The organism is Streptomyces sp. NPDC020731 (genome assembly GCF_044334705.1).
In the GTDB taxonomy this organism is placed as follows: domain Bacteria; phylum Actinomycetota; class Actinomycetes; order Streptomycetales; family Streptomycetaceae; genus Streptomyces.
This window is the reverse complement of the sequence record NZ_JBIRTN010000023.1, coordinates 114,336-156,029: the sequence shown is the minus strand read 5'-3', so window position 1 is coordinate 156,029 and position 41,694 is coordinate 114,336. Positions and strand designations below refer to the sequence as shown.

Below are 41,694 nucleotides of genomic sequence, written 5' to 3'. Positions count from 1 at the left end.
CAGCGGCAGCGGATCACTGCTGGTCACCAGCTCCCGCAGCGGATGCCGGGCCAGCACCGCCTCCACCTCCGGCGTCAACGCCGCCGCCAACCGGGTGGCGCAGGGCAGGGAGTCGTCCCGCAGGGTCTCGGCCGCGGCGAGGACCACGGCCTGTCCGTCCTCCCGCGGAACCCCGGAGGCCGCGCGCTCGTGAAGGTCGGCGCCCTCCTCCAGCACCAGTCCGGTGTCGATGCCCGCCGGGACCTTGATGCCGGCGGTCCTGCGCCAGGTGGCCACGGGATCGCCCCAGGCCTCGACGTGGTAGGTCCACCGGCCCGGGCTGTTCGCGACGACCTCCGCGCCCCACCGGTCGCTGCCCGGCGCCAGCTCCCGCATCGGGGTGAACGGCCCCGGACGTCCCCCGGGGTCCCTCAGCACCACGTCGGCGGCGACCGCGTCGTGACCTTCCCGGAAGAGCGTGGCCGTGACCTCGAACGTCTCGCCCACGACGGCCTTGGCCGGCCGCCTGCCGCAGTCGACGGACGGCCGGACGTCCCGTACCGGGACACGGCCGATGGTCCGGGTCGTCTTCATGGGTCTGTGCACCTCCGCCGTGCTCGACGCCCGGGCGGGCGCCCGGGCGTGGGACCAAACAGCGGCGGGAAGGTCACTGCCTTCCCGCCGGAGAGCGCCGCTCGATGACCGGGGGACCCCGTCGGACGGCGGTCGCCGGACGGGGCGTGTCGTTCTGTTCCTGCAGATAGGTGACGGGGGTGGTGCGCAGATACCGTTCGGCGGCGTTCGCCGCCTCCCGCGCACAGCGCTTGCCCATCAGCACACAGAGGGTGTAGCCGGCGTCCTCGAAGGTGGCCCGTACCGTGTGATCGGTCGGAGCCGCCAGCATCACGCGTTCCCAGGCCCGGTAGCGACGCAATTGCCGGGCAACTTCGGCTTTGGCGGGTAGCAGCATGGCGCCGTGCACCTTTCCGGGGCTCGATTCGAGGCGCGTTGTCCCGGCGGTCGGGGCGGCAGCCGTGCGCACAGACGCACGGACCCGTAACGGCGATCGAGGTCTTCACACATGGTGCACGGGTGATGACGCAACGTCTTGTTGGCTTTTCAATGACTCGAGACGGCCCGCCGCGGCCCTCTTCCGTCCGCATGCCGCCCCACGCGTCACGGTCGTGCGCTCGTGTTGCACGAACGGCCCAACCCCCTCACGCTGAAGGTGACTCAGAAGCGACACCCGCTCACGTTCCGTGTCCGGGGGCTCGCCCCGCGGGGGCGAGGAGGGACGAGAGCTTCGCGTGAGGAGCCAACGACCATGAAGACCGCAGTGCCCTGCTACTACCACCTCGACGTGGAAGTCAGCCCCGAGAGGGTGGGACAGGTCAGTCGCATACTGGCCGCTCACCTCCGGTTCTGGGACCTGGAGAACCTGATGGAGCCCGTCTGCGGCGGCGCCGAGATGCTGCTGCGGGCCATCGACGAGCACGCCACCGACAAGAACACGTCGATCGAGATGTGGTGGAACGGCCAGCACCTCATCACCGCCATCGGGGACAACAACCGCGCCCTGCGCCCCGACCAGGAGCTGCGCGGCTGTCTCGAGCACATCGCGGCGAGCAGCGACGGCTGGGGCTGCTGCGCCACCGAGAACGGCAGCAAGGTCATCTGGTTCTCACAGCGCGCCCGCGCCGGCGAACGCGTCCCGCTGGTGCCGACCGCGCCCGACCCGCGCGAGAGCGAGGGCCTGGACCTGCCCCGCGAGGTGAGCGTCGCCCTGCTCACCGGCCGGGTGCGAACGCCGGGCGGCCTCCTGGAGGAGGTCCGGTGACCCGGCGACAGAACCGGAAAGGGGCGCCCGCCTGGAGCGGGCGCCCCTACCCGCTGGGTGCGGTCCACGACGGCGAGGGCACCAACTTCGCGCTCTTCAGCGAGGTCGCCGAACGCGTCGAACTGGTCCTGGTCGACGACGACGGCCGGCACAGCACCGTACGGCTCACCGAGGTCGACGGCTTCGTCTGGCACGGCTACCTCCCCGGCGTCGGCCCCGGACAGCGCTACGGCTACCGGGTGCACGGCCCCTGGGCCCCGGCGGCCGGCGACCGCTGCAACCCGGCGAAACTGCTCCTCGACCCCTATGCCACCGCGGTGGACGGCCAGATCGACAACCACCCCTCGCTGTACGAGCGCGACCCGCACGGCCCCGACCCCGCCGACAGCGCCGGACACACCATGCTCGGCGTGGTGACCGACCCGGCATTCGACTGGGGCGACGACACCCGGCCCTGCCGCCCCTACTCCGACACCGTGATCTACGAGGCCCACGTCAAGGGCCTCACCCGTACCCACCCCGACGTCCCCGCGGAACTCCGGGGTACCTACGCGGGACTGGCGCACCCCGCGGTGGTCGGGCACCTCACCTCGCTGGGCGTCACCGCCGTGGAACTGATGCCGGTCCACCAGTTCGTCCAGGACGGTGTGCTGCAGGGCCGCGGCCTGGCCAACTACTGGGGCTACAACACCATCGGATTCTTCGCCCCGCACAACGCCTACGCCGCCCACGGCACCCGCGGGCAACAGGTCACCGAGTTCAAGGAGATGGTGAGGACCCTGCACGCGGCCGGGCTCGAGGTGATCCTGGACGTCGTCTACAACCACACCGCCGAGGGCAACGAGAAGGGCCCCACGCTCTCCTTCCGGGGCATCGACAACTCCTCGTACTACCGCCTGGTGGACGGCGACTGGCGCCACTACTACGACACCACCGGCACCGGCAACAGTCTGCTGATGCGCCACCCCTACGTCCTCCAGCTGATCATGGACTCGCTGCGGTACTGGGTCACCGAGATGCGTGTCGACGGCTTCCGCTTCGACCTCGCGGCCACGCTCGCCCGGCAGTTCCACGAGGTCGACCGGCTGTCGGCGTTCTTCGACCTCATCCAGCAGGACCCCGTGATCAGCCGCGTCAAACTGATCGCCGAGCCCTGGGACGTGGGCGAGGGCGGCTACCAGGTGGGCAACTTCCCGCCGCTGTGGTCGGAGTGGAACGGCCTGTACCGGGACGCCGTACGGGACTTCTGGCGCGGCGAGGAGCACACCCTCGGCGAGTTCGCCTCCCGGCTGACCGGCTCCTCCGACCTGTACGCGCACCACAGGCGCCGCCCCCGCGCCAGCGTCAACTTCGTCACCGCGCACGACGGCTTCACCCTGCGCGACCTCGTCTCGTACAACGACAAGCACAACGAGGCCAACGGCGAGGGCAACCGGGACGGCGAGAGCACCAACCGGTCCTGGAACTGCGGCGCGGAGGGCGCCACCCGCGACCCGGCCGTGCTCGAACTGCGCGCCCGCCAACAGCGCAACTTCCTCGCCACCCTGCTGCTCTCCCAGGGCATCCCGATGCTCTCCCACGGCGACGAACTGGGCCGCACCCAGCGCGGCAACAACAACGCCTACTGCCAGGACAACGAGATCGGCTGGATCGACTGGCGGCTCACCGGTGAACAGCGCGACCTGCTGGACTTCACCCGGACGCTCATCTCGCTGCGCCTCGCCCACCCCGTGCTGCGCCGCCGCCGCTTCTTCCGCGGCGAGACCGTGCGCCACGCCGGCCAGCCGCTGCCCGACCTGGTGTGGCTGCTGCCCGACGCGCGGGAGATGACCGACGACGACTGGCAGCGCTCCGACGCCCACTCGGTCGGGGTGTTCCTCAACGGCGACGCCATCGCCGAACCCGGCCCGCGCGGCCGGCGCCTGGTCGACGACTCCTTCCTGCTGCTGCTCAACAGCCACTGGGAGCCCGTCGGCTTCCGTCTGCCGGGCGCCTCCTACGGTGAGCGCTGGACGGCCCTGATCGACACCGCCGACCCCGAGAGCACCCCCGACGAGGCGGAGCACAAGGCGGCCACCACCCTCACCGTGGGCTCCCGGAGCCTGGTCCTGCTGTCCCGCCCGTCCTGTACGGCGCCCTGACCGGCGGGACGCATCCGGCGGTGTCAGCGCCCGCGGCGTGACGTCACCGTGAACTGGGCGCCCTCGTTGTCGCGGAGCACGGCCTCGTCGACGCCCAGGGACAGGACGCTGCCGCCGTGCCGCTCGGCGGCGCGGGCGCAGGCGGCCACGTCCTTCACGGCGAAGTGGACCTGCCAGTGCGGCCGGATCGCCGGGTCGGGAGCCGACTCCGCCGCCCCCGACTCGATCCGCGCCACCACGTCCCCCTCGCTGCGCAACACCACTTCCTCGCCCTCGTACCGCACCTCGACGCAGCCCGGTTTGTCGGACGCCCAGTCGAAGACCCCGCCGTAGAAGATCGCGGCGTCGAAGGCGTCACGGGTGTGCAGCCGGACGAACGCGAGCTGTGCGCGGCGCCAGGTGGGCCAGTCGGTGAACAGCTCGCCCTCCCAGACCCCGAACGTCGCCCCGTCCCGGTCGGCCAGCAACGCCGCGCGCCCGGGCGGCAGGGAGATCGGGCCGACCGCCAAGGTGCCGCCGCGCTCCTGCACCCGCGCCGCGGCCTCGTCGGCGCTGCGCACCGCGAAGTACGGCGTCCACGCCACCGCCATCTGCCACATGCCGGCGACATCGGCGATCCCGGCCACCGGCAGGCCCTCGGACAGGGCGATACGGAACCGGTCGCCGAGGCGCACCGGACGCCACTCCCAGCCCAGCACGGCTCCGTAGAACTCCTCGGTCGTCCTCATGTCGCGGCTGGTCAGACTCACCCAGCAGGGTGCCCCGAACACGGAGTGCGTCGAGAAGACGTCCGTCGCGCCGGCGGGGGAGGGCATGTCGTGGTTCATGGCAGTCGCGTCCTGATCTCGTCGGCCTGGCAGCCACCCGGATGGCACCAGTGTCCGCCGGGTACCCTTCCGGGCGCCTGCCGAGTACCCCGGCGGCGGCACCGAAACGGTGACCCCTCCGCCCCGGGCCACCCCGGTGGCGCAGGGCGGCCGCAGTGGCGACGATGGAGGGGTCGGACACTGGGTGAAGGCACTCAAGCACTGTGCGAAGGCGCCACGAGAGCGGCACACCGGACCCGGAGGTGACCATGCCCACGGACGGGGGCGCGGACCGCATCCTCCAGTTGGAGGAAGAGGTACAGCAGCTGAAGGACGCGGTCGTCTCGCACGCGGTGGTGGACCAGGCGATCGGCATGGTCGTGGCGCTCGGGCGGGTCTCGCCCGACCAGGGCTGGACCGTGCTGAGGGAGGTCTCCCAGCGCACGAACATCAAGCTCCGCAACGTGGCCGACCTGATCCTCGTCTGGGGACGCACCGGGCTTCTGCCGACGGAGGTGCGGTCGGTGCTGGAGGAGGTCCTGGACCGGCTCGGTCCCACCCGGATCCCGGGCGCGCCGCCGGAGGACTGACGCGCCCCGCGGAGCCCGTCCCGCTCAGCCGGCCTCGGCGAGCAGTTCCTCGCGCAGATGGGCGAAACAGCTGCTGAGCAGCCGGGAGACGTGCATCTGCGAGATGCCGAGCTGCTCGGCGATGCCGCTCTGCGTCATCCCCCGGAAGAACCTCAGATAGAGGATGAGCCGCTCGCGTTCCGGCAGGGCCTCCAGACAGGGTCGTACCGCCACCCGGTCGACGACGGTGTCGTAGGCCGGGTCCGGGCTGCCGATCGCGTCGCCCAGGGCGTAACCGTCGGTGCCCGGCATCTCCGCCTCCAGCGACAGCGCGGAGAAGCACTCCAGGGCCTCCATCCCGGTGCGCACCTCGCTCTCGGTCAGCCGGGTGTACGCGGCGATCTCGGCGATCGTGGGCGCCCGGCCCGGAGTGGTCTGCGCCAGCTCCTTCGCCGCGTGCCGCACACGGTTGCGCAGGTCCTGGACCCGTCGCGGTACGTGCAGCGTCCACATGTGGTCGCGGAAGTGGCGCTTGATCTCGCCGGTGACGGTCGGCACGGCGTACGCCTCGAAGGCGGTGCCGCGCGCCGGGTCGTAGTGGTCCACGGCCTTGACCAGACCGAGGGCCGCCACCTGGTACAGATCCTCCAGGGCCTCACCGCGGCCCCGGAACCGGACGGCGATGCGCTCGGCCATCGGCAGCCAGGCCGTGACCAGTGCGTCGCGCAGCATCCTGCGTTCGGGCCCTTCGGGCAGCCGGACCAGGCGTGCGAAGTCCCCCGCCGTGTCGGGGGCGTCGTCGTGGGAGTGCTGCTTCCTGGGACTGACGGTACGCATCACGCGCACCTCCCTGAGCGGGGTGCCGGATGGACAGAACCCGTGGGGAGCGGCGGCTCGGACCACGGCAGGCCCGCGGCCGGCGGAGCGGTTCCCACGGACGTGCCTCCTGTCCGAAGCACTGAGAATCCCCTTCCCCGTGGTCCGCCGTTCCAAAACGTTTCCCGGAATTCGGCGGGGAAATCACCGGAGAGCGCACGGTGTGGAATCAAGTGAATTCATGACGTGAAATTCCCGCGACGGAGCGGGCGGCTCCGGGCCGGCCCGCCCCGCCCTCGTGGACCGCCCGGACGGCGCGCCGGTGATCACGGCACCGGACGTGATGTGCGGCACGCCCTCACCGGCCGTCGGCCGACCGGCCGGGGGATTCCTCCAGCGCAGCGCTTGATCACCGATCAGATCGGGCGAACCGCCTGACCAGAGCGCATTCTGCTCATTTGACAGTGCGCCGAGGCCACAGATAGGAAGCAGCGGACAGAAGTCGAGAGGTGCACTGTGTACGAGCCGAACGTGGTCGGGGACTGGCAGGAGTACGACGAGCATGCCGGTCTGCGGGTCCGCGTCCACCGTCTGGAATCCGGCGAACCGCCGCGGGGACGGGACGACGCCGCCGAGGGGCTGACGTACTTCAGTGTCCGCGTGACCGTCGAGAATCGCGGAGACCGGCCTTTCTGCATTCACGTCGAGGACGGCCAGATCGACGTACGGACCGGACCGGACGGTGAGAGCGCGTTCATCGACTGGCGCAACTCGCAGTTCGTCGAGGGCTTCGACGTCCACCCGCTGCGCCGCGCCACCGCCGTCCTCTACGCGGCCGGTCCCGAGGCGGCCCTGAGCCAGGTCGACGTCCAGGTCCAGTTGCGCGTCGACGAGGAGTGGGCCGGGCGCCGGCTGTGGGCGGGCGGCATCGGCGTGCACGAGGGGTCCGCGGGGGCGCCCGCGGGCGCGTGCCGGGACAGTCTCGCCCAGCAGGTGAGCGTCTTCCTGCGGGAACAGGCGGAGGAAGGCACCGCCTGAGCGTCGCGTCAGTGCGGGATGCCGTCGATGATCTCGCGGGCGCCCTGACGCAGCAGGGCCACGGCGACCGAGGTGCCGAGCGTGGCCGGGTCGAGCCGCCCCGCCCACTCGTGCGCGTTCAGCCGGGTCTTGCCGTCCGGGGTGAAGACACACGCCCGCAGGGACAGTTCGCCGCCGCGGTCCACCCGGGCGTAGCCGGCGATCGGGCTGTTGCAGTGCCCCTGCAGCACATGCAGGAACATGCGTTCGGCGGTGGCCTCGCGATGGGTGTCCGGGTGGCCGAGGGCGCCGACCGCGTCGATCAGGCCGGCGTCGCCCTCACGGCACTGCAGCGCGAGGACGCCCGCGCCGATGGGCGGCATCATGGCCTCGGGGGAGAGCACCTCGCTGATCACGTCGGCGCGGCCGATCCGCTCCAGGCCGGAGACCGCCAGCAGCAGGGCGTCCGCCTCCCCGGCGGCGAGCTTCGCCAGCCGCCGGTTGGCGTTGCCGCGGAACGGCACGCACGTCAGATGCGGGTGGGTGGCCGCCAGTTGGGCGACCCGGCGCACCGAGGAGGTGCCGATCCGGGTGCCGGGCGCGAGTTCGTCCAGGGTGAGGCCGTCCGGGTGCACGAGGGCGTCGCGGACGTCGTCCCGCTTCAGGAACGCGGCGAACACCGTGCCCGCCGGGAGCGGCCGGTCGGCGGGCACGTCCTTGACGCAGTGCACGGCGACGTCCGCCTCACCGGCGAGCAGCGCGGCGTCCACCTCCTTGGTGAACGCGCCCTTGCCCTCCACCTTCGACAGATCGCCGAGCCACTTGTCCCCGGTCGTCCTCACCGGTACGACCTCGGTGCGCACACCGGGACGGGCGGCGGCCAACTCGGCCCGGACGCGCTCCACCTGGGCGAGCGCCATGGGCGAGTCGCGGGAGACGATGCGGATCAGTTCGGGGACGGACATGCCGCCACGATAGACCCTCGGGGGGTCCCGCCCGTGCCGGGACGCCGAACGGCGCCCCGGCGTCAACGAGCCGTGTACGGTCAGGCGTTCGGGTCGAACGGGATGCCGGAGGGCTTGGCCGCGGCGAGGTGGGAGGCGAAGCTGCCGTCCTTCAGCCCGAAGTGCGCGCTGCCGAAGTCGTACGCGCTGAGCTTGTCGCGCAGTCCCGCCGGGTAGCCGTTCCAGCCGACCAGTGCCGGGTACTGCCAGCTGCCCCTGTGGTTCTCCGGCGGCTCGTCGCCCGAGCTCGCCGGGCGGAAGCAGTGGGTGCCGATGCCGTCCTTGTGGTACACGACCTTGGGATGGGTGCCGTCGAAGCGGACCGCCGGGCGCGCGTGGATCGTGAAGGACCCGTGGTTGGACGTCGAGACGTACTGCACGGTGTCGTTCTGCACCCAGACCACGACGTGTTCCCAGTCGTGGCGGTGCCCCCCGAGGCTGGTGCCCGGCAGGGCCTGGTCCTTCTCGAAGTACAGGCCGTAGACGACGGCGCACCAGCCGTTGTTGCACGTGGAGCGGGAGTAGCCGTTGGTGTTGCCCAGGTCCGAGGCGTCGCGGCAGTTGCCGTTGAGGGCGCCGGTCGGGTTGAGGCCGGTGTTGACGGAGCCGTCCGGGCCGATCGCCGCTGTCGGGTAGCAGCCGTCGGTGTCGTAGTCGTAGGCGGGCTGGAACGTCCGCTCCAGGGCGTCCGCGCCGGCCGGCAGGGCGGGAGGGGGTGCGGCGAAGGCGGTGGCGGGAAAGGCGATGACGAGCGCGGCCGCGCCGGCCAGGCCGGTCAGCCATCTCCTGCGGTGCGTTCGGAACGTGCTCGACGGCACAGCGTGCTCCTCGTGGTCCGGGCGCAGCCAACGGCTGTGGGGGGATGGGGAGTTCAGCATCCCGGCTGGACGTATACATGCCAAGAGGGTGCAGGTGTACCGCTGGTGAAGGACGGTCGACACTCGCGGTGCCGGGCTCCGGATCGCACCGCGTCGTCCGGAATGTCGGCCGCCGCCTCCTCGGGCGCGAGGTCCGGCCCGGACGCGGCGCCCTCCCGGGTGCGACGGCGGGCCTCGCCGGCCGGTCGGCGCCGGGCCGGAGGGGCACGCCGGTGACCGCGGCCCGCGGGCGGGCCCGGCAGGCTCCGCGCGTGCGGTCCCGCCCCGGGCGGTTGATTGAGTTACGCAATGAGATGGTAAAGTGCGGTGCATGTCCACACCCGACGTCCCCGCCCCTCCGGAAGTGGCCGAGATCGAGCGCGCGCTCCACCGCCTCACCTACCTGAGCACGCGCGCACGTCAGCACGAGCGGCTGATGGCCCTGGCGGGTGTGCCGCTGGACCGGGCCGCCGTCGCGCTGCTGCGGCAGATGGCGGACACCGAGCCGATGCGGCCGGGGGAGCTGGCCGCCCGGCTGGGCGTGGAGGCCTCGCACGTCACCCGCACGGTGCAGCAGCTGCGGAGGTCCGGCCATGTCACCCGGGTCCCGGACCCCGACGACCGCCGCGCCCAGCGCATCGAGCTCACCGACAGCGGCCGGGAGGCCATCGCCCGGATCCGGGAGACCGGGGCCCGCGGCATGCGGGCGGCCCTGGCCCACTGGTCGCCCGACGACCTGCGGCAGCTCGCCACCCTCTTCCACCGCATGGTCGACGACTTCCTCGCCTATGCCGCCGAGGAGCCGGAACCGGCCCGCAGCGCCTGACGGCGGCGCCGGGGCGGCGGGCTCCGGGGCCGGTGCCCCACCGTACTTACCGTCGGGTAATATCGCGCGGCAGGTCATCAGAGGAGGAACCGTGTCCCGGTCCGAACGCTCGCCCCTGCTGCTCGCCGGCCTGCTGGCCGCCGCGGGCACCGCCCTCCCCCATAGCCTTAAAGGCATGGGCGGCGCCCCCATCGCCGTCCCCCGCCAGTTCGACCACACCGTGCCGCGCTCCCTGCCCGGCTCGCCCCGGACCTGGACCTATGCCAGCGGCGCCGTCGAACTCGCGCCGGCCGCCGGTCTGGCGTCGCCCCGCACCCGCAGGACCGCCGCACTGGCCGCGGCGGCCTTCTTCGCCGGCGTGTTCCCCGCCAACGTGAAGACGGCCGTCGACTGGCGGCACCGCCCCGCCCCGCAGAAGGCCGCGGCCCTCGGCCGGCTGCCCCTGCAGGTGCCGCTGGTGCTGTGGGCGCGCGGCGTCGCCAAGGGCGCGGAGGGCCGGTCGTGAGCGGGCGGGTGGAGAAGGGCGACACGGCCCCGGACTTCGCGCTCCCGGACGAGACCGGCACCGTCCGCCGGCTCTCGGAGCTGCTCACCGAGGGGCCGGTGGTGCTGTTCTTCTACCCGGCCGCGCTGAGCCCCGGCTGCACCGCGCAGGCCTGCCACTTCCGTGACCTCGCCGCCGAGTTCGCCGCGGTGGGCGCGCGGCCGGTGGGCATCAGCTCGGACGCCGTCGAACGGCAGGCGGAGTTCGCCGGACGGCACTCCCTCGGCATGCCCCTGCTGTCCGACGCCGACGGCACGGTCCGTGAGCGGTTCGGTGTGAAGCGGGGGATCGCCCTGGCGCCGACGAAACGGGCCACCTTCGTCATAGGCCAGGACCGCACCGTCCTGGAGGTCGTGCGCAGCGAACTGCGGATGAACACCCACGCGGACCGGGCACTCGCCGCGCTCCGCGCGTAGGACGCCCCGAGCGGACCGTCGCGGTGGGTGCGGGCCCGTGACGGGCTGGTCCTGGACGAATGGATGACGCCTCCGCCGCGATGGCCGTCGATGCCCGCGGCATCGTGACGGGGTGGAGCGAGGGCGCCCGGCGGCTGACCGGACACCCGGCCGAGGAGGCCGTGGGACGGGCCGTACGGGCGCTGCTCGCCGAGGACGCGCCGTCCGGCACCGTGCCCCTTCCCCCGGGTCCGGTCATGCCACGTCACCGCGACGGCTGCCCCGTACCGGCCCCGGCACCCGGTCAGAACTCCTCGTGCACCTCCGGATCCCCGCCGATCCGCCGGTGGGCGCGGTCGGCGATCGTCCGCATCTGGGCGGCGTCCAGTTCGAAGCCGAAGACGTCCAGGTCGGCGCGCTGCCGCCCCGGATCGGACGACTTGGGGACGGGGAGCGCCCCCAGCTGGACGTGCCAGCGCAGCACCGCCTGGGCCGGGGTGACCCCGTGCGCCTCGGCGACGGCGCCCACGGCCAGGTCGTCCAGGAGCGTCGAGCCACGGCCCAGCGGACTCCAGCTCTCGGTCAGCACGCCCTTGTCGGCGTGGTACGCGCGCAGTTCCTCCTGCGGGAAGAACGGGTGCAGCTCGACCTGGTTGACCGAGGGCAGCACCCCGGTCTCCTTCTCCAGCCGCTCGATGTGGGCGGGCGTGAAGTTGGAGACGCCGATCGACCGGACCAGCCCGTCCTCCCGCAGCTTGACCATGGCCTTCCAGGAGTCGACGTACCTGTCGACGCGGGGGAGCGGCCAGTGGATCAGGTAGAGGTCGACGTACTCCAGGCCGAGCCGGGCGCGGGACTCCTCGAAGGAGGCGAGGGTCTCCTCGTAGCCGTGGTGCCGGCCCGGGAGCTTCGTCGTCACGACGACCTCCTCGCGCGGGACGCCGGCCCGGGCCACGGCGCGGCCGACACCGGTCTCGTTGCGGTAGTTGGCCGCCGTGTCGACGAGGCGGTAGCCCGTCCGAAGGGCCTCGGCCACCGCCCGCTCCGCCTCGCCGTCGTCCATCGGCCAGGTGCCCAGGCCCAGGGCGGGGATCGTGGTGCCGTCGTTGAGGGTGTGGCTCGGGATGCTGCTCACCAGGGTGCCTTCCCGTTGACAGTGTCGTACTCCCAGCGTCGGGGACGAGGGGGTCGGTGATCAACCGGACGGGTAGGGAGACCGGTGGGGACGACCGACGGAGAGGGGAACACATGACGACGCACACGGACGGCACGGGGGAGGACACGGCGGTGGAGGTGCGTCCGGCCGCCGGGCACATCGGGGCCGAGATCACCGGAGTCGACCTCGCCGGTGACCTCGACGACGCCGTGATCGCGGGCATCTGGGCGGCGGTGCTCCGCTGGAAGGTGGTGTTCTTCCGCGGCCAGCGCCTCGACCACGCCGGACATGTGGCGCTGGCCCGCCGGTTCGGCGAACCGGTCGTGCTGCCCCGGCGCGGGAAGGCCTCCCCGCCGGACTTCCCCGAGATCGAGACCACCGCCGACCGGCTGGAGCTCGGCGGACGCTTCGGCATGGAGCACGACGAGTGGCTGCGGCGCCGCCGCCACACCCTGCTGCGCGGCTGGCACTGCGACCACGGCGCCCGCGTCGACCCGCCGGCCGCGACGATCCTGCGCGCCGAGACCGTCCCGCCCTACGGCGGCGACACCACCTGGTCGAACCTGGCCGCGGCGTACGCCGGACTGTCCGCCCCGGTGCGGGAGTTCGCCGACCGGCTGCGCGCCGAGCACCGGCTGGGGGTCGGCTACCAGCCCCGGCCCGGTGACGACGCCTACCTGCGCCGTCTGCTGGACCACCAGACCGCCTCGGAACACCCCTTGGTGCGCGTCCACCCGGAGACCGGGGAGCGGGTGCTGTTCGTCAACGGCTACTACGTCGAGCAGATCACCGGCCTGTCCCGCCCCGAGAGCGCGGCCGTCCTGGAGATGCTCCTCGAGCAGGCCACCCGGCCCGAGTACACCGTGCGGTTCCGCTGGGAGCCGGGCAGCGTGGCGTTCTGGGACAACCGGGCCACCATCCACCTGGCCCCGGGCGACACGGCCCACCTCGACCATCCGCGGATCATGCACCGGGTGATGCTCGCCGGTGACGTCCCGGTCGGCGTGGACGGCCGGCCCTCGCGGCCGGTCACCGGTACCGCGCCCGGCCGCTGGTAGCTCACTCGAGCGGGATGGTCACCTCGTCCTCGACCGGCGGGGCGACCTCCTGCGCACGGTGGCCGGTGGCCGCGTGACAGCGCAGCCGGATCGCCTCCGGGCTCACGTCCAGCCGCAGGAAGCACTTGAAGAACGGCGGACTGTAGGTGGCCGAACCCGGTGAGAACAGCGACGTGTAGGCCTTGCGCACGGGCAGCCGCAGCCGCCTGCCCCGGTCGGGCCGGCGGCCGGTGCCGAGCAGCCCGGCGACCAGCCGCATCCGGCGGGTGACCCGCGGCGGCGCGCCCGGGGCCCGGGTGGGCCCGATGCCGAGGCGTTCGGCGATCACGGCCATCGCCTCGGCGTCGGTGAGGGTGAAGAAGCGGCGCAGCCGCAGCCGGCGCCCGTAGAGCGCGCTGTAGAAGGCGAGGGAGTCGCCACGCAGCGGATAGCAGCGGAAGTCCCGCTCGGTGACACCGGCGACGTCCACCCGGGGGATGGTGTGGGTGGCGTGCGTGAAGGCACCGCCGCCGCCCGCCACCACGTACTGCAGGGTGCGCCCGTCGTCCAGCCGTACCGGGTAGCGCTGGTAGTTGTGGATGTCGCCGCCTATCGCGGCCACGTAGTGGTGACCGGGGTCGCGGACGATGTCGTCGACGGTGCCGCCGCCCTCGATCGGGCACGGGTGGTGCTTGCCGTCCACGTACAGGGGCGAGCCCGTGACGAGGATCTTCGGGCGCGGGCCGCGGGAGACCTCGCGCAGCCACGCGCCCTGTTCGGCGTCGACGGTGCCCAGCAGTCCCGTGTCGATGCCGACGATCCGCACCGGTCCGGCGTCGATCGCCCAGTACGGCCCCGGCTGCACCGCCTGCTGGGCGGGCGCGGACCGCAGCTCCCGTGCCTCGTCCAGGCGCCCGCCGTCCCCGGCACGCGGCCGGTGCCACAGCAGGGAACGCAGCCGGGCCCGGCTGAGCGGGCGCGGCGCGGGCCCCGGAGGCAGCGGCGGGGCGTCGTCGCAGAAGACGCGCATGAAGCCGCCCAGGTCCTCGTACCAGTCGTGGTTGCCCGGTATCGCGTAGATCGGCGCCCGGTAGTCCCGGTACGGGCGGAAGAACTTGGTGCCGTAGTCGTCGGCGCTGCCCACCGGGTAGATCACATCACTGGCGAGCACGGCGAACGAGGTGTCCTGCCCCTCCTTCAGCAGCCCGGGCACCACCGCGTACTGGGGCTCGTCGCCCTCTCCGGTGTCGCCGATCACCAGGAACGAGAACCGGTCCGGATCGTCGCGCCGGATCACCTTGTCGGCGGGCGCGCCGGCCGCCTCCCGCTGGGCCACCCAGCGGGCGCGGGTGTCTCCCGTGGGATCACCGAACCAGGAGGCCAGCACCCCGTTGCGGGCGGCCCACAGCATTCTCGGATCGAGCCAGGAGATCTTCTCGACCTTGTGCGGCATCAGCCGCCGGTACGCACCGCGTTCGGCGCTGCCCCAGCCGGCGCCTTCGGCGGTATCACGTGAGGATTCGGACACCGGTGCACCGTAACAACGGTGCGGCGGACGGCCGGAGAGCGGGGTGCCGGTGAATCCCCTTCGTACGGAACCGAGTTGGCAACAGCGGTCAGAAGGTACGCGCCAACAGGTCGAGCAGCGCCGCCCAGTGACGTTCGTCCGCCTCCTTGTCGTACGCGGCCGTGTCGGACTGGGTGTAGCCGTGCGGGGCCCCGGTGTACACCTCGCAGCGGTGCCGGACACCGGCCCGCGTCAGCGCCCGCTCCAGCCGCTCGATCTGCTCCTCGGGCAGCGAGTGGTCCTGGTCGGCGTGGCCGAAGTACACCTCGGCGGTGATCCGGCCGGCCATCAGGTGCGGACTGTCCGGCGCGTCCGTCGCCAGCCGGCCGCCGTGGAACCCGGCCGCGGCGGCCACCCGGTCCGGGTAGGTGCCGGCGGTGCGCAGGGACAGGGCTGCGCCCATGCAGTAGCCGGTCACCGCGACCGGGCCGTCGGCCGCCGCCGGGCACTCGGCGAGCCACCGCAGATACGCTCCCGCGTCACACGCCGCCCGCTCGGGCGTGAGCTGCCGCACCACCGGCATGAGGCGCCGCAGCAGCCGGCCCCGCGACGCGTCGTCGATGAACTCGGGCAGCTCGGCCACCGGCGCGGGCCCGCTCCGGTAGAGCACATTGGGCACCAGGACGGTGTAGCCGGCCTCCGCCAGCCGGTCGGCCATGGTCCGCAGCCGCGGACGCACACCGAAGGCGTCCATGTAGAGCAGCACCCCGGGGCGGGGTCCCCCGTCGACGGGATGCGTCAGATACGCGTCCGCGGTGCCGTCCCCGGTGGGGATGCCGACGGTCGTTCCCTGTACGGCGGTCATGGCTGTGCTGCCTCTCGAAGGGTGGGGTCACGCCCATCGTGACACGCCGGCCGCGTGGTGGACGGCGCGGCGCCCTCACTCGAACCGGGTGACGTCGCCGGCGCCCCGGCGCACGATCTCCGCCTCGCCGCCCGAGAAGTCGATCACCGTGGTCGGCTCGGTGCCGCAGTCGCCGGAGTCGAGCACCGCGTCCACCTGGTGATCGAGCAGGTCCTTGATCTCCCAGCCCTGGGTCATCGGCTCGTCCTCGCCGGGCAGCAGCAGGGTGCTGGACAGCAGGGGCTCACCGAGTTCCGCCAGCAGGGCCTGGGTGACGACATGGTCCGGGATGCGTACGCCGACCGTCTTCTTCTTGGGGTGCAGCAGCATCCGCGGCACCTCCTTCGTCGCGGGCAGGATGAACGTGTAGCTGCCCGGAGTCGACGCCTTCACCGCGCGGAACACGTCGTTGTCGATCCGTACGAACTGGCCGAGCTGCGCGAAGTCCCGGCACATCAGGGTGAAGTGGTGCCGGTCGTCCAGCTTGCGGATCGTGCGGATCCGGTCGATGCCGGCACGGCTGCCCAGACGGCAGCCGAGTGCGTAGCAGGAGTCCGTGGGGTACGCGAGAAGGGCGTCGGAGCGGATGCTGTCGGCGACCTGCGCAATGGTGCGCGGCTGGGGGTTGTCGGGGTGCACGTCAAAGTACTTCGCCATTCACCGAGCTTATGCCGCCCGCACGCGAGGACCGCACACGCCGTCCCGGGGGCGGGGTGCGCCGATGCGCCGGGACGAGCCGCGCGCACGGGTGGGGTAACGTCCCCGGCCTGGGCCGGGGACGACGAGCGGACGAGGGGAAGGCCGAGGTGACAGGCCGTGGGAACGGAATCCGGCGGACGCCGGCGACGGCCGGGGAGCATCCGGCGTGGGCGCGGGAACTGCTCGAACATCTGCGTCCGGCCGGGCGGGACGTCCGCCGGGTCGTCGACTGGCTGGCCGCCACCGCGCACGCGGAGGTGTCCCTCCAGGACGCCGCCGGCACGCTGCTCGCCGGGACCCGGCTGCCGCTGGACGAGTCCCTCGTCGCCGACCTCGGCTCCGGCCGGATCGCCTCCGCCGCCTGGGAGGGGGAGGGGCGCCAGGTACGCCTGGTGAGGATCGGGCATCCCTCGGGGACCTGTGTGCTGGCCGTCTCCCGCGAGGCCCCCTTCGACCGGCACACCTCCGACGTCGTCACGCACACCGCCCAGGTGGTCGAACTCCTGCTGACCGCACACGAGACCGCCGTCGCCGGACACCGGCTGCGGCGGGCCACCGCCGATCTGCGCCTCGCGATCCTGCAGCTGCTGATGGTCGAGGACACCGTCGCCGCCCGCCGGGTCGCCGCCGGGTTCTGGCCCGGCCTGCTCGACGCCGACACGGCCTGCGTCTACGTCGTGGAGTCCGATCCCGCCCTGCGCGACCGGCTCGCCGCGGAGTGCCTGGACACCACGAGGGAGGAGGCGCTGGTCGTGCGCTGCCCGGCGATGGACGGGCACGTGATCGTCGTCAGTCCCCGCGAGGCCACCGCCGGCGAGCTGCGGTCGCTGGTCGAACGGCACCCGGACACCTTCCTCGGCGGCAGTGTGTGGCAGAGCCTCGCCCGTACCGCCACCGCGTACGGGCAGGCCGTCAGCGCCCTGGCGGTGGCGCGCTTCCGCGCCGACAAGACGGCCGTGTACGCCGAACGCACCCACCCGGAGCGGCTGATGGACCCCGCCGCGCTGCGCGGCTGGGCGGCCGGGGTGCTGCGTCCGCTCGACGCGCTGCCGCACCACACCCGCGCCGAACTCCTCGCCACCACCCGCCTCGGCCTGGAGTTCACCGCCGTCAACAGCGCCAAGATCCTCGGCGTCAGCCGCAACACCGTACGGGCCCGCATGGAACGCGTCGAGACCATGCTCGGCGTGGACTTCGACGACGTCACCGCCCGCGCCGTGGTCCACCTGGCACTCCACACCCAGATCAACCTCCTGGACGGACAGGCGGGCAGCGGCCCCGCGGCGCACTCCCCGGGCCTCGCCGACCTGCTGGCCGGCCCCGCCGTCGGCGGCTGGGCACGGGAGCTGCTGGGGCGGCTGGACCGGGACACCCGGAACGTGCGCCGCACCCTGTGCACCTGGATCGCCGCCGGGGGCAACGCCGAGCGGACCGCGCAGAGCCTGGGCGTGCACGCCCAGACCGTGCGCGAGCACGTGCGCAGCGCCGAACCGGTTCTGGAACGCCAGTTGCTGGCCACCGGGGCCGACCTGTACGAGGTCGTGCTGGCCCATCTGGCGGCGGGTGACCTGGAACAGCCGGTGCTCGCGGGTGGATGAACCAGGCTTTTCGGACTCGACTGTGCACGGATGAGCCCTCCGGCGGCCGCAGCGGGCATCGGTGCGGTACACAGGCCCGCCCCGCTGCGCATAGTTTCGGCACACGGCGGGGGCACGACCGGAACGGGGGACCGGTCGCGCCCCCGCCCCTTCGTCGTTGTGTGTCTTCGGCGGGGACGGGTACCCGACCGCCGCTGTGGAGGCCCGCGCCCCGGCGCTGTCGACCGGGGCGGGCGGGCCCGTAACGAGCACCGCGACGAGGAGGCCCGGATGACCAGCGAGACGGAGACCGGCGGCGTCACCGGCACGCAGGACAAGGACTACAACCTGATCTGGTACGTCGAGGCGTGCCTGAGCAACGCACTGCGCCTGGAGAGCTACGTCCAGGACGCCGAACGCGCCAAGGACACCGAGGTCGCCGACCTGTTCCGCAAGGCCCAGGCGGACAGCCGCAAGGGCGCGGAACTCGGCAAGGGGCTGCTGCGCGCACGCCTGAACGGCGGCTGAACGCGCCGCTTCGCGAGACCCGGCCACCGCGCGGACCACGGCGGCCGGGCCCGTGCCGTCCAGGGTCACCGCCTCCTCACCCGGCCTGGCGTAACCGACCGCTCCCCGAGTCGCCGACCGTGGTGATGCGCGGCAGCATGGCCCTCGTACGGACGCCATCGGCGGGACGTCGAGCAGCACAAGGAGCCCACGATCATGACGGACGTTTCGAGCCGGGGCCCCGCTCCGGGCGACGACCGCAAGGTACTCACCAACCGGCAGGGCCATCCGGTCCACGACAACCAGAACCAGCGCACCGTCGGCTCCCGCGGCCCGGCCACGCTGGAGAACTACCAGTTCCTGGAGAAGATCAGCCACTTCGACCGGGAACGCATCCCCGAGCGCGTGGTGCACGCCCGCGGCGTCACCGCCTACGGCTACTTCGAGGCGTACGGGAAGTGGGGCGACGAGCCGGTCTCCCGCTATACCCGCGCCAAGCTCTTCCAGGAGCAGGGCAAGCGCACCGACCTGGCCGTCCGTTTCTCCACCGTGATCGGCGGCCGGGACTCCGCCGAGACCGCCCGCGACCCCCGCGGCTTCGCGGTGAAGTTCTACACCGAGGACGGCAACTGGGACCTCGTCGGCAACAACCTGGGCGTCTTCTTCATCCGGGACGCCATCAAGTTCCCCGACGTCATCCACGCCCTCAAGCCCGACCCGGTCACCTTCGAGCAGCAGCCGCGCCGCATCTTCGACTTCATGTCGCAGACGCCGGAGTGCATGCACATGCTGGTCAACCTGTTCAGCCCGCGCGGCATCCCGGCGGACTACCGCCACATGCAGGGCTTCGGCGTGAACACCTACAAGTGGGTCGACGCCGAGGGCGGGACCAAGCTGGTCAAGTACCACTGGATGCCCAAGCAGGGCGTGCGCAGCATGACCGCCGAGGACGCGGCGAACGTCCAGGCCGACGGCCTCGGCCACGCCACCAAGGACCTGTACGAGGCGGTGGAGCGCGGCGAGTACCCCGAGTGGGAACTGCTGGTCCAGATGATGGACGACCACGACCACCCGGAGCTGGACTTCGACCCGCTGGACGACACCAAGGTCTGGCCCGAGCAGGACTTCCCGCCCAAGCCGGTGGGCCGCATGGTGCTCGACCGGATGCCGGAGAACTTCTTCGCCGAGAACGAGCAGATCTCCTTCGGCACCGGCGTCCTCGTCGACGGCCTGGACTTCTCCGACGACAAGATGCTCGTCGGCCGGACCTTCTCCTACAGCGACACCCAGCGTCACCGGGTCGGCCCGAACTACCTCCAGCTGCCGGTCAACCGGGCCAAGCACGCGGACGTGCGCACCAACCAGCGCGACGGGCAGATGACGTACCACCAGGACGGCGCCGGTGAGAACCCGAGCGTGAACTACGAGCCGTCGATCACCGGCGGTCTGCGCGAGGGCCAGTACCCGACGCACGACGAGCAGGGCCCGGAGGTCCGCGGCCGGCTCACCCGCGCGCGCATCGAGCGCACCAACGACTACCTGCAGGCGGGCCAGCGCTATCTGCTCATGGAGGAGTGGGAGCGCGACGACCTGGTGAAGAACTTCACCGACCTGATCTCCCAGTGCGACCGGCCGGTCCAGGAGCGCATGGTGTGGCACTTCCTGCTGGTCGAGACCGACCTCGGCCGCAGGGTCGGCGAGGGCCTCGGCATCATGCCGGAGGACGTCGCCCACCTGGAGCCCCTGGCGAGCCAGGACCTCACCGACGAGGACCGCAAGCGGCTGGCGAGCCTCGGCGACAACCCACCGCGTGACGTGGAGGGACTCACCATGACCCACTGCGTCCCCGACGAACGGCACGTGGTGACCCGCTAGGAGCGGTCCGCGGACCGCGCCACCGCGAGCGCCTGCCCGGCGTAACCGCGTCCGAACAGCACGGCGTGCACCAGCAGCGGAAACAGCTGGTGCACGCCGACGCGCGTCCGCCACCCGGTGGCGAGCGGCGCCACCTCCTGGTAGCCGTCCAGCACCGCGTCCAGCCGGGGACAGCCGAACAGGGCGAGCATCGCGAGGTCGGTCTCCCGGTGCCCGCCGTGGGCGGCCGGGTCGATCAGCCGGACGTGTCCGTCGGCGCCCCAGAGCACATTGCCGTTCCACAGGTCGCCGTGCAGCCGCGCGGGCGGCTCGGCGGGCCCGGTGAGCTCCGGCAGCCGTTCACAGACCCGCTCGACGACGCCCGCCTCACCGGCGGTGACGATGCCGTCGTCGACCGCCCGGCGCAGATACGGCAGGACCCGGTGCTCGGCGTACCAGCCGGGCCAGTCGTCGCCGGTGATGTTGCGCATCGGGGCGAGCCCGATGAACGCCTCCACCGGGCCGCCGGGCGGCGGCGCCCCGAAGGCCGGCGCGCCGGCGGCGTGCAGCGCGGCCAGCTCCCGGCCGAAGCGCAGCGCCGCCCCCCGCCCGGGTGGGCCCTGCACCACCCGGTCGACGACCAGCCGGTGCGCGTCGTGACCGTGCACCACCGGTATCCGCACCGTCCCGGTCCCGGCCAGCCAGCGCAGCCCCGCCGCCTCGGCGCGCGCGGCCTCCGCTCCGTCGGCGCTCTTGACGACCACCACCCGGCCGTCGTCGAGGACGACCTCGGCGAGTGAGCCGGACAGCGCACGCACACCGGTCACCGACCGCCCGGTGAACCGGGCCGCCACGGCTTCCGGTCCGTCACCGTTCCGGGCGGTCGAACCGGGAGGGAAGCTCATGGGCGGACTCCTCACGTACAGGTGCGCGGGCGGGCGGTCGTGCCCAGGGTATGAGTTCCCCGCACGCCCGCGTTCGCCGTCGGCCGGTCACGCGGGACGGTGAAATCCCGGACGCCGCCGATCGAAGGGAACCGCGCCGGGGGAGCACTCGGAGCATGACGAGTTCATCGTTCCAGCGCACCCTCACCCTGCCCGCCACACTGTGCGAGCAGGCCGCACAGCATCTGGAGCAGGCCGCCCGGCGGACCGTCGACGGCGCCGGAATCCCGCTGAAGGCGTTCCGCGCGGCCGCCGACAGCGACTACACCCTCCCGGTGTCCGTGGTGGAACAGGCGGCGGGCTGCCTGCTGGTCCTGGCCACGGAGACCGCCCAGACCGTACGGCCCTCGGCCCTGCGCACCGTCATCGGCGTCGCCCTGTGCCTGCGCGACGCCGTCCAGGCCGTCCACCGGCCCGCGCTCACCACCCGCTTCTGGTGAGGGCGCGCCGAATGGTCCCCGCCCGGCGGGGAACCCGGCGCACCTCCACCACCCACACCTCCAGGAGAAGGCATGAGTCTGTTGCGCGTCCTCGGCCGGCCGATGCTGGCGTCGATGTTCGTCGCGGGCGGGCTGGATTCCGTCCGCAACCCCCAGAACGTCGCCCCGGTCGCCGAGTCCGTCGTCAAGCCCGTCACCGATCGCGTCGCGGTGCTGCCGGACCGCACCGAGGACGCCGTGCGCCTCAGCGGCGCCGTCCAGGTCGTGGGCGGACTGCTGCTGGCCACCGGACGCCTGTCGCGCCCGGCCGCGCTCGCCCTCGCCGCCACACTCGTGCCCACGACGCTGGCCGCCCACCGTTTCTGGGAGGAGGAGGACCCCGGTCAGCGCATGCAGCAGCGCATCCACTTCCTGAAGAACCTGTCCATGCTCGGCGGTCTGCTGATCGCCGCCGACGACACCGGCGCGGCCCCCTCGCTGCTCTGGCGGAGCTGGCACGCCGCCCACGACCTGCGCCGCGACGCCCACCTCGTCCGCCGGTCCGTCCGCGCCGGGGCCGGCCCCGGCGCGGCGGCCGGCCGGATCCGGGCCAAGCTGTCCTGCTGACCCGCCGGACCGCGTTAGCTCCCCGGGGGTGGGGGGACCCGTTGGCGGGTGGCACCCGGCCGGGTGCCACCACGAACCGGAGGTGAAGGACATGGGACACGGAGGCGACGTCATCGACGAACTGGTGACCGATCACCGGGAAGTCGAGGAACTCTTCGGCAAGATCGAGGAACTGCCGCCCGGCCACAAGGACCGCAAGGTGTACGCCGACCAGGTCACCATCGAGCTGGTCCGGCACTCGGTGGCCGAGGAGGCGTACCTCTACCCGGCCGTGCGGGAGCACGTGCGGAACGGGGACGCGCTGGCCGACCGTGAGCTCGAGGACCACGCCACGGCCGAGCGGATCATGAAGGACCTGGAGGGCTGTGACGCGGGCGACGCCGAGTTCGACCGGCTCATCGGCATGCTGATGGGCGAGATCCGTGAGCACGTCGCCGACGAGGAGCAGAACCTGTTCCCGATGCTGAGTGCCTCCTGCTCCCCGGAGCAGCTCGACCGGCTCGGTGACAAGGTCCGGCAGGCGAAGAAGACGGCCCCGACCCGGCCGCACCCGGCCGCCCCGGACAAGCCCCCGGCGAACAAGCTGCTGGCACCGGGCGCCGGGATGGTGGACCGGGTCCGGGACGCGCTGAGCGGACGCGGAAAGCTCGGCTGACACGGGGACGTACAAGGACATACGGGGCATGGGGAGGGGCCCGGCGTCGAAGCGCCGGGCCCCTCCCCATGCCCGCGCCCGCCCCGACCGCTGTGAGCAACCACACTTACGCCCCAAATCCCACATAAAACCGCCTGTTTGGCGCCCGCACCCCCTTGATCACCGGTCACTCGGAACCGACTCGGCCCTTCCTTCTGCCACGATGGTCCGCGCCCTGTCCGGGTGACGGGAGCCGCCGCGCAGCGCAGCCGGCGTTCCGCTTCCCGCGCCCCCCTCCGCCGAGTCCTCCGACTCGTCCTTCCGAGTGGCGCAACTGTGTCTTCCTCCCCCACCCCTGCCCAGCCCGAGTCCCGCTCGCCCTGGCGCTCCCTGCGGCACCGCAGCATGCGCTGGTGGTCCGTCGCGAACTTCGTGTCCAACGCCGGTACGTGGATGCAGCTCACGGTGCAGAACCTGCTGGTCCTCCAGATCACCGGGTCCGCCGCCGCCACGGGTCTGTCCATGTCCGTGCAGGCCGCCCCGGCCCTGCTCATGAGCGTCCTGGGCGGAGCGGCGGTCGACCGCTGGCCGCGGAAGCTGACGGCCGCCGTCAGCCAGGCGCTGCTGGCCGTGATCGCGTTCACCACGGCCCTCCTCGTGGCGCTGGACCGGCTCGACATGACGTCCCTGATGGTGCTGGCCGCCGTTACCGGCATGGTCGCCACCGTCGACAACCCGGCGTGCGCCCTGCTGGGCAACGACCTCGTCCCCGCCGAGGACGTGCCCTCCGCCATCGGGGTGGGCGCGCTGGTCTTCAACGCGGGCCGGCTCGCGGGCACCGCGCTCGCCGGGGTGACGGTCGGCTTCCTCGGCACCGCCGCCGCCTACTTCGCCAACGGGTTCTCCTTCCTGTTCGTGACCGCGGTCATCCCGTTCCTGCGCCCGGCGGCGGGGGCGGTCCGGCACGTCGTCGAGAAGGGCGGGCGCCCGCAGGCCGCCATGACCGTCCGCGAGGGGATCACCTTCTTCACCCGCCGGCCGCGACTGCTCGCACTCGCCGGGGTCACCGGCATCAGCGCGGTCTTCGGCCGCAACTACGGGCTCACGCTCGCCGTCCTGGTCACCGGGCCGCTCGCGGGCGGCGCCGGGGCGTTCGGCACGGTGTCCACCGTCCTCGCGGCCGGCGGCATCCTCGGCGCGGTGCTCGGCGCGCGGCTGCGCCGGCCGTCCGTGCGGCTGGTCGGCGCCCTCGCGGCGGCGGGCGCGCTGCTGCAGGTGGTGGCGGGGATGTCACCGTCGCTGGCCGTGCTGCTGGTACTGGTGCTGCCCATGGCCGTCGTCGAGTCCGTCTCCGACACCGCCGGAACGGCCGTCCTGCAGACCGACCCGCCCGCCCGTCTGCGCGGACGCGTGCTCGGCGTCTGGGGCAGCGTCGGCACCGTGTGGAGCCTGGGCGGCCCGCCCGCCCTGGGCCTCCTCATGGAACTCGCCGGCCCACGCGGCGCCCTGATCGCCGGCGGCCTCGTCATCGCCACGTCGATCGCGACAGGCCACCTCCTCCACACCCGCCGCACCCCGGCCCCGGCCGCCCTCCGCCGGCCCGCCCTGGAAACGGCCGCCTGAGCAGAACCGGCCCGTCCAGGGCCTGAGGACAGGGCCCGGCATCTCAGCCCGTCCGGCATTCGAGAACTTCGAGAACAAGGCCCGTCCAGGGCCGAAGGCGGGTCCGGGGCGCAGCCCCCGGGGACGGGAAGGGGCGGCGGGGGCGGAGAACCTCCCCGCACACCCCGCTCACCCGTCCGGCGCCCGAAGGGCGATCGCCGCCTCGGCCGCCCGCCGGGCCAGCAGAGTCGTGGACCGCCCGTCCAGATACGGCAGTACCACCGCCTGCCCGCCCCAGGAACGCAACACCTCCGCCTCCGGCAGCTCCTGCACGGAGTAGTCCCCACCCTTCACCCACACATCGGGCCGCAACCGCCCCAGCACCACCTCGGGCGTGTCCTCCTCGAAGACCACCACCGCGTCCACACTGCCCAGCGCCGCCAGCACCCTCGCCCGGTCCGCCACAGGCGTCAGCGGCCGCCCCGCCCCCTTCCGGCGCATGACCGACGCATCGGAGTTCAGGCACACGATCAGACAGTCACCGACCCGCCGCGCACTCTCCAGCAGCCCGACATGCCCCGCGTGCACCAGATCGAAGCAGCCACCCGTGGCGACCACCGTCCCCCCGCGCGCCCGCACCCCCTCCGCCAGCTCGAACGCGCCGGCGGCCGGATCGTGCGCGGGACCGGGCACGGCCGGCGCGTGCCACAGGTCCGGATTCCCCGCCCCGCCCGCCGCGACGAACGCCGCCGCCTCGGCGACCGCCCGCTGCAGCGCCTCTTCCGGCAGCAGTCCGTCGGCCAGTGCCGCGACGGTCGTCGCCGCGAAGCAGTCGCCCGCGCCGCACGGATCCCCGTCCGCCCGGAACGGCGCCGGGATCAGCATCGGCGTACCCCCGCCCGGCCGGGTCAGCAGCACCCCCCGGTCCCCGAGCGTCACGGCGACGCCCGCCGCCCGCCAGCGCTCCGCCAGTCCCGCCCCGCGCTCGGCGAAGGCCCCCAGGGACGCCCCGGACATCCCCGGAGCTCCCGGCGTACCCGCGCACAGGGCGACCGCCTCCGCCGCGTTGGGCGTGACGAGCCGCGCCCCCGGCACCGGAGGGTCCCCCCTGGGATGCGGGTCCCACACCAGGGGCGTGTGCCGGGCCGCGTCCGCCAGCTGCGGACGCACGGCCCCCGCGGTGTGCCGTCCGTAGTCCGCGACGAGGACGGCGTGCGCGCCCGCGAGCGCCTCGCGCACCGCGTCGTCCGGCTCGCCCGGCGTCCCGCCGCCCCGGTCGATGCGCACCACGGGCCGCCCGCCAGCCAGCACCCGCGTCTTCACCGGCAGCGTGCCGTGCAGCGGCAGCTCGAGGAGCCGGACCCGGCCGCCGAGCTCCCGGCGTACGGCCTCGCTGGCCGGGTCGTCGCCGAGCGCGGTCACCAGCACCACGTCCCGGCCGCCGCGGGCCGCGAGCGCGGCGGCCAGCCCGGCCCCGCCCGGGTGCCGGCGGTCACCGGTGACGTCGACGACCGGGGCGGGCGCGTCCGGGGCCAGCCGGGTCGCGACCCCCTCGATGTCCTCGTCGAGCAGTGCGTCCCCCACCACCACCAGCGGCTTCGGACCGGTCATGACATCCTCCCGGGGACGGCCGCCGCACTGCGCGCGAGGGGCGCGGCCACGGCGGCGTCGAAACACTCGCAGAGCAGGTGCACGGCGACCAGATGCGTCTCCTGGACGGCCGCGGTGCTGTCCGCCGCCACGCACAGCGCCTCGTCCGCGGCCTCCGCCAGCGGGTTCGGGCCGGGCCCGGTGAGCGCCCAGACCCGCAGCCCGGCCCGCCGGGCCGCCACCGCCGCCGCGATCAGATTGGCGCTGCGCCCCGAGGTGGACAGCAGCATCAGCACGTCGCCGGGACGTCCGTGGGCGGTCACCTGGCGGGCGTAGACGTGGTCGAAGCCGTAGTCGTTGCCGATGGCGGTGACGCTGGAGGTCTCCGCGTGCAGGGCGATCGCCGAATAGGCGCGCCGCTCCCGGCGGTAGCGGCCGACCAGCTCGGCGGTCAGGTGCTGGGCCTGGGCGGCGCTGCCGCCGTTGCCGGCGGCCAGCAGCCGTCCGCCGTCGGTGAGGACGGTGGCGAGGCGTCCGCCCCAGTCGGTGATCCGGGGCAGGCCGCTTCGGCGGAAGCCGTCGAGGGCCTCCTGGAGCGACCGGCAGTGCAGCCGGGCGGCGTCGAGCGCGGGGTGTTCGGTCATGGTGCTTCGGGCGTGCCGCCTCGGGGGGACGGCGGCGGGACCCGCACCTCCTTCCAGGGTCGGGCGCCGGCGGGTCAGCCGGTTCCGGTCGTGGCGGGCTCGGCGTCGAGGACCTCGCAGTACGCCGCCTCGGTGGCCGCGGCGATCCGCGCCCAGCCGTAGCGGCTGAGCACCCGGCGCCGGCCGGCCGCCCCGCACGCCTGACGGGCCGCCGGATCGGCGAGCAGGCCGGCCGTGGCCCGGGCCAGTGCCTCGGGGTCGCCGGGCGGCACCAGCCGGCCGGTGCCGGGATCGGCGACCGTGTCGAGCTGGCCGCCGACCGCGGTGGCCACCACCGGACGGCCGCAGGCCATGGCCTCCAGCGGGACGATCCCGAAGGGCTCGTAGTCGGCGGGGCACAGCACCACGTCGGCGGAGCGCAGCAGCGCGGGCACCCGGCCGGCGTCCACCCCGCCGGTGAACCGGACCCGGTCGGCGACCCCGGCGTCCCGCGCGACGCCGCGCAGCCGACGGACCTCCGGGTCGTCGTCGAGGCGGTCCGCGGGGGGCCCGCCGACCACCACCAGCTCGGTGCCGGGCAGCCGGGCCAGCGCGGCCAGCGACACCGCGGCGCCCTTGCGCGGCACCAGCCGCCCGAGCTGCACCAGCCGGTACCGGAACGGGCCGCGCGGCGCGAGGGGGCCCACCGGCGTGAACCGGTCCGTGTCGACGCCGCACGGCACGACGCCGATCCGGTACGCCGGCACGCCCATCAGGGTCAGCTCGGCGACCTCGTCCCGGCAGGTGGCGACGACACGGTCGCAGCCCAGCCCCACCCCGATCTCGCAGCCGATCCGCTCCGGCGGACTGGTGTCGGCGAGCCGCTGGTGCCGGCGCTTCACCGTACCCAGCGCGTGGTACGTGTGCAGCAGCGGCAGCCCCAGCTCCCGGGCCGCCCCCAGCGAGGCCAGCCCCGACATCCAGTAGTGCGAGTGCACCACGTCCGGGGTGCGCGCCCGCCACACCCGGGCCAGCCGGCGCCCGAACTCGTCCATGTACGGCAGCAGCCGGTCCTTGGGGACCGGTTCCGCGGGGCCCGCCGGAACATGGTGCACCTCGACACCCTCGCGCAGCACCACCCGGTCGGGCAGACCGGGCGCGTCGCGGCGGGTGTGCACGGTGACGCGGTGCCCGCGGTCGGCGAGCGCCCCGGCCAGGGCGGCGACATGGACGTTCTGCCCGCCGGCGTCCACCCCGCCGAGGGCGGCGAGCGGGCTCGCGTGCTCCGAGACCAGGGCGATGGACAGCACGCCCGGGGCGAGCGGGCCGGAAGCGGGGGTCATGGGCGCACCTCCGTGATCGGTCGCGGCACAGGCCACGGCGGGATGTTCGTACGGCCGCTCCCCGGTCCGTCCGCGGTCGGTGGGCCCGGGGTGCCGGCGGGAGGCCGGGGCGGGCGGGTCATGAGTGCAGCCGTTCGCCGACGGACGGTGGCCGAACCGGCGCGGGGGCCCCGGTGCGGTGCGGGTGGGGTGGTGCCGTGCGGTACAGGGCGTGGCCGCGCAGCCAGTGCCAGGTCGCGGCGGGCGGCACGAGCACGCTGGTGAGGGCCATCGTGACGATCTCCTCGCGGGTGCGCGGACCCGGCAGGATCCGGGCGAGGGCGAACTCGGTGGTTCCCGCCAGCCACCCGGTGGCACACGCCACCGCCGCGCGCGGCCGGCCGGACAGCACGCAGCCCGCGGCCGCCAGGCCCGCCGCGGTCACCGCCAGATGCGCGGGCAGACGGCCCCGTGGCGCCTCCGCCCGCCGCCACCAGCCGCGCCCGTGCAGCCTGGTCATCAGCACGTCGTCGGCGTTGCCCGCCTGGAGCCGTACGGAGATCCAGCGTCCGGCCCGCCGTACCGGGTGGGCGGTGGTGCGGCGGCCCTCGGACAGCGTCCAGCCGGCGTCGAACACCCGCAGCGCCAGGTCCGCGTCCTCCCGGAAGGCCCTGCGGAAGCGCTCGTCGAAGCCGCCGACGGCCTCCAGCGCCCGGCGGCGGTACGCCATGTCGGCGGTGATCCAGCGGGCCCGGGCGAGCCCGGCGGTGCCCCGCTCCCAGTCGGTGGGCGGCCGGTCCGGCGGCAGCGGCACCTCGATCCGGGCGGCGATCCCGGCGGTCGCGACGCTCGCCCCGGCGAGGTCGAGCGCGAGGTCGTCGGCCCAGGTGGGGCCGGGCACCACGTCGTCGTCGAGGAAGACGATCCACGGCGTGTCCCCGGCCGCCCGCCACCCGGTGTTGCGGGCGGCGGCCGGACCCCGCGCCCCGCCGGGCACGACGAGGGTGCACGAGCGCAGCGACGGCGGAACGGCGGCGGTCAGCGGCGCACCGGCCGGGTCCGGGCGGTCGTCGACCACCACGACCCGTACCGGGCCGGGTCCGTCCGCCTCGGCCAGCGCCCGCAGACACCGGCCGAGGCCGGGCCGGCCGAGCGTCGGCACCACCACCGCGTACTCCCCGTCCGGAGCGGCCGGCCCGGTCATCGGGGACCCTCGCCGTCGTCGCCGGAGCGGAACAGATCGCCGCGCCGGATCGCGTACGGGCCGATGGCCAGGAGGTCGACGGGGGAGGAGCCGAAGCACTCCAGGGCGTCGCGCGGGTCGTCCACCATCGGCCGGCCCGCCGTGTTGAGGCTGGTGTTGACGACCACGGGCAGCCCGGTCAGCCGCTCGAACTCGCCCAGCATCCGCGCCACCAGGGGCTCGCGCGCCGGATCGACCGTCTGGACGCGGGCGGTACCGTCGACATGCACCACGGCGGGCACCCGGTCCCGCCAGGCGGGGGTCACGTCGTGCACGAACAGCATGTACGGGCTGGGCAGCGGACCGTCGAAGATCCCGGCGGCCCGCTCGGCGAGCACCATCGGCGCGACCGGCCGGAACTGCTCGCGCCCCTTGACGTCGTTGAGCCGCTCCAGATTGCCCGCGTGTCCGGGATGAGCCAGCAGCGAGCGGTGGCCGAGTGCCCGGGGACCGTACTCGCCGCGCCCCTGGAACCAGGCGACGATGCCGTTGTCGGCCAGCGCCCGGGCCACGGTGGCGGCGATGTCGGACGGCCGCTCGAAGGGTACGGCGGCCGTCTTCAGCCACGCCCCCAGCTCCGCGTCGGACCAGTCCCGGCCGAGGTCGGCGCCGGTCATGGGCTCGGGCTCGTCACCGGCGCCGGCGGACAGCAGCAGGGCGCCGCCGAGCGCGGTCCCCGCGTCCCCGGCCGCGGGTTGCACCCACACCCGGGAGAACGGCCCCTCGCGGGCGACACGGGAGTTGGCGACGCAGTTCAGGGCGACGCCCCCGGCGAGGGTGAGCACACAGTCGTGGGTACGGCCGTGCAGCCAGCGCACCAGGTCCAGCAGGGTCTCCTCCAGTACCGCCTGTGCGCTCGCGGCGACGTCGGCGTGGTCCTGGGTCCACGGTTCGTCCGGACCGCGTGGCGCGCACAGGCCGTGCCAGGGCACGCCGGTGGCGTGGAAGCCGCCGTCGCCGGTCGGATACACGTACCGGCGCAGTTCGGGCAGCATGCGCGGGGTGCCGTGGGAGGCGAGGGCCATCACCTTGAACTCGTCACAGGAGCGCAGGAAGCCGAGGTGCTCGGTGAGTTCCTCGTAGACCAGACCGAGCGAGTGCGGCAGGTCCTGCGCGCGCAGGGGTTCGAGCCGGTCGCGCACCCGGCGGGCGGCGAGGTGGGAGGCGCGCTCGCCGCGGCCGTCCAGCACGAGGACGGAACAGTCCTCGGCGTCCGGTGCGGCGAAGGCGCCGGAGGCGGCGTGCGCCATGTGATGCGGTACGAAGCGGACGAGTCCGGGGTCGAGTCCGGGCAGCGCGGTCCGCAGGAAGCCGGGGGCCTCCCGCGCGTAGGTGAGCCGCAGGTGGTCCCACGGGTCGTCCAGGCCCATCGCGTCGGCGGGGCGGGCCAGCGCCGGGTCGAAGGAGTAGGCGACCGCGTCGAGGTCCTCCGGGCGCAGCCCGGCCCGCTTCAGGCACCAGGAGGCGGCCTGCTCGGGCAGCTCCCAGGCGGAGAACGGCAGCGGGCGCTTGCCGTGCTTGCGCCGGGAGAACCGCTCCTCCTCCGCGGCGGCGACGGTCCGCCCGTCGATCACCAGGGCGGCCGCGGGGTCGTGGAAGAGGGCGTTGATGCCGAGGATGCGCATGGCGGACGGGCCTTTCGCGGATCGGGGCGGCGGCGCTTCAGCGGCCGGCGTCGGCGCGGAACCAGTCGATCGTGCGGCGCAGTCCTTCCTCGGCGCCGACCAGGGGCTCCCAGCCGAGCTTGTCGCGGGCCAGCGTGATGTCCGGGCAGCGCACGGCCGGGTCGTCCACCGGGCGTTCGATGTAGCGGACCTCCGAACGGGAACCGGCGAGTGCGATGACGAGCCGGGCCAGGCCCAGCATGGTGATCTCATTCGGGTTGCCGATGTTGACGGGGCCGCGCATGCCGTGGGCGGCCGCCGCGAGGACGCCGGCCACCGTGTCGTCGACGTAGCACAGCGAGCGGGTCTGCAGGCCGTCACCGGTCACGGTGAGGGGTTCGCCGGCCAGGGCCTGCCGGACGAAGGTCGGTACGGCACGGCCGTCGTGGCCGCGCATCCGCGGGCCGTAGGTGTTGAACAGCCGCACGATGCAGGTGTCCGTGCCGCGGGTCTCCGCGTGGGCGGTGGTCAGCGCCTCGCCGAAGCGCTTGGCCTCGTCGTAGACACTGCGCGGGCCGACCGGGTTGACATGGCCCCAGTACCGCTCGTCCTGCGGATTCTGCTGCGGGTCGCCGTAGACCTCCGAGGTGGAGGCGAGGACGAAGCGGGCCTCGGCGTCCTGGGCGAGTTTCAGGGCGTTGCGGGTGCCCAGGCTGCCCGTCTCCATGGTGTGCAGCGGCAGCCGCAGATAGTCCGCCGGGGAGGCGGGGGAGGCGAAGTGCAGCACCAGGTCGGCCGGCCGGCCGACCGGCAGTTTCTGCGCCACGTTGGCCCGCACGAGCGTGAACCCGGGCCGTTCGAGCAGCGGGGCGATGTTCTCCGGCCGGCCGGTGCTGAGGTCGTCCACACACGTGACGGCGGCGCCCGCGTCGAGCAGGGCGGCGCACAGATGGGAGCCGACGAACCCCGCGCCACCGGTGACGACGGCGTGCTCCCACTTCCGGGATATGACGGTGCTCATGCCGCTCAGCCTGACCCCGCCCCCCGCCCCCGGCACGGCCACCTACTGCATTCGGGTGAACAACACCCCGTAACCGAACACCGCCCCGCCCGCCGCGGGCAGCCGTGCACTCCCGCCCGCCGCGGGCAATCGTGCACTCCCGCCCGCCGCGGGCAATCGTGCCGCTGGGGCGGCACGGGTGGGCGCGACGGCACCCCGTAAGCGCCGGGCCGCGCAACCCCCCGGCTCGCACAAACGCACAGCACCCGCCGACACCGGCCCCGGCGGGAAGCCACAGGGTCACATCACGAGCGTGGCATCCGGATCAAGCCGCCCGAGAAGCGCCGACTGATGCAGCCCCGCCACCGGAGCCACCAGATCCGGATGCCGCAGCAACACCGCCGCCCCGCGATCCGCCTCGTCGGGAGCGACCAGCCGCCGGAACTCGACGCGCCCCTCCCCGCCCAGCGCTGCCACCGCGACCGCCGCCAGCCGGGCATCGGCCAGCAGGCACACCGCCCAACTCGCCACGACCTCGTCGACCCATGTACGCCAGGCCTCCCCTTCGCCCCCCTCACCCGCATCCGCCCCGGTGACCCAGTCGAGCCGACCCGAACCCCCCGGCCCCGCCAGCCCCACCAGCGCGGCATCCATCTCCGTCGGATACCGCAGCCGCGCGGCGACGGTCACCGCCTGCCGCGCCTGCACCTCGCACAGGGCGGCCGCCAGCGCCCCGCCGGGCGCGGGGAAGGAACATGTCAGCCACTGCGCGGTCGCCGCGATGACCGGGGAGAGATCTGCTTGCACTGCCGGGCCGCCCGAGCTCTGGGGTGAAAGGACCGCACGGAACGCTAGCCGCCGCCCCACCCGTCCCGATATGACCCCGACCTCCTTCGGCACGTGGCCTCGGCCACATCCGAACGGGTGGCCCCGCCCCCACCCGGAGTGCCCCGGCACCCCCCGGGGCACCCGGCGGCCATGGACGTACTCAGCCGCCCCCTGATCGACCGCACCCTGCCGCTGCTGGCCGAGGGCTACGCCTGGCTGCCCAACCGGATGCGCGACACCCCCGGTCCCGTGGTCCGCACCCGGATCCTGGGCCGGCCCGCACTCGCCCTGCGCGGCCCCGAAGCGGTGCGGTTCTTCTACGACGAACAGAACGTGCACCGGCACCGCGCCGTCCCCGAACCCGTGCTCTCCACCCTGTTCGGCCACGAGGCGGTGCACACCCTCGACGGCGTCGCCCACCGTTCCCGCAAGTCCCTGTTCCTGCCGCTGCTCGCCCCCGGCCGGATCGCCGGCCTCGTCGACCACACCACCGCCGCCTGGGACGACGCCGTGCCCGCCTGGGGCCGGCGCGGCTCCGTCGTACTGTTCGGCGAGGCGGGCACGGTGCTCACCACCGGGGTCCACCGGTGGGCCGGCATACCGCTGGACGACGCCGGGGCCGAGGCGACGGCCCGCGACATGATCGCCATGGTCGACGGCTTCGCCACCGCCGGACCACGCCACCTGCGGGCCCGGCGCGCCCGCGCCCGGCAGGAGGAGCGGCTGGGCCGGCTGGTGCGGGACGTACGGTCCGGGGCGGTCACCGCTCCCGAGGACTCGGTCCTCGACCTGGTGTGCCGGCACCGCGACGCGGACGGCGGGCCGCTCGACGAGAAGACGGCCGCGGTGGAACTGCTCAACGTCGTCCGCCCGACGACCGCCGTCGCCTGGTTCGTCGCCTTCACCGCGCACGCCCTGCACAAGTGGCCCGAGCACCGGGCGCCCCTGGCGGACGGGGACGTCCCGTTCGCCGCCGCGTTCGCCCATGAGGTGCGCCGCTTCTACCCGTTCGTGCCGTTCCTCGGCGGTCTGGCCGCCCGGGACCTGTACTGGCGGGGCGAGTGGGTCCCGGCCGGAGGACTGGTGGTGCTCGACGTGTACGGCCAGAACCACGACGAGTCGCTGTGGGGCGATCCGTACGCCTTCCGCCCGCGGCGCTTCCTCGAACGGCCCGTGGAGCGCGACGAACTGATCCCGCAGGGCGGCGGCGACCCGGGCGCCGGCCACCGCTGCCCCGGCGAGGGCATCACCGTCGGCGTGCTGGAGGCGCTCGCGGTGCGGCTCGCCCGAATGGAGTACACGGTGCCGGAACAGAATCTCGCGATCCCGCTGCACCGGGTCCCGACCCGCCCGCACAGCGGCGTGCTCCTGTCCGGCGTACGCCCGCCCGCCGGCTCCTCGTGAAGCCGTGGCCTTCCAGCCAGTTGAAGAAGTGACGAAAGCAAGTCCTGGGAAAAGTAGCGTAGTTTGTCCGGTATGGGTGAGTCTGGAGAGGAAGGTACTCGTTCTACCTCAGGGAGATGGTGTCATGCGTCCCGACGAGAAGGTCACCGAGGAACTCACCGGGATCCGGAGCGCCGACATGGAGGCGGCACTCGACCCGGCCGAGACCGACGGTGTGTACCGCGACAGCCGTGAGTGCGCCGCGCTGGCCCTGGCCGGCGGAGCAGGAGGCGTCCTTCTGTCACCGCCGACCCCGCGCCCGAAGAAGGGCTGAACGGATCGACGGGAGCAAGTGATATGGAGCAGTCAGGCACTTCGACCCGCTTGCAGGCCGTGGTGCAGGCGAGACGCCCCCCACCCGACGGCTCGCGCTCTCCGCGTTCCAGCGCCGCTACGGACTCACCCCCCCGGCCTCCGGAGCCCGAGGTCCTGCGCACCACCTGGCTGGCCCGCACCCCCGAACCCTGGACCGTCGAGGGCCACATCGCCTACGACATCACGCACTGCGTGTTCCACCTGACCGACTGGGGCGAGAACCCCGACGGACTGCCCCCGGACCTCACCGACTACCTCACCACCTGGCTGCCGGCCTGGATCGACGACTGGCTGGACCTCGAACGCTGGGACCTGCTCGGCGAACTCCTCGTGGTCGACGCCTGTCTGCCCCGGCCCACGCTGGACGAGCCGGCCTGGCAGGCCTTCGCCGCCGCACAGCAGCCGGACGGCGCCATGCCCGCGATCCGGACGATGCCCGAGGGCGACGAGGAAGCGGTGTTCGACATCGTCTACCACTCGACGCTGGTCGCCGCCTTCGCCTCCGTCCTGGCCACCTCCCGCGCCCTCACCGAACTGGCCCGCGCCTCATGACGACGACGTACCGTACCCCCTGGCCCGGCCTCCCGCCCGACGACGAGGCCCCCGCGCACCGGGCGGAGTCCCACGCCGACGAGCGCCTGTACGAGCGGCTCGGTGACGCCGTCGCCGCGCCCGACGCGCCCGACGCCGTCTTCGCGGTGTCCCGGCACGGCCGCCGCACCGTACGCGCCGGCGGCACCGCCCCGCCCTCACAGCACCCGCGCGACACCCTCCGCTACGAGATCGGCTCGGCGACCAAGACGTTCACCGGACTGCTGCTGGCCCGCCTGATGGACAGCGGCAGGCTCTCCGGCGGCGAACCGGCCCGCACCCTGCTGGACGGCGGCCGGCACCCCGGACCGGCGCCGGCGACGCTCGTCCACCTGATCACCCACACCGCCGGACTGCCCCGTCTCCCGGCCGGCTTCCACGTCCGGGCCCTGCCCACCTGGCGCACCAACCCCTACGCACGCCACTCCGACGCGCGCGTCGTCGACGCCTTCCTGCGCCACCGCCCCCGGCGCCGGCCCGGCACCCGCTGGCACTACTCCAACTTCGGTGTCGCCGTGCTCGGCCACGCCCTGGCCGCCGCCACCGGCACACCGTGGCAGGACCTGATCACCGATCAGCTGCTCGAACCCCTCGGCCTCGGCGACACGGCCCTGCGGGCGGACGCCGGCGGGCCCGACGCCACCGGGCACGGCAAGGACGGCACGACACCCGTGCCCGCCTTCGACGCGGGCGGCTTCCGGGCGGCCGGCGCCGTCCGGGCCACCCCGCACGACCTGCTCACCTTCCTCGAGGCCCATCTCGACCCCGCCCGGTGCCCCCCGCTGGCCGGCGCGCTGCGCGCCGTGCGCACGCCCGTGCTCCGCCGCGGACTCGGGCACCGGCATGTCCACACCGCCACCTGGTTCCGGCACCCGGCGGACGACGGCCCCCTGTACTTCCACAGCGGGGCCACCCCCGGCGGGCAGGCCTTCCTCGCCTTCCGGCCCGACACCGGCACCGCCCTGGCCGCGGTGTGCACCCGCCGCTTCCGCGCCCACGACCCGTTCCAGGCCGTGGCGTACGCCCTGCTCGCGGAGGAGTGACGGCCTCCTCGCGAAAGGCGCCGGCGCCGGCACGTGGCCGGCGCCGCACCGGTCACCCGGTCAGAGCCGCTGCCACAGCGCCGGAGTGCCGGCGGGCGCCCACGCGCCCTGCGCCTGATGGGTCTGCAGGCACTGGTAGCGCACACCGTCACGGGTCACCGTGGTGCCCGTCTCGTAGACCCGGCCCGCGGTCCACGCCTCGGCGCCGTCGTCCTGCCGGCCCGGCGCGGTCTGCGCGGCGGCGGTGGTCAGGATGAGCCCGAAGTCGCCGAGGATCGGGTTGACCGGCTGGTAGAACGTCGTACCGCCGCCGGTGCAGTCACCGGAACCGCCGGAGGTGACCCCCTGCGCCTGCGCGCCCGCGACATACGGCCCGCCGGAGTCGCCCGGCTCGGCGCACACCGTCGTCCGGGTCAGCCCGTCGACCGTGCCCTCGGGGTAGGTGACGCTGGTGTCGTGCTGCTGGATGGTCCCGCAGTGCCATCCGGTGGTCGAGCCGGAACGGCACACCGCCGCCCCGACGAGCGCCTGCGCCGACCCGGTGACCTGCACCTCCTGGCCGTCCTGCGCCTTGACGTCCGGCGTGGGCGTCCACTGGCCGTTGGTGGCCACCCACGCCATGTCCTCGCCGGGGAACGTGGAGGCCTGGAAGGTGCCCTGCGCGGTGCGGTCGTACCCGGTCGTGGTCGCGCCGGCCCTGCCGCAGTGGCCGGCGGTGACGAAGCCCGGCTGCTCGCCCCGGGTGACGGAGAAGCCGACGGAGCAGCGCGCGGAGTCGTCGATGTAGAAGGCGTCGCCGCCGGTGATGTCCTGCAGCAGGCGCGGCCGTACCGTCGTCATCCGGATGCCGACGTCCGCGCCTTCGAGCCCCGCGGCCTCGACGAAGGCGGCACCGGCCTCCTGGCTGGTCGCCTGCACCATGATCCGGTTCTCCGGCACGTCGACGTACCAGACGGGCGTGTCGAGGGTCTTGACGCGCCCGGCCGCCGCGTCCAGCTTCGCCTTGGCCGCCTCGAGCCCGGCCAGCGTCCGCCGGACCACCTTGGCCGTGGCGCCCTCGGCCTCGATGGCCGGCGCGTCCTTGGCGTCGGTGGTCGCGACCGTGAGCTCCCCGGACGTCCTGCCGTGCACCCAGGCACCGGCGAACCGGTCGCCGAGCGCGTTGCGCAGCCGGCCCGCGCGGGTGCCCGCCTCGGCCTCGTTGACCAGCCGTTCGGAGGCCTGGGACTCGTCCAGCTCCAGGTCGCGCTGGAGGGCGGCGAGCAGATGGGGCGACGGCCGGTCGGCGCCCAGGGTCTGGGCGGCGCCGGGCGCCGGCCCCGCCGCGGGCGTGGGGTCGGCCGCCGCGGCGTAGGGGAGTCCGGCGAGGACGAGGGCGCCGAGCGCCGTGAACGCCGACCGGCGCGCTGCCCGGGCGTGTCTGAGGACCATGCGGTATGTCTCCTTCGTGCGTGGTGCGAAGCTGCGGAGGGGACTCAGGCATTGCCGGTGACACCCGGCGCGATGTCGGGACATGCCGGGATTACCGCGTTCGTGACACGTGCGGGCGCCAAGTGCAGTACATGCGTACGACCCCGGGCGCCCGGACGGGTCAGACCGGTGTCAGACCGGGCGAGCCCACCTCGGTGACGAAGGAGGCGGCCGTGGAGACGGCGGCGCCCGGCGTCGTCACGACCGGCACGACACGGAAATCGACCCGGGCGTTCTCCCGGCCCAGCTCGACGCGCGCATAGCCGCGCCGGCCGTCGTAGAACCTCAGGTGGGGGTTGGCCCGCAGGTAGGTGTCCCAGTTGGCCGGGTGCTCCGCGCCGTCGCGGCCGCTGGCGACGGAGGTGCAGGTCAGCTCCGTGCCCAGGACGGCGGAGTCGGGGTCGTCGAAGTCGTCCTTGATGTCGAAGGCGTACGCGACATGAACGTCACCGGTGAGGACCAGCCAGTTGTCGACGCCGGCCGCCTTCGCTCCCGCGACCAGACGGCCGCGGCCGGCGCGGTAGCCGTCCCAGGCGTCCATGGAGACCTTCGCCTCGGCGTTCAGGTCCAGCTTGCGCTGCGAGAAGCACACCTGCTGGGGCATCACGTTCCACAGCGCCGTCGACGTGCCCCACCCGTCGAGCAGCCAGCGTTCCTGGGCGTCCCCGGTGAGGGTGCGCGCCGGGTCGTCCGACTCGGGCCCGGGAACGTGCGGGGTGTCGCCGTAGGCCTGGTCGGAGCGGTACTGGCGGGTGTCGAGGATGTCGAACTGGGCGAGGCCGCCCCAGTGCAGCCGGCGGAACAACCGGGCGTCGGGGCCCTCGGGGAACTGGTCGGCGCGCAGCGGCTGGTTCTCCCAGTAGGCGCGGTAGGCGGCGGCGCGGCGGGGCAGGAACAGCGCCGGGTCGCTGCCGTTCTCGTCGATCGCGCCCGCGTAGTTGTTCTCGGTCTCGTGGTCGTCCCAGGTGACGACGAACGGGTGCGCGGCGTGCACGGCCCGCAGGTCGGGGTCGCTCTTGTAGAGCGCGTAGCGCATCCGGTAGTCCGCCAGGGTCGTCGTCTCGCGGTTGAACACGGCCGGCAGCACGACATCGGTGTAGCCGCGGGCGCCGCCGGCGGAGTTCACGGCGTACTCGTACAGGTAGTCGCCGAGGTGGAACACCACGTCGACGTCCTCCTGCGCGAGGTGCCGGTGCGCCGTGTAGTAGCCGTCGTGGTACGCCTGGCAGGCGACCGCCGCCAGGCGCAGGCTCGCGATGCCGGCGCCGGCCGGGGGAGCGGTGCGGGTGCGGCCGGTGGGGCTGATCCAGGTGCCCGTACGGAACCGGTAGTAGTAGTGGCTGCCCGGTTCCAGGCCCTGCACGTCGACGCGCGCACTGTGCCCGTACTCGGGATGGGCGAGGACGGTGCCCTGCCGCACGACCAGGACGAAGGACTCGTCGAGCGCCACTTCCCAGGAGACCTCCACCCGCTGCTGCCCGAGCCCTCCGTCCGGTTCGAAGGGGACCGGGGCGAGCCGCGTCCAGATGAGCACCGAGTCGGGCAGCGGGTCCCCGGAGGCCACGCCCAGCGTGAACGGGTCCTCGGTGATCCGGGCCGCGTCGAGCCGGGGCGCGGCGAAGGCGCCGCGCGCGGGGAGGTTGGTGGTGAAGGCGAGGGCGGCGGCCGCGGCGGTGACGGTGAGGAAGCGACGGCGGGCCGGATGCCGTGCGGCGGTGCGCAGTTCGGCGTCGTGCGGGGTGAAGGCGAGCCCGGACGGCGGTCCGGTACGGCCCGACAGCGCCATCGGGTGTCCTCTCGTGCGGGGTCAGGCGGATGGACGGAAGGCGCAGGCCGGGCGGCGGCGCGGGCAGGCGAGCGCGGCCGTGCCCCGGGGCGTGCGTGGCGACGCGGACCACGGGACACGGAGCCTGCATGTTAAGCAGACAAAATGCGCAAAGTGTGCGCGCCTCGCGGGGTGTTCACACGAGAGGCCGTACGCGGACCCGGCCTCGAGGCGGAGAGAAGCGCCGCCGGTGCGACCGGCGGCGCTGGGGTGGTGGGCGGGCTCAGCCGGTCGTCGCCCCCGTGCCGGCGCCCACGCGGTCGCGGACCGGCAGGTGGTACACGTGGAAGGCGCGGCCGATGACCGGCTGGGCGACGTTGCGCACCTTCACGCCTCCCGTCGTCATACCGTGCTCGCTTCCGGCGTGCGCGTGCCCGTGCACGGCGAGATCGGCGCCGGCCGTGTCGATCGCCTCGGCCAGCAGATAGCTGCCCAGGAACGGATAGATCTCCAGCGGCTCCCCGGCCAGGGTCTCCGGCACGGGGGAGTAGTGGGTGAGGGCGATCCGGACGTCGCAGCCCTCCTGCTCCAGCTTCTCCAGCGAGGCCCGCAGGCCGTCGGCGCACCGGCGGGACAGGCGCACGAACTCCTTCATCACCGGCTCGCCGAACTCCCCGGCGCTCGCCCCGACGAACCCGCCGCCGAACCCCTTGGTGCCGGCCACCCCGACGCGCGCGTCGCCGGCCCGTACGACCGCCGACTCCCCCTCCAGGACATGGGCGCCGGCGTCCCGCAGGACGGCCGTGACCTCGTCCTGCCGGTCGTCGTGGTGGTCGTGGTTGCCGAGCACGGCGACCACGGGGACGCCCAGGCCCCGGATCTCGTCGGCCACCACGCGGGCCTCCTCGACGGTGCCGTGCCGGGTGAGGTCCCCGGCCAGCAGCAGGAGGTCGGCGCACTCGGGCAGGGTGTCGAACGCGGGGCGCAGCGTGCCCCGGGTGTCGGGCCCCATGTGGATGTCACCGACGGCGGCGATCCGGATCATGACAGCTCCTCCGCGTGATCGGGCGACGAGGTCTCGGCGACCACGATGTCGCAGTGCACCTCGAGCCCGGCGAGCTCCTCGCGCACGGTGCCCAGGACGTCCTCGCGGCACCGGGCCGACGGGACGGTCCCGGTGACCAGCACGGTCCCGCCGCGGACCTCGACCCGCACGCCGAGTTCACCGAGCTCGCCGGAGGCGAGACGGTCCTGGAGGTGGGCGACGCGGTACTCCGGGCCCGCCGCCGGTGTGCCGCCTGCCGGTCCGGCGTCGTGGGTGTTCATGGGCGTTCCTTCCGCGGACGTTCAGATGACGTTCAGGCGTTCCAGGAGGAAGAAGAAGGCGGCCGGCATGGGTTCGTCCCCGCAGTCGCGCCGCACCCGCTCCCAGTCGACCTTCTCGCGCAGGGCGCGGGCGATGGGCAGGACGGCCCCGAAGTCGCAGTGGTGCTCCGAGAAGGCGGCCACCAGGCCGGTCAGCAGATCGGTGGGCGCCAGGACCGGCATGCGCACCGACTCCACCGGGAGTTCCCGCGCCCGCCGGAGCATCTCGGTGGAGACGGGCCGGTGCGCCAGCTCGAAGATGAGGTCGACGTCCTGGCCGAAGCACGTGGCCTTGATCAGCCAGTCCTCGGGCGGGGTGTACACCGTCAGCCCGGCCTCGCGGAGCGTGGCGGCCACCGGCTCGGCGTCCTCGGGCCGGACGCAGAAGTCGACGTCGTGCTGGAGGTTCCCGCTGCCACCGTGGGCATGGACGGCGACACTGCCGGCCAGCGCGAACAGGTGCCCGCCCCGCTTGAGCACCGCGCCGACCTGCTTGGCCGCCTCCAGGATCGCCTGATTGCGGTCGCGGGGCAGCTCCGGGTCGTCCTCCTGCGCCCGCGTGCCGCTCCGCACGGTGTGCGCCGGCACCGGCCCCGGGATGTCCCTGGCCAGGCGGAGCTCCCGGGCTCCCGGGGGTCGGGCGAGCGTGGCGTCCTCGCCGTTCTCCGTCATGACCACTCCCTTCGCCGGCCGGACGGTCCGCACGGCCGCTGTGTGCCTGCACCTAGTACCCGACGTGCCCGTTCCGACACGGGCGCGGGCCGAAGGCGGCGGCCCGGACCGGGGTGTTGTGCGGCGCCCCCGTCGCCGTGGGCGTACAGGAAAGGCGCTTCGGCCGGTAACGGATGAATATGGGGCAAAAGGTAGGGAAGGTGATGAGTGCCCGTGAGGGACTCGCTCGTGGAGGCCGACATGGAGCAGGACACGTCTCGTCCGTCCGATCTTCCGGGGCCGCTGCGGGCCGTCGCCTCGGGCCTGCGGCATCTGCCGGGCGCGGAGCAGGTGGGGAGGGTGGCCGGTGGCGCCCTGGACGCGATCGGCGCGGTGTCCCCGCGCGGGCGCCGGCTGGCCGTCTACGCCGGAGCCGGGGTGCTCGGTGCGGCCGGCGTCGTCGAGTGGCCGGTGGCGCTGACCGGCGCGGCCGTCGCCTGGCTCACCCAGCCGCGCCCCGCACAGCGGCCCGACGGTGAGCCGGGCACGGAGTCCCCGGCCGGCGCGGACGGACACCACGGGA

At 73.8% G+C, this 41,694-nt stretch carries 42 protein-coding genes and 2 pseudogenes (1 of these 44 cut by a window edge); 21 read left to right on the top strand and 23 right to left on the bottom strand.

Going from position 1 to position 41,694, the window contains the following annotated elements:
- Together ACH4VX_RS30700 and ACH4VX_RS30695 are read right to left on the bottom strand one after the other, a co-directional pair.
- Positions 1–573: maltotransferase domain-containing protein (locus ACH4VX_RS30700; RefSeq protein ID WP_398371948.1), on the bottom strand; the 573-nt coding region annotated here is incomplete at its 3' end.
- A 73-nt stretch (positions 574–646) separates the two neighbouring features.
- Positions 647–949 carry a DUF5133 domain-containing protein gene (locus ACH4VX_RS30695; protein WP_398371947.1) on the bottom strand — a complete coding sequence of 101 codons (303 nt, stop codon included), beginning with the start codon at positions 947–949 and terminating at the stop codon, positions 647–649.
- Positions 950–1,303: 354 nt separating this feature from the next.
- Between ACH4VX_RS30695 and ACH4VX_RS30690 the strand changes: the two genes are divergently transcribed.
- Together ACH4VX_RS30690 and glgX are read left to right on the top strand one after the other, a co-directional pair.
- Entirely contained in the window at positions 1,304–1,816 is a 513-nt protein-coding gene (locus ACH4VX_RS30690) for a pep a2 (RefSeq protein ID WP_398371946.1), read from the top strand.
- Positions 1,813–3,957, top strand: coding sequence for a glycogen debranching protein GlgX (gene glgX / locus ACH4VX_RS30685; RefSeq protein WP_398371944.1), 2,145 nt, complete (start codon positions 1,813–1,815; stop codon positions 3,955–3,957). The genes ACH4VX_RS30690 and glgX overlap by 4 nt, the downstream gene beginning before the upstream one ends.
- Before the next feature lie 23 nt (positions 3,958–3,980).
- Here glgX and ACH4VX_RS30680 read toward each other — a convergent pair whose 3' ends face one another.
- The gene (locus ACH4VX_RS30680) at positions 3,981–4,784 is read right to left on the bottom strand and encodes a VOC family protein (RefSeq protein WP_398371942.1); all 804 of its coding nucleotides are present in this window, start codon (positions 4,782–4,784) and stop codon (positions 3,981–3,983) included.
- A 248-nt stretch (positions 4,785–5,032) separates the two neighbouring features.
- On the opposite strand from ACH4VX_RS30680, the gene ACH4VX_RS30675 reads away from it, so the two are divergent.
- Complete coding sequence (locus ACH4VX_RS30675) at positions 5,033–5,353, top strand: ANTAR domain-containing protein (protein ID WP_398371941.1); 321 nt, start codon at positions 5,033–5,035, stop codon at positions 5,351–5,353.
- Between the two features lie 24 nt (positions 5,354–5,377).
- Here ACH4VX_RS30675 and ACH4VX_RS30670 read toward each other — a convergent pair whose 3' ends face one another.
- Positions 5,378–6,169, bottom strand: coding sequence for an RNA polymerase sigma factor SigF (locus tag ACH4VX_RS30670; RefSeq protein WP_398371940.1), 792 nt, complete (start codon positions 6,167–6,169; stop codon positions 5,378–5,380).
- Positions 6,170–6,664: 495 nt separating this feature from the next.
- Here ACH4VX_RS30670 and ACH4VX_RS30665 point away from each other — a divergent pair, with 495 nt between their 5' ends.
- On the top strand, positions 6,665–7,186 hold the full coding sequence (locus tag ACH4VX_RS30665) for a hypothetical protein (protein WP_398371939.1): 522 nt from the start codon (positions 6,665–6,667) through the stop codon (positions 7,184–7,186).
- 8 nt (positions 7,187–7,194) lie between these two features.
- Here ACH4VX_RS30665 and hemC read toward each other — a convergent pair whose 3' ends face one another.
- The gene (hemC, locus tag ACH4VX_RS30660; protein WP_398371938.1) at positions 7,195–8,130 is read right to left on the bottom strand and encodes a hydroxymethylbilane synthase; all 936 of its coding nucleotides are present in this window, start codon (positions 8,128–8,130) and stop codon (positions 7,195–7,197) included.
- A gap of 80 nt (positions 8,131–8,210) precedes the next feature.
- Entirely contained in the window at positions 8,211–8,987 is a 777-nt protein-coding gene (locus ACH4VX_RS30655; RefSeq protein WP_398371936.1) for an NPP1 family protein, read from the bottom strand.
- A gap of 370 nt (positions 8,988–9,357) precedes the next feature.
- On the opposite strand from ACH4VX_RS30655, the gene ACH4VX_RS30650 reads away from it, so the two are divergent.
- The 4 genes and pseudogenes from ACH4VX_RS30650 to ACH4VX_RS30635 all read left to right on the top strand — a co-directional run.
- Entirely contained in the window at positions 9,358–9,852 is a 495-nt protein-coding gene (locus ACH4VX_RS30650) for a MarR family winged helix-turn-helix transcriptional regulator (protein ID WP_398371934.1), read from the top strand.
- Between the two features lie 91 nt (positions 9,853–9,943).
- A complete protein-coding gene (locus ACH4VX_RS30645) occupies positions 9,944–10,357 on the top strand; it encodes a hypothetical protein (protein WP_398371932.1) in 414 nt (137 codons plus the stop codon).
- Positions 10,354–10,812, top strand: coding sequence for a peroxiredoxin (locus tag ACH4VX_RS30640; protein WP_398371930.1), 459 nt, complete (start codon positions 10,354–10,356; stop codon positions 10,810–10,812). The genes ACH4VX_RS30645 and ACH4VX_RS30640 overlap by 4 nt, the downstream gene beginning before the upstream one ends.
- A 59-nt stretch (positions 10,813–10,871) precedes the next feature.
- Positions 10,872–11,003, top strand: a pseudogene (locus ACH4VX_RS30635) (PAS domain-containing protein); the annotation flags it as partial.
- Positions 11,004–11,095: 92 nt separating this feature from the next.
- Here the strand turns inward: ACH4VX_RS30635 and ACH4VX_RS30630 are convergent.
- Positions 11,096–11,926, bottom strand: a complete 831-nt coding sequence (locus tag ACH4VX_RS30630; RefSeq protein ID WP_398371928.1) for an aldo/keto reductase — start codon at positions 11,924–11,926, stop codon at positions 11,096–11,098.
- Positions 11,927–12,039: 113 nt separating this feature from the next.
- Between ACH4VX_RS30630 and ACH4VX_RS30625 the strand changes: the two genes are divergently transcribed.
- The gene (locus tag ACH4VX_RS30625) at positions 12,040–13,005 is read left to right on the top strand and encodes a TauD/TfdA dioxygenase family protein (protein WP_398371927.1); all 966 of its coding nucleotides are present in this window, start codon (positions 12,040–12,042) and stop codon (positions 13,003–13,005) included.
- Position 13,006: 1 nt separating this feature from the next.
- Here the strand turns inward: ACH4VX_RS30625 and ACH4VX_RS30620 are convergent, their stop codons facing one another.
- The 3 genes from ACH4VX_RS30620 to ACH4VX_RS30610 form a co-directional block, all read right to left on the bottom strand.
- A complete protein-coding gene (locus ACH4VX_RS30620) occupies positions 13,007–14,512 on the bottom strand; it encodes a metallophosphoesterase family protein (RefSeq protein WP_398371925.1) in 1,506 nt (501 codons plus the stop codon).
- A gap of 88 nt (positions 14,513–14,600) precedes the next feature.
- On the bottom strand, positions 14,601–15,356 hold the full coding sequence (locus tag ACH4VX_RS30615) for a dienelactone hydrolase family protein (protein ID WP_398371924.1): 756 nt from the start codon (positions 15,354–15,356) through the stop codon (positions 14,601–14,603).
- Positions 15,357–15,431: 75 nt separating this feature from the next.
- Positions 15,432–16,052: an L-threonylcarbamoyladenylate synthase gene (locus ACH4VX_RS30610; protein ID WP_398371923.1), complete on the bottom strand. Its 621-nt coding sequence runs from the start codon at positions 16,050–16,052 to the stop codon at positions 15,432–15,434.
- Positions 16,053–16,201: 149 nt separating this feature from the next.
- Here ACH4VX_RS30610 and ACH4VX_RS30605 point away from each other — a divergent pair, with 149 nt between their 5' ends.
- From ACH4VX_RS30605 to ACH4VX_RS30595, 3 genes are all read left to right on the top strand, one after another.
- Entirely contained in the window at positions 16,202–17,692 is a 1,491-nt protein-coding gene (locus ACH4VX_RS30605; protein WP_398371921.1) for a helix-turn-helix domain-containing protein, read from the top strand.
- Between the two features lie 270 nt (positions 17,693–17,962).
- Positions 17,963–18,199, top strand: coding sequence for a hypothetical protein (locus ACH4VX_RS30600; protein ID WP_398371920.1), 237 nt, complete (start codon positions 17,963–17,965; stop codon positions 18,197–18,199).
- 195 nt (positions 18,200–18,394) lie between these two features.
- The gene (locus tag ACH4VX_RS30595; protein WP_398371919.1) at positions 18,395–20,053 is read left to right on the top strand and encodes a catalase; all 1,659 of its coding nucleotides are present in this window, start codon (positions 18,395–18,397) and stop codon (positions 20,051–20,053) included.
- Here the strand turns inward: ACH4VX_RS30595 and ACH4VX_RS30590 are convergent.
- Entirely contained in the window at positions 20,050–20,937 is an 888-nt protein-coding gene (locus ACH4VX_RS30590; protein WP_398371917.1) for a fructosamine kinase family protein, read from the bottom strand. The two genes, ACH4VX_RS30595 and ACH4VX_RS30590, sit on opposite strands and share 4 nt — an antisense overlap.
- Positions 20,938–21,092: 155 nt before the next feature.
- Between ACH4VX_RS30590 and ACH4VX_RS30585 the strand changes: the two genes are divergently transcribed.
- From ACH4VX_RS30585 to ACH4VX_RS30570, 4 genes are all read left to right on the top strand, one after another.
- The gene (locus tag ACH4VX_RS30585; protein WP_398371916.1) at positions 21,093–21,416 is read left to right on the top strand and encodes a hypothetical protein; all 324 of its coding nucleotides are present in this window, start codon (positions 21,093–21,095) and stop codon (positions 21,414–21,416) included.
- Between the two features lie 72 nt (positions 21,417–21,488).
- Positions 21,489–22,022 (top strand): DoxX family protein, encoded by a 534-nt coding sequence (locus tag ACH4VX_RS30580; protein WP_398371915.1) that lies wholly within the window; start codon positions 21,489–21,491, stop codon positions 22,020–22,022.
- A 91-nt stretch (positions 22,023–22,113) separates the two neighbouring features.
- Complete coding sequence (locus ACH4VX_RS30575; protein WP_398371913.1) at positions 22,114–22,677, top strand: hemerythrin domain-containing protein; 564 nt, start codon at positions 22,114–22,116, stop codon at positions 22,675–22,677.
- Between the two features lie 315 nt (positions 22,678–22,992).
- Positions 22,993–24,279 carry an MFS transporter gene (locus ACH4VX_RS30570; RefSeq protein ID WP_398371912.1) on the top strand — a complete coding sequence of 429 codons (1,287 nt, stop codon included), beginning with the start codon at positions 22,993–22,995 and terminating at the stop codon, positions 24,277–24,279.
- Between the two features lie 168 nt (positions 24,280–24,447).
- Here the strand turns inward: ACH4VX_RS30570 and rfaE2 are convergent, their stop codons facing one another.
- The 7 genes from rfaE2 to ACH4VX_RS30535 all read right to left on the bottom strand — a co-directional run bounded on the left by rfaE2 (position 24,448) and on the right by ACH4VX_RS30535 (position 32,447).
- Complete coding sequence (gene rfaE2 / locus ACH4VX_RS30565; protein ID WP_398371910.1) at positions 24,448–25,869, bottom strand: D-glycero-beta-D-manno-heptose 1-phosphate adenylyltransferase; 1,422 nt, start codon at positions 25,867–25,869, stop codon at positions 24,448–24,450.
- A complete protein-coding gene (locus ACH4VX_RS30560) occupies positions 25,866–26,492 on the bottom strand; it encodes an SIS domain-containing protein (protein WP_398371909.1) in 627 nt (208 codons plus the stop codon). Before ACH4VX_RS30560 ends, rfaE2 begins: the two co-directional genes overlap by 4 nt.
- A gap of 74 nt (positions 26,493–26,566) precedes the next feature.
- Positions 26,567–27,814 (bottom strand): glycosyltransferase, encoded by a 1,248-nt coding sequence (locus ACH4VX_RS30555; protein ID WP_398371907.1) that lies wholly within the window; start codon positions 27,812–27,814, stop codon positions 26,567–26,569.
- Positions 27,815–27,932: 118 nt separating this feature from the next.
- Positions 27,933–28,997, bottom strand: coding sequence for a glycosyltransferase family 2 protein (locus ACH4VX_RS30550; protein WP_398371906.1), 1,065 nt, complete (start codon positions 28,995–28,997; stop codon positions 27,933–27,935).
- A complete protein-coding gene (locus ACH4VX_RS30545) occupies positions 28,994–30,661 on the bottom strand; it encodes a carbamoyltransferase (protein WP_398371905.1) in 1,668 nt (555 codons plus the stop codon). The genes ACH4VX_RS30550 and ACH4VX_RS30545 overlap by 4 nt, the downstream gene beginning before the upstream one ends.
- Before the next feature lie 37 nt (positions 30,662–30,698).
- Positions 30,699–31,661: an NAD-dependent epimerase/dehydratase family protein gene (locus ACH4VX_RS30540; protein WP_398371903.1), complete on the bottom strand. Its 963-nt coding sequence runs from the start codon at positions 31,659–31,661 to the stop codon at positions 30,699–30,701.
- Positions 31,662–31,940: 279 nt separating this feature from the next.
- Entirely contained in the window at positions 31,941–32,447 is a 507-nt protein-coding gene (locus ACH4VX_RS30535; RefSeq protein WP_398371901.1) for a hypothetical protein, read from the bottom strand.
- 171 nt (positions 32,448–32,618) lie between these two features.
- On the opposite strand from ACH4VX_RS30535, the gene ACH4VX_RS30530 reads away from it, so the two are divergent.
- From ACH4VX_RS30530 to ACH4VX_RS30515, 4 genes and pseudogenes are all read left to right on the top strand, one after another.
- Positions 32,619–33,872 (top strand): cytochrome P450, encoded by a 1,254-nt coding sequence (locus ACH4VX_RS30530; RefSeq protein ID WP_398371900.1) that lies wholly within the window; start codon positions 32,619–32,621, stop codon positions 33,870–33,872.
- Positions 33,873–33,996: 124 nt separating this feature from the next.
- Positions 33,997–34,185 (top strand): hypothetical protein, encoded by a 189-nt coding sequence (locus tag ACH4VX_RS30525; RefSeq protein WP_398371899.1) that lies wholly within the window; start codon positions 33,997–33,999, stop codon positions 34,183–34,185.
- Positions 34,186–34,255: 70 nt separating this feature from the next.
- Positions 34,256–34,778, top strand: a pseudogene (locus ACH4VX_RS30520) (DUF6895 family protein); the annotation flags it as partial.
- Positions 34,775–35,860 carry a serine hydrolase domain-containing protein gene (locus tag ACH4VX_RS30515; RefSeq protein WP_398371898.1) on the top strand — a complete coding sequence of 362 codons (1,086 nt, stop codon included), beginning with the start codon at positions 34,775–34,777 and terminating at the stop codon, positions 35,858–35,860. The pseudogene ACH4VX_RS30520 and the gene ACH4VX_RS30515, both read left to right, overlap by 4 nt.
- Positions 35,861–35,920: 60 nt before the next feature.
- On the opposite strand, the gene ACH4VX_RS30510 is transcribed toward ACH4VX_RS30515, so the two are convergent.
- The 5 genes from ACH4VX_RS30510 to ACH4VX_RS30490 form a co-directional block, all read right to left on the bottom strand.
- Positions 35,921–37,291: a trypsin-like serine protease gene (locus ACH4VX_RS30510; protein ID WP_398371897.1), complete on the bottom strand. Its 1,371-nt coding sequence runs from the start codon at positions 37,289–37,291 to the stop codon at positions 35,921–35,923.
- 160 nt (positions 37,292–37,451) lie between these two features.
- A complete protein-coding gene (locus ACH4VX_RS30505) occupies positions 37,452–39,116 on the bottom strand; it encodes an alkaline phosphatase D family protein (RefSeq protein WP_398371895.1) in 1,665 nt (554 codons plus the stop codon).
- 262 nt (positions 39,117–39,378) lie between these two features.
- On the bottom strand, positions 39,379–40,140 hold the full coding sequence (locus tag ACH4VX_RS30500; protein WP_398371894.1) for a metallophosphoesterase: 762 nt from the start codon (positions 40,138–40,140) through the stop codon (positions 39,379–39,381).
- Positions 40,137–40,421, bottom strand: a complete 285-nt coding sequence (locus ACH4VX_RS30495; protein ID WP_398371893.1) for a BON domain-containing protein — start codon at positions 40,419–40,421, stop codon at positions 40,137–40,139. Before ACH4VX_RS30495 ends, ACH4VX_RS30500 begins: the two co-directional genes overlap by 4 nt.
- A 21-nt stretch (positions 40,422–40,442) precedes the next feature.
- A complete protein-coding gene (locus ACH4VX_RS30490) occupies positions 40,443–41,132 on the bottom strand; it encodes a nucleotidyltransferase family protein (protein WP_398371891.1) in 690 nt (229 codons plus the stop codon).
- A gap of 213 nt (positions 41,133–41,345) precedes the next feature.
- Here ACH4VX_RS30490 and ACH4VX_RS30485 point away from each other — a divergent pair, with 213 nt between their 5' ends.
- Positions 41,346–41,694, top strand: the 5' portion of a protein-coding gene (locus ACH4VX_RS30485; RefSeq protein WP_398371889.1) for a hypothetical protein. It continues 254 nt past the right edge of the window; only the first 349 of its 603 coding nucleotides appear in the window; it begins with the start codon at positions 41,346–41,348; the stop codon falls past the right edge of the window.

Bases quoted from the DNA above. Each gene is read 5' to 3' on its own strand.
- ACH4VX_RS30695 (WP_398371947.1), bottom strand. From the start codon at position 949: ATGCTGCTACCCGCCAAAGCCGAAGTTGCCCGGCAATTGCGTCGCTAC.
- ACH4VX_RS30690 (WP_398371946.1), top strand. From the start codon at position 1,304: ATGAAGACCGCAGTGCCCTGCTACTACCACCTCGACGTGGAAGTCAGC.
- ACH4VX_RS30680 (WP_398371942.1), bottom strand. From the start codon at position 4,784: ATGAACCACGACATGCCCTCCCCCGCCGGCGCGACGGACGTCTTCTCG.
- ACH4VX_RS30675 (WP_398371941.1), top strand. From the start codon at position 5,033: ATGCCCACGGACGGGGGCGCGGACCGCATCCTCCAGTTGGAGGAAGAG.
- ACH4VX_RS30670 (WP_398371940.1), bottom strand. From the start codon at position 6,169: ATGCGTACCGTCAGTCCCAGGAAGCAGCACTCCCACGACGACGCCCCC.
- hemC (WP_398371938.1), bottom strand. From the start codon at position 8,130: ATGTCCGTCCCCGAACTGATCCGCATCGTCTCCCGCGACTCGCCCATG.
- ACH4VX_RS30650 (WP_398371934.1), top strand. From the start codon at position 9,358: ATGTCCACACCCGACGTCCCCGCCCCTCCGGAAGTGGCCGAGATCGAG.
- ACH4VX_RS30625 (WP_398371927.1), top strand. From the start codon at position 12,040: ATGACGACGCACACGGACGGCACGGGGGAGGACACGGCGGTGGAGGTG.
- ACH4VX_RS30615 (WP_398371924.1), bottom strand. From the start codon at position 15,356: ATGACCGCCGTACAGGGAACGACCGTCGGCATCCCCACCGGGGACGGC.
- ACH4VX_RS30610 (WP_398371923.1), bottom strand. From the start codon at position 16,052: ATGGCGAAGTACTTTGACGTGCACCCCGACAACCCCCAGCCGCGCACC.
- ACH4VX_RS30600 (WP_398371920.1), top strand. From the start codon at position 17,963: ATGACCAGCGAGACGGAGACCGGCGGCGTCACCGGCACGCAGGACAAG.
- ACH4VX_RS30595 (WP_398371919.1), top strand. From the start codon at position 18,395: ATGACGGACGTTTCGAGCCGGGGCCCCGCTCCGGGCGACGACCGCAAG.
- ACH4VX_RS30590 (WP_398371917.1), bottom strand. From the start codon at position 20,937: ATGAGCTTCCCTCCCGGTTCGACCGCCCGGAACGGTGACGGACCGGAA.
- ACH4VX_RS30585 (WP_398371916.1), top strand. From the start codon at position 21,093: ATGACGAGTTCATCGTTCCAGCGCACCCTCACCCTGCCCGCCACACTG.
- ACH4VX_RS30580 (WP_398371915.1), top strand. From the start codon at position 21,489: ATGAGTCTGTTGCGCGTCCTCGGCCGGCCGATGCTGGCGTCGATGTTC.
- ACH4VX_RS30575 (WP_398371913.1), top strand. From the start codon at position 22,114: ATGGGACACGGAGGCGACGTCATCGACGAACTGGTGACCGATCACCGG.
- rfaE2 (WP_398371910.1), bottom strand. From the start codon at position 25,869: ATGACCGGTCCGAAGCCGCTGGTGGTGGTGGGGGACGCACTGCTCGAC.
- ACH4VX_RS30560 (WP_398371909.1), bottom strand. From the start codon at position 26,492: ATGACCGAACACCCCGCGCTCGACGCCGCCCGGCTGCACTGCCGGTCG.
- ACH4VX_RS30555 (WP_398371907.1), bottom strand. From the start codon at position 27,814: ATGACCCCCGCTTCCGGCCCGCTCGCCCCGGGCGTGCTGTCCATCGCC.
- ACH4VX_RS30550 (WP_398371906.1), bottom strand. From the start codon at position 28,997: ATGACCGGGCCGGCCGCTCCGGACGGGGAGTACGCGGTGGTGGTGCCG.
- ACH4VX_RS30545 (WP_398371905.1), bottom strand. From the start codon at position 30,661: ATGCGCATCCTCGGCATCAACGCCCTCTTCCACGACCCCGCGGCCGCC.
- ACH4VX_RS30540 (WP_398371903.1), bottom strand. From the start codon at position 31,661: ATGAGCACCGTCATATCCCGGAAGTGGGAGCACGCCGTCGTCACCGGT.
- ACH4VX_RS30530 (WP_398371900.1), top strand. From the start codon at position 32,619: ATGGACGTACTCAGCCGCCCCCTGATCGACCGCACCCTGCCGCTGCTG.
- ACH4VX_RS30525 (WP_398371899.1), top strand. From the start codon at position 33,997: ATGCGTCCCGACGAGAAGGTCACCGAGGAACTCACCGGGATCCGGAGC.
- ACH4VX_RS30515 (WP_398371898.1), top strand. From the start codon at position 34,775: ATGACGACGACGTACCGTACCCCCTGGCCCGGCCTCCCGCCCGACGAC.
- ACH4VX_RS30510 (WP_398371897.1), bottom strand. From the start codon at position 37,291: ATGGTCCTCAGACACGCCCGGGCAGCGCGCCGGTCGGCGTTCACGGCG.
- ACH4VX_RS30505 (WP_398371895.1), bottom strand. From the start codon at position 39,116: ATGGCGCTGTCGGGCCGTACCGGACCGCCGTCCGGGCTCGCCTTCACC.
- ACH4VX_RS30500 (WP_398371894.1), bottom strand. From the start codon at position 40,140: ATGATCCGGATCGCCGCCGTCGGTGACATCCACATGGGGCCCGACACC.
- ACH4VX_RS30495 (WP_398371893.1), bottom strand. From the start codon at position 40,421: ATGAACACCCACGACGCCGGACCGGCAGGCGGCACACCGGCGGCGGGC.
- ACH4VX_RS30490 (WP_398371891.1), bottom strand. From the start codon at position 41,132: ATGACGGAGAACGGCGAGGACGCCACGCTCGCCCGACCCCCGGGAGCC.